Origin of the sequence: Streptomyces luomodiensis, from assembly GCF_031679605.1 — a bacterium.
Taxonomy (GTDB): domain Bacteria; phylum Actinomycetota; class Actinomycetes; order Streptomycetales; family Streptomycetaceae; genus Streptomyces; species Streptomyces luomodiensis.
On record NZ_CP117522.1, the window covers coordinates 2,576,522 to 2,634,192 of the forward strand.

50 protein-coding genes and 1 riboswitch (1 of these 51 cut by a window edge) are annotated in these 57,671 nt (G+C 72.4%); of the genes, 20 read left to right on the forward strand and 30 right to left on the reverse strand.

The window, feature by feature from the left end; genetic code table 11:
* The 4 genes in view from PS467_RS11045 to PS467_RS11060 are tightly spaced (at most 60 nt apart) and all read right to left on the reverse strand, a layout consistent with a single transcriptional unit that may run on beyond the window.
* Positions 1-191, reverse strand: partial view of a DUF6286 domain-containing protein gene (locus PS467_RS11045; RefSeq protein WP_311035121.1) — the beginning only. It extends 541 nt beyond the left edge of the window; 191 of the gene's 732 nt are visible here — the first part of the coding sequence; it begins with the start codon at positions 189-191; its stop codon lies off the left edge, out of view.
* Positions 188-649, reverse strand: a complete 462-nt coding sequence (locus PS467_RS11050; protein WP_311035122.1) for a hypothetical protein — start codon at positions 647-649, stop codon at positions 188-190. Before PS467_RS11050 ends, PS467_RS11045 begins: the two co-directional genes overlap by 4 nt.
* Positions 650-709: 60 nt before the next feature.
* Entirely contained in the window at positions 710-901 is a 192-nt protein-coding gene (locus PS467_RS11055) for a hypothetical protein (protein WP_030841226.1), read from the reverse strand.
* 41 nt (positions 902-942) lie between these two features.
* Positions 943-1,473: an Asp23/Gls24 family envelope stress response protein gene (locus PS467_RS11060; RefSeq protein ID WP_311035123.1), complete on the reverse strand. Its 531-nt coding sequence runs from the start codon at positions 1,471-1,473 to the stop codon at positions 943-945.
* 196 nt (positions 1,474-1,669) lie between these two features.
* Between PS467_RS11060 and PS467_RS11065 the strand changes: the two genes are divergently transcribed.
* A complete protein-coding gene (locus PS467_RS11065; RefSeq protein WP_311035124.1) occupies positions 1,670-2,458 on the forward strand; it encodes an Asp23/Gls24 family envelope stress response protein in 789 nt (262 codons plus the stop codon).
* 12 nt (positions 2,459-2,470) lie between these two features.
* On the opposite strand, the gene PS467_RS11070 is transcribed toward PS467_RS11065, so the two are convergent.
* Both PS467_RS11070 and PS467_RS11075 read right to left on the reverse strand, forming a co-directional pair.
* Entirely contained in the window at positions 2,471-2,917 is a 447-nt protein-coding gene (locus tag PS467_RS11070; protein ID WP_432280732.1) for a response regulator, read from the reverse strand.
* 44 nt (positions 2,918-2,961) lie between these two features.
* Positions 2,962-7,488, reverse strand: coding sequence for a HAMP domain-containing protein (locus PS467_RS11075; RefSeq protein WP_432280567.1), 4,527 nt, complete (start codon positions 7,486-7,488; stop codon positions 2,962-2,964).
* A gap of 93 nt (positions 7,489-7,581) precedes the next feature.
* On the opposite strand from PS467_RS11075, the gene PS467_RS11080 reads away from it, so the two are divergent.
* Entirely contained in the window at positions 7,582-9,495 is a 1,914-nt protein-coding gene (locus PS467_RS11080) for a SpoIIE family protein phosphatase (protein ID WP_311035126.1), read from the forward strand.
* A 183-nt stretch (positions 9,496-9,678) separates the two neighbouring features.
* On the opposite strand, the gene PS467_RS11085 is transcribed toward PS467_RS11080, so the two are convergent.
* The 6 genes from PS467_RS11085 to PS467_RS11110 form a co-directional block, all read right to left on the reverse strand.
* Positions 9,679-10,458 carry an enoyl-CoA hydratase/isomerase family protein gene (locus tag PS467_RS11085; protein ID WP_311035127.1) on the reverse strand — a complete coding sequence of 260 codons (780 nt, stop codon included), beginning with the start codon at positions 10,456-10,458 and terminating at the stop codon, positions 9,679-9,681.
* Between the two features lie 133 nt (positions 10,459-10,591).
* Positions 10,592-10,813 carry a helix-turn-helix domain-containing protein gene (locus PS467_RS11090; protein WP_009718933.1) on the reverse strand — a complete coding sequence of 74 codons (222 nt, stop codon included), beginning with the start codon at positions 10,811-10,813 and terminating at the stop codon, positions 10,592-10,594.
* 395 nt (positions 10,814-11,208) lie between these two features.
* Positions 11,209-12,807, reverse strand: coding sequence for an ABC-F family ATP-binding cassette domain-containing protein (locus PS467_RS11095; RefSeq protein ID WP_268971275.1), 1,599 nt, complete (start codon positions 12,805-12,807; stop codon positions 11,209-11,211).
* Between the two features lie 235 nt (positions 12,808-13,042).
* Positions 13,043-14,494 (reverse strand): hypothetical protein, encoded by a 1,452-nt coding sequence (locus PS467_RS11100; protein WP_432280568.1) that lies wholly within the window; start codon positions 14,492-14,494, stop codon positions 13,043-13,045.
* Between the two features lie 177 nt (positions 14,495-14,671).
* The gene (locus PS467_RS11105) at positions 14,672-15,799 is read right to left on the reverse strand and encodes an alpha/beta hydrolase (RefSeq protein ID WP_311035128.1); all 1,128 of its coding nucleotides are present in this window, start codon (positions 15,797-15,799) and stop codon (positions 14,672-14,674) included.
* Positions 15,800-15,979: 180 nt separating this feature from the next.
* On the reverse strand, positions 15,980-16,666 hold the full coding sequence (locus tag PS467_RS11110; RefSeq protein ID WP_311035129.1) for a class II aldolase/adducin family protein: 687 nt from the start codon (positions 16,664-16,666) through the stop codon (positions 15,980-15,982).
* A 349-nt stretch (positions 16,667-17,015) separates the two neighbouring features.
* On the opposite strand from PS467_RS11110, the gene PS467_RS11115 reads away from it, so the two are divergent.
* From PS467_RS11115 to cobC, 10 genes are all read left to right on the forward strand, one after another.
* Positions 17,016-18,350: an inorganic phosphate transporter gene (locus PS467_RS11115; RefSeq protein ID WP_311035130.1), complete on the forward strand. Its 1,335-nt coding sequence runs from the start codon at positions 17,016-17,018 to the stop codon at positions 18,348-18,350.
* A gap of 13 nt (positions 18,351-18,363) precedes the next feature.
* Positions 18,364-18,612, forward strand: coding sequence for a hypothetical protein (locus tag PS467_RS11120; protein ID WP_268971279.1), 249 nt, complete (start codon positions 18,364-18,366; stop codon positions 18,610-18,612).
* A gap of 190 nt (positions 18,613-18,802) precedes the next feature.
* Positions 18,803-18,954, forward strand: a riboswitch (cobalamin riboswitch).
* Between the two features lie 201 nt (positions 18,955-19,155).
* Positions 19,156-20,139, forward strand: a complete 984-nt coding sequence (locus tag PS467_RS11125; protein WP_311035131.1) for a cobalamin biosynthesis protein — start codon at positions 19,156-19,158, stop codon at positions 20,137-20,139.
* A complete protein-coding gene (locus PS467_RS11130) occupies positions 20,136-21,743 on the forward strand; it encodes a cobyric acid synthase (RefSeq protein ID WP_311035132.1) in 1,608 nt (535 codons plus the stop codon). The genes PS467_RS11125 and PS467_RS11130 overlap by 4 nt, the downstream gene beginning before the upstream one ends.
* A gap of 88 nt (positions 21,744-21,831) precedes the next feature.
* Positions 21,832-23,943: a putative cobaltochelatase gene (locus PS467_RS11135; RefSeq protein ID WP_432280733.1), complete on the forward strand. Its 2,112-nt coding sequence runs from the start codon at positions 21,832-21,834 to the stop codon at positions 23,941-23,943.
* Positions 23,943-24,539 (forward strand): cob(I)yrinic acid a,c-diamide adenosyltransferase, encoded by a 597-nt coding sequence (cobO, locus tag PS467_RS11140; RefSeq protein WP_311035134.1) that lies wholly within the window; start codon positions 23,943-23,945, stop codon positions 24,537-24,539. The genes PS467_RS11135 and cobO overlap by 1 nt, the downstream gene beginning before the upstream one ends.
* Positions 24,533-25,975 (forward strand): cobyrinic acid a,c-diamide synthase CobB, encoded by a 1,443-nt coding sequence (locus PS467_RS11145; RefSeq protein ID WP_311035135.1) that lies wholly within the window; start codon positions 24,533-24,535, stop codon positions 25,973-25,975. The genes cobO and PS467_RS11145 overlap by 7 nt, the downstream gene beginning before the upstream one ends.
* A gap of 54 nt (positions 25,976-26,029) precedes the next feature.
* The gene (locus PS467_RS11150; protein WP_311035136.1) at positions 26,030-26,530 is read left to right on the forward strand and encodes a cobalamin biosynthesis protein; all 501 of its coding nucleotides are present in this window, start codon (positions 26,030-26,032) and stop codon (positions 26,528-26,530) included.
* Positions 26,531-26,625: 95 nt separating this feature from the next.
* Positions 26,626-27,549, forward strand: a complete 924-nt coding sequence (locus tag PS467_RS11155) for a sirohydrochlorin chelatase (protein WP_311035137.1) — start codon at positions 26,626-26,628, stop codon at positions 27,547-27,549.
* On the forward strand, positions 27,539-28,654 hold the full coding sequence (gene cobC / locus PS467_RS11160; RefSeq protein ID WP_311035138.1) for an Rv2231c family histidinol phosphate aminotransferase CobC: 1,116 nt from the start codon (positions 27,539-27,541) through the stop codon (positions 28,652-28,654). The genes PS467_RS11155 and cobC overlap by 11 nt, the downstream gene beginning before the upstream one ends.
* A gap of 219 nt (positions 28,655-28,873) precedes the next feature.
* Here cobC and PS467_RS11165 read toward each other — a convergent pair whose 3' ends face one another.
* Both PS467_RS11165 and PS467_RS11170 read right to left on the reverse strand, forming a co-directional pair.
* Positions 28,874-29,776, reverse strand: coding sequence for an SCO1860 family LAETG-anchored protein (locus PS467_RS11165; RefSeq protein WP_311035139.1), 903 nt, complete (start codon positions 29,774-29,776; stop codon positions 28,874-28,876).
* 243 nt (positions 29,777-30,019) lie between these two features.
* A complete protein-coding gene (locus PS467_RS11170) occupies positions 30,020-31,129 on the reverse strand; it encodes an amidohydrolase family protein (protein ID WP_311035140.1) in 1,110 nt (369 codons plus the stop codon).
* 136 nt (positions 31,130-31,265) lie between these two features.
* Between PS467_RS11170 and PS467_RS11175 the strand changes: the two genes are divergently transcribed.
* The 6 genes from PS467_RS11175 to thpD all read left to right on the forward strand — a co-directional run bounded on the left by PS467_RS11175 (position 31,266) and on the right by thpD (position 36,568).
* Entirely contained in the window at positions 31,266-32,111 is an 846-nt protein-coding gene (locus tag PS467_RS11175) for a SigE family RNA polymerase sigma factor (RefSeq protein WP_432280569.1), read from the forward strand.
* On the forward strand, positions 32,111-33,001 hold the full coding sequence (locus PS467_RS11180) for a hypothetical protein (protein ID WP_311035141.1): 891 nt from the start codon (positions 32,111-32,113) through the stop codon (positions 32,999-33,001). Before PS467_RS11175 ends, PS467_RS11180 begins: the two co-directional genes overlap by 1 nt.
* A gap of 354 nt (positions 33,002-33,355) precedes the next feature.
* Entirely contained in the window at positions 33,356-33,907 is a 552-nt protein-coding gene (gene ectA, locus PS467_RS11185) for a diaminobutyrate acetyltransferase (RefSeq protein ID WP_311035142.1), read from the forward strand.
* Between the two features lie 61 nt (positions 33,908-33,968).
* Complete coding sequence (ectB, locus tag PS467_RS11190) at positions 33,969-35,231, forward strand: diaminobutyrate--2-oxoglutarate transaminase (protein WP_311035143.1); 1,263 nt, start codon at positions 33,969-33,971, stop codon at positions 35,229-35,231.
* A 40-nt stretch (positions 35,232-35,271) separates the two neighbouring features.
* A complete protein-coding gene (locus PS467_RS11195) occupies positions 35,272-35,676 on the forward strand; it encodes an ectoine synthase (RefSeq protein ID WP_268971292.1) in 405 nt (134 codons plus the stop codon).
* Positions 35,677-35,680: 4 nt separating this feature from the next.
* Entirely contained in the window at positions 35,681-36,568 is an 888-nt protein-coding gene (gene thpD / locus PS467_RS11200) for an ectoine hydroxylase (RefSeq protein WP_311035144.1), read from the forward strand.
* A 128-nt stretch (positions 36,569-36,696) separates the two neighbouring features.
* Here the strand turns inward: thpD and PS467_RS11205 are convergent, their stop codons facing one another.
* A complete protein-coding gene (locus tag PS467_RS11205) occupies positions 36,697-37,743 on the reverse strand; it encodes an aminotransferase class V-fold PLP-dependent enzyme (protein WP_311035145.1) in 1,047 nt (348 codons plus the stop codon).
* A 206-nt stretch (positions 37,744-37,949) separates the two neighbouring features.
* Complete coding sequence (locus PS467_RS11210) at positions 37,950-39,485, reverse strand: aldehyde dehydrogenase (NADP(+)) (protein ID WP_311035146.1); 1,536 nt, start codon at positions 39,483-39,485, stop codon at positions 37,950-37,952.
* A 133-nt stretch (positions 39,486-39,618) separates the two neighbouring features.
* Here PS467_RS11210 and PS467_RS11215 point away from each other — a divergent pair, with 133 nt between their 5' ends.
* A complete protein-coding gene (locus PS467_RS11215; protein WP_268971296.1) occupies positions 39,619-40,389 on the forward strand; it encodes an IclR family transcriptional regulator in 771 nt (256 codons plus the stop codon).
* Between the two features lie 52 nt (positions 40,390-40,441).
* Positions 40,442-41,422, forward strand: a complete 981-nt coding sequence (locus PS467_RS11220) for an aldo/keto reductase (RefSeq protein ID WP_311035147.1) — start codon at positions 40,442-40,444, stop codon at positions 41,420-41,422.
* A 78-nt stretch (positions 41,423-41,500) separates the two neighbouring features.
* Here PS467_RS11220 and PS467_RS11225 read toward each other — a convergent pair whose 3' ends face one another.
* The 14 genes from PS467_RS11225 to PS467_RS11290 all read right to left on the reverse strand — a co-directional run bounded on the left by PS467_RS11225 (position 41,501) and on the right by PS467_RS11290 (position 57,639).
* Positions 41,501-42,721 carry a right-handed parallel beta-helix repeat-containing protein gene (locus tag PS467_RS11225; RefSeq protein ID WP_311035148.1) on the reverse strand — a complete coding sequence of 407 codons (1,221 nt, stop codon included), beginning with the start codon at positions 42,719-42,721 and terminating at the stop codon, positions 41,501-41,503.
* A 213-nt stretch (positions 42,722-42,934) separates the two neighbouring features.
* Positions 42,935-43,720 (reverse strand): polysaccharide deacetylase family protein, encoded by a 786-nt coding sequence (locus tag PS467_RS11230; protein WP_311035149.1) that lies wholly within the window; start codon positions 43,718-43,720, stop codon positions 42,935-42,937.
* 211 nt (positions 43,721-43,931) lie between these two features.
* Entirely contained in the window at positions 43,932-45,236 is a 1,305-nt protein-coding gene (locus PS467_RS11235; RefSeq protein ID WP_311035150.1) for a pectate lyase family protein, read from the reverse strand.
* Between the two features lie 37 nt (positions 45,237-45,273).
* Positions 45,274-46,083, reverse strand: coding sequence for a rhamnogalacturonan acetylesterase (locus tag PS467_RS11240; protein WP_311035151.1), 810 nt, complete (start codon positions 46,081-46,083; stop codon positions 45,274-45,276).
* Positions 46,084-46,234: 151 nt separating this feature from the next.
* Positions 46,235-47,575, reverse strand: coding sequence for an ABC transporter substrate-binding protein (locus PS467_RS11245; protein ID WP_311035152.1), 1,341 nt, complete (start codon positions 47,573-47,575; stop codon positions 46,235-46,237).
* A gap of 89 nt (positions 47,576-47,664) precedes the next feature.
* The gene (locus tag PS467_RS11250) at positions 47,665-48,588 is read right to left on the reverse strand and encodes a DUF6807 domain-containing protein (protein WP_311035153.1); all 924 of its coding nucleotides are present in this window, start codon (positions 48,586-48,588) and stop codon (positions 47,665-47,667) included.
* On the reverse strand, positions 48,585-49,799 hold the full coding sequence (locus PS467_RS11255; protein ID WP_311035154.1) for a Gfo/Idh/MocA family protein: 1,215 nt from the start codon (positions 49,797-49,799) through the stop codon (positions 48,585-48,587). Before PS467_RS11255 ends, PS467_RS11250 begins: the two co-directional genes overlap by 4 nt.
* 96 nt (positions 49,800-49,895) lie before the next feature.
* Positions 49,896-50,795, reverse strand: a complete 900-nt coding sequence (locus PS467_RS11260) for a carbohydrate ABC transporter permease (RefSeq protein ID WP_311035155.1) — start codon at positions 50,793-50,795, stop codon at positions 49,896-49,898.
* Positions 50,792-51,718 (reverse strand): carbohydrate ABC transporter permease, encoded by a 927-nt coding sequence (locus PS467_RS11265; protein WP_311035156.1) that lies wholly within the window; start codon positions 51,716-51,718, stop codon positions 50,792-50,794. Before PS467_RS11265 ends, PS467_RS11260 begins: the two co-directional genes overlap by 4 nt.
* Positions 51,719-51,869: 151 nt before the next feature.
* Complete coding sequence (araD, locus tag PS467_RS11270; protein ID WP_311035157.1) at positions 51,870-53,657, reverse strand: L-arabinonate dehydratase; 1,788 nt, start codon at positions 53,655-53,657, stop codon at positions 51,870-51,872.
* Positions 53,654-54,556, reverse strand: coding sequence for a dihydrodipicolinate synthase family protein (locus tag PS467_RS11275; RefSeq protein WP_268971308.1), 903 nt, complete (start codon positions 54,554-54,556; stop codon positions 53,654-53,656). The genes araD and PS467_RS11275 overlap by 4 nt, the downstream gene beginning before the upstream one ends.
* Before the next feature lie 78 nt (positions 54,557-54,634).
* Positions 54,635-55,273 carry a GntR family transcriptional regulator gene (locus PS467_RS11280; RefSeq protein ID WP_311035158.1) on the reverse strand — a complete coding sequence of 213 codons (639 nt, stop codon included), beginning with the start codon at positions 55,271-55,273 and terminating at the stop codon, positions 54,635-54,637.
* A gap of 228 nt (positions 55,274-55,501) precedes the next feature.
* On the reverse strand, positions 55,502-56,701 hold the full coding sequence (locus PS467_RS11285; RefSeq protein WP_311035159.1) for a hypothetical protein: 1,200 nt from the start codon (positions 56,699-56,701) through the stop codon (positions 55,502-55,504).
* Complete coding sequence (locus PS467_RS11290) at positions 56,698-57,639, reverse strand: 5-dehydro-4-deoxyglucarate dehydratase (RefSeq protein WP_311035160.1); 942 nt, start codon at positions 57,637-57,639, stop codon at positions 56,698-56,700. The genes PS467_RS11285 and PS467_RS11290 overlap by 4 nt, the downstream gene beginning before the upstream one ends.
* Positions 57,640-57,671: the final 32 nt, after the last annotated feature.

The window sequence follows — 57,671 nt, forward strand, 5'->3', positions numbered from 1 at the left end:
TACAGCAACAGCCCGGCGACGGCGGCTGTGACCAGGGCGACGATCCCTGCCGGTACCCGCCGCACGGACCAGAAGCGCCTTACCCGAACGGGCGGATCCCCTTGCCCCGCGCCGGAGCCCGCCCCCGTCCGCTCCCCCGCGCCGTACGCCGACGCCGACGTGGACTGACGCATCTTCTGGTCCGCGTTCATCGCACCCTGTCCCTCCCCCGCCGCACCTTCTGCTCCGGGCGCTCCCACCGCGGCACATGCAGCCGTTCGACCGTCACGACGACCTCGGGCACCTCCATGCCCGTCAACTCGCCTACCCGTTCGATCACCCGGCGACGCACCGCACCGCAGTGCGCCCCGATGTCCGAGGGATAGCCGAGCTCGACAGCGACCCGGATCCGCGCGACACCCCCGCGCACCACCGCGACCGCGTTCGGCCGAGCGACGGCGGCGTCGGTAAGACCGTCAGCGAGACCGTCAGCAAGACCGACATCCGCAGCGCCGGCGGCACCGGCGCCACCCACGGCACCCACGGCACCCACGGCACCCACGGCACCCACGGCACCCACACGCAACGCCTCCCGCGCCGCCCGCGCAGCGATCTTCGCAACGACCCGATCCGCGATCCGCGTCGCACCCCGCTCACCCGGCTCGACCACAACGCGTCCTTACGGTCGTCACGGCCACCACTGCCGTCATGATCCCTGTCGTCATGGTGTTCACCGCCGCCGTTCGTCACGGCCACGGGAACGGAAGAAGTCGCCCGGTTCCAGATCACCGTCCAGGAACCGGCCGACGATGAACCCGACGGCGCCCAGCGCCGCCACCAGCAGAAAGGCCCCGAAACCACCGAAGTAACCGGCGAAAGCCAGCGCCATCCCCGCGATCATCCCGACCACGGCCATGCTCATCGTGTGCTCCCCTGCTGGAGCCAACCGGAACCGCCTCCGGACTACTGGAGCCGCGGCTCCGGCGCTTCCTCTTCTTCGTCCGGCAACTTCACATCGCTGACCGCGATATTGACCTCGACCACCTCGAGGCCGGTCATCCGCTCGACCGCCGCGATCACGTTCTCCCGCACAGCCCGTGCGACATCGATAATGGAGACCCCGTAGTCCACCACGATCTCCAGGTCGAGGGCCGTCTGTACCTCCCCCACCTCCGCCTTCACCCCTCGGGTGACCGACCGGCCGCCGGGCACCCGGTCCCGTACGACCCCGAAGGTGCGCGCGAGGCCGCCGCCCATCGCATGGACGCCGACCACATCCCGGGCCGCCATACCAGCGATCTTCTCGACGACGCCATCGGCGATGGTGGTACGCCCCCGCGAGGCGGGGTCACCACCGCTCCGCCGGGTCCGGTCGGGGGTCCCGGGGGCGGTGCCGCCTCCGGCGCCACTCCCGGCGCCCAGCGTCTTGGGTGTACCGGCGGCGGGCTCCGTGGCGGGGTTCTCGGGTCGGTTCCGTGGTGCGGTCTCGGACATCACCGATCGTTCCTTCCGAGGCGAAGAGCGGCCGAAGCGGTCAAAGTAACCAAAGCGACCGAAGTGCGGTGTTTTCCGCTCGCTCTACTTGCCAGCCTAAAGGCGCTTTCCCCGAACCGCTCCGGAGATGCGGCACTCGCGCGATCGATACGGCAGGCTGAGAGCAGGAGCACGTACGGCGCCAAGAGGTGACACGGTGGTCACGGACCGGCTCGCGCAGACCGTAAGGGAGCAGTTGCGGCTCGGCCGGCTGCTGCCCCTGGGTGGGCCGGAGGACGGCTCCTGGATCACCGAGCACGCGGCGAGCGAGGTGCTCGGGCGGGCCGCGCACGAGGTTACGGACGCACGTCTGGAAGCGCTCCGGATCGGCCCCGCCGACCCCGACACCGCCTCCACACCGGCCGTTCCGCCCCCGCCGAGCGCGCTGCCGCCGGGCCCCCTGCGTATCGCCACGGAGTGCGGGGCGACGCTGGAGGAAGCGCTTCCGGTGACGGCGGACCGGCTGCGCGAGGTGCTGCTCGACGAGGCGGCGGACCGGCTGGGCCTCCTGGTGGAGGCAGTGGACGTACGGGTGACGAAGGTGCTGGAGGAACCCCAGCCCCCACGACACCACCCGAAGGCACCGGAGGAACCCCAGCCCCCACGACACCACCCGAAGGCGCCGGAGGAACCCCAGCCCCCACCGCACCACCCACCACAACCGCAACCCACACCACGGCCGACCACCGAGCATCCCGAGCCCCCCGACCCCGCCACCCGCGCCGCCGCCTCCGTGCCCGGCGTCGCCCGCCTCACGCCCGTGCTGGGCTCGTCCCGCGCCGTACGGATCGAGGGCGCGCACATCCGGGTCGAGCTGGCCGTGGCGGCGGGCCACCGCGCCCTGGACGTGGCGAGGGCGGTGCGGACGGCGGTGGCCGAGGCGGTCCCGCCCCCGGAAGACCAGCCGACCACGGTGGCCGTCCTGGTCACCGCCGTGGACCCCTGACCACCCGCACGATCAACGCTCGGCGCGGTGCTTCCGCAGCTCCTCGACGGTGCGTTCCAACTCCGCCACCCGATCGGCCAGCTGCTCGCTCCGCGCCTCGAGCCGACGGTGCTTACGGTGCATCTCCAGGAAGACGTTGACCTTCGTCCGCAGCAGCCAGGGATCGAAGGGTTTGGTGAGGAAGTCGGCGGCGCCGATCGCATAGCCCCGGTAGGCGTAGTCGGAGTCGGCGTCGGTCCCGGTCAGCAGGATGATCGGCACGTCCTTGGTCTGGTCGAGCCGCTTGATGTTGGCGGCGGTCTCGAAGCCGTCCATGCCCGGCATCAGCACATCGAGCAGAACGACGGCGAAGTCCTGCCGCAGCATCGCCTTCAGTGCCTCCTCGCCGGAGCGGGCGCGGACGAGCTGCTGATCGAGCGGACCGAGGACGGCCTCCAGCGCGATCAGGTTCTCCTCCATGTCGTCGACGATGAGGATTCCGGCCTTTTCCGACACGGTCGCAGTCACCTCTCCCCCTGCCTCGGCCTCGGCGGAGCGGCCTCGGCGGACACGCTCCCGCCCTGGCCCACACCCTCGTCCTCGCCTCCGCCCTCACCCGCACGCCCAGCGTCGTCACCACCGTCGCCCCCGACACCATCCCCGCCGTCATCCCCGGACGTGGCACCCTCACTCCCCGCCCCGCCCGTCGAATCGAGCAGTTCGACGATCGCCGACATCAGCCGGTCGACATCCACGGGTTTGGGGACATAGCCGTTGGCGCCGCTGTCGATGGCCTTCTCGCGGTCGCCGGGCATGACCTTCGCGGTCAGGGCGATGATCGGCACATCGGCGAGACGGGGTGTGTTCCGGATGACCCGGATCGTCTCGTACCCGTCCATCTCGGGCATCATCACGTCCATCAGAACCAGCGAGACGTCGGGGTTGCGGTGCAGCACCTCCAGCCCCTCGCGCCCGTTCTCCGCGTACTTCACCGTCATACCGACCCGGCCCAGCACATGGGTGAGCGCGAAAACGTTCCGGATGTCGTCGTCGACGATCAGGATGCGGCGGCCGTTAAGCACCCGGCCGGAATGCCCGTGCTGCCACTCCTTGAGCTGCGTGGTCTCCGGCCCGCCGTCGCCGCGCCCCTCGGACTCACCCCCGAACCCGCCCTGGGTCCCGGACCCGCCCTCCGTCTCGCCGCCCGGGGCCGGGCCGCCGACCCGGGTGTCCGTCTCCCCGAAGATCCCGCTCGGGGCGTGGTCGGCGGTGTCCGCCAGCGGCTCGTCCGGTTGCGGGCGGACCACCGCCGGGACGGTGGAACCGGTGGCCTTGGGGTCCGAGGGGTCGGGCACCGGGGCGACACCCCGGTAGTGGGCCGGAACGTAGAGGGTGAAGCGGGAGCCGACGCCCAGCTCGCTCGCGGCCACGATCCGGCCGCCGAGCATCCCGGCGATCTCCCGGCTGATGGACAGGCCGAGGCCGGTGCCGCCGTACTTGCGGCTGGTGGTGCCGTCGGACTGCTGGAACGCCTCGAAGATCACCGGCAGCTTCTCCGGAGGGATGCCGATACCGGTATCGGTGACGGAGAAGGCGATGACGGCGTCCGCGCCGCGCAGCGTCTCCTCCTCGAACCGCGCCGCCGGGACGCGCTCGACACGCAGCGTCACCCCGCCCGAGGAGGTGAACTTCAGGGCGTTGGAGAGCAGGTTGCGCAGGATCTGCTGGAGCCGCTGCTCGTCGGAGAACATGTCACGCGGTACGTCCTCGCCGACGGCGATCTCGAACGACAGGCCCCGGTCGGCGGCGAGCGGCCGGAAGGTGGCGTTCACATAGTCCAGGATCTTGACCAGCGGCAGCTTCTTCGGGCGGACGTCCATCCGGCCCGCCTCGATCTTCGACAGATCCAGGATGTCGTTGATCAGCTGGAGCAGATCGGAACCGGAGCGGTGGATGGTCGCGGCGAACTGCACCTCCTGGCCGGACAGCCGCCCCTCGGGGTTGTCCGCGAGCAGCCGGGCCAGGATGAGCAGCGAGTTCAGCGGGGTGCGCAGCTCATGCGACATATTGGCCAGGAACTCGGACTTGTACTGGGAGGCGGTGGCCAGCAGCGCGGCCTTCTCCTCCAGCTCCGCGTTGGAGCGCTGTAGCTCGTCCGAGCGCTGGCGCAGCTCGGTGGTGAGCCGCTGGGATTCGGAGAGCAGCGACTCGGTGCGGGCGTTGGCGATGATGGTGTTGATCGAGACGCCGATGGTGTTGACGAACTGGTCGATGAAGGCCAGGTGGACCTCGCTGAACCGGCTGAACGAGGCCAGTTCGATCACTCCGAGCACCTGGTCCTCGTAGAGGATCGGCAGGATGACCACGCTGGCCGGGAGCGCGGAGCCCAGTCCGGAGCTGATGGTGATGTAGTCGGGCGGAACGTCGTTGATGAGGATCCGCTTCTTCTCCAGCGCCGCTTGGGCGACCAGCCCGCGTCCGGGGGGACCGGTCCCCGGCGCCGGGCCACCGCCCCGGGTCGCGGACTGATCGGCCCCGGCCGCGGAATGATCGGTCCCGTATCCGGCGATGAGCTCCAGCCCCTGTCCACCACCGGCCACGCCACCGTCCCCAGTACCGGCATCGGCACCGACCCCGGCACCGGCATCCGCACCGACATCCATACCCACCTCCGCACAGACGTCCGCACCGGCCTCCGTATCGCCAGCCCTGAGGAAGAACGCCCCGAACTGCGCGTTGACCAGCGGGGTCAGCTCACTCAGGATCAGATCGGCGACCTCGACCAGATCGCGGTGGCCCTGCATCAGCGAGGCGATACGGGCCAGGTTGGACTCCAGCCAGTCCTTCGCGCGGGTGGTTTCGCGGAGGTTGGCGACCATCAGGTTGACGTTGTTCTTCAGCTCGGCCACCTCGCCCTGCGCCTCGACCGAGATGGACCCGGACATATCGCCCTGGGCGACGGCGGACGCGACCTCGGCGATCGCGCGCACCTGGGTGGTCAGGTTGAGGGCGAGCTCGTTGACGCCGGTGGTCAGCCGCTTCCAGGTGCCGTAGACGCCCTCGACCCGGGCCTGGCCGCCGAGGCGGCCTTCGCTGCCGACCTCGCGGGCCACCCGGGTCACCTCGGAGGAGAACGAGGAGAGCGTGTCGACCATGGTGTTGATGGTGGTCTTCAGCTCCAGGATCTCGCCGCGCGCGTCCACGTCGATCTTCTTGCTCAGATCGCCCTCCGCCACGGCGGTGGCGACCTGGGCGATGTTGCGGACCTGCGAGGTCAGATTGAAGGCCATGAAGTTGACGTTGTCCGTGAGGTCCTTCCAGACGCCCGAGGCGCCCGGCACCCCGGCCCGGCCGCCCAGCTGGCCCTCGGTGCCCACCTCACGGGCCACCCGCGTCACCTCGTCGGCGAACGCCCGCAGCTGCTGGACCATGGAGTTCACGGTCTCCTTGAGCTCCAGGATCTCGCCCCGGGCATTGACCGTGATCTTCTTCGACAGATCGCCGTCGGCGACCGCCGTGGTCACCTGGGCGATGTTGCGGACCTGCGAGGTCAGATTCAGGGCCATGGAGTTGACGTTCTCCGTCAGGTCCTTCCAGACCCCGGAGACGCCACGGACCTGGGCCTGACCGCCGAGGTTGCCCTCGGTGCCCACCTCACGGGCCACCCGCGTCACCTCGTCGGCGAAGGACGACAGCCGGTCCACCATGGTGTTGATCGTCGACTTCAGCTCCAGGATCTCGCCCTTCGCCTCCACCGTGATCGTCTTGCTCAGATCGCCCTCCGCCACGGCGGTGGCGACCTGGGCGATGTTGCGGACCTGCGAGGTCAGGTTGTCCGCCATGAAGTTGACGTTCTCCGTAAGGTCCCGCCAGACCCCGGAGACGCCACGGACCTGGGCCCGGCCGCCGAGCCGGCCCTCGGTGCCCACCTCACGCGCCACCCGCGTCACCTCGTCGGCGAAGGCGGAGAGCTGGTCGACCATGGTGTTGATCCTCGACTTGAGCTGCAGGATCTCGCCCTTCGCGTCCACGGTGATCTTCTGCGAGAGATCCCCGTCGGCGACCGCCGTGGTCACCTGGGCGATGTTGCGGACCTGCGAGGTCAGGTTGGACGCCATGAAGTTGACGCTGTCCGTAAGGTCCTTCCAGACCCCGGAGACGCCACGGACCTGGGCCCGGCCGCCCAGTTCGCCCTCGGTGCCCACCTCACGCGCCACCCGCGTCACCTCGTCGGCGAACGCCCGCAACTGGTCGACCATGGTGTTCACGGTCAGCTTCAGCTCCAGCAGCTCACCGGTGGCCTCGACGGTCACCTGGCGGGTGAGGTCACCGCGGGCGACCGCCGTGGTCACCTCGGCGATGTCGCGGACCTGTGCGGTCAGCCGGGAGGCCATGGTGTTGACGGCCTCCGTCACCATGCGCCAGTCGCCGGAGAGCCCCCGCACCTTGGCCCGGCCGCCCAGCCGCCCCTCGATGCCGACCTCGCGGGCGATACGGGTCAGCTCCCCGGTGAACAGCGACAGCTGGTCCACCGTGCGGTTCACCCCGCGCCCCAGCCGCCGCAGATCGCCACGGAGCTGACGGTTGCCGTCGTGCAGGTCCACCCGCTGGGTCAGATCCCCCGACGCGATGGCGTCCAGCACCCGGGTGGCGTTGCACACCGGCCCGACCAGGGCGTCCACCAGCTGATTGGCCGCGTCCACACTGGTCGTCCAGGCCCCCTGGCCGGGGCTCGCGGTGATCCGCTCGTCCAGCCTGCCCTGGCGCACCACCTCACGGCGCACCCGCTGAAGCTCCCCGGCCAGATGCGCGTTGCGCCCCACGAGCTGGTTGAAGACCCCGGCCATCTCGCCGACGAGGCCCTCGGCCGAGCTGTCCGCACGGACGGTGAAGTCGCCGTCGCACAAGGCGTTCATCGCCGCGAGCAGGGGACGCAACTCGGCCGCCGACGCGGACTCCTCACCGCGCGCCAGGCCGGACGGCCGGACGGATTCCCGATGTTCCACGGTCCGCGCTGAAGACGTGTCGGTGGGGATCGGGTCGAGTGCCATGGCGTCGCCCCTAAAAGATCATTAACATCCCCCTGTTTGTCATAATATGGCACCTAGATGGCCTAAACCGCTCGTATTGTCCTGGAGCCGCACGTGGGGGCCTTGTTTCCTCTCTCGCGTGAGTCCGTCTCGCGGACGACGCTGCCCGGAAGTGTGGGCGCTCCCGGCGCGGCACGTGCCTTCGTCCGTACGGCGCTTACGGAGCAGAGCACGACGGAGACGTACACACCGATCGCCGTCGACGAACGGTCGGTCGATGACGCGGTGCTTCTGGTGAGCGAGCTGGTCACCAATGCCGTACTGCACGCCGGCACCCGGGTCGAGGTCATCTGCCGGGTCCAGCCCGGCGGCGCCGACGACGAGGCCGGCGCCGCGGGGCCCGGCGAGACGCCCGGCCCGGACGACGTGCCGAAGCGGCCGGGCATCGTCGTGGAGGTGGTGGACCTCCACCCCGCCAGCACCGTGTACGGGGGACCGGAGACCCAGCGCCGGGGCCGCGGCCGGGGGCTCCAACTGATCGGGGCGCTCGCCGAGTCCTGGGGCGTGACCTACCACCGCACCCGTAAGGCGGTCTGGTTCCGGCTGGACGCCGAGCGGGCCGGGCCCGCGTACGACACCGTCCCCACCAGCGCGCTCGGCCGTGAGCTGCGGTTCGCCGAGACCCTCGCCCCCATCCCGCCGCGTGAGCAGCGCGATCCCACCACCGAGTGGGTGGACCGCGGCGGGCCGTCCTTCCTCGCCGAGGCCAGTGAACTGCTCACCGGCCAGCTCGACGAGAACATGGTCGCCGCGCTCGCCGGACAGCTCCTGGTCCCCCGGCTGGCCGACTGGTGCGCGGTCTGGCTGGTCACCGAGGGCGGCCGGCTCCAGCTCGCCCGCGTCTGGCACGGCGATGAGCGCCGGATCGACGCGCTCCGCGTCGCGCTGGAGCGGTATCCGCCGCCGACCGGGCTCGGCTCGGCGGGCGGTACGCCCTGGCCCTGGCCCGGGGTCGCGGACAGCCACGGGACGGGCGGATCGGCGGTGTGCTTCCCCCTGATCGCGCACGGCCGCAGCCATGGCGCACTCCTGCTCGGCCGGGCCGGCGTGCCGCGGCTGAGCGAGGGCGTGGTGCGGCTCTCGGAGGACGTGGCGCGGCGGGTGGCCCAGGCGGTCGCCACCGCCCGGCAGTACACCCGGCAGGCGACGATCAGTCGGGCGCTGCAACGCCGGCAGCTGCCCATGTCGCTCGCCCATATCCCGGGCGTGGACACGGCGATCGTCTACGAGCCGCACGGCGAGGGCCAGACCGTCGGCGGCGACTTCTACGATCTGTTCCCGATGAGCAGCCGCCGCTGGTGCTTCCTGCTGGGCGACGTCCAGGGCAGCGACCCGGAGGCGATGTCGGTCACGGGGCTGGCCCGCCACCTGGTCCGGCTGCTGGCCCGCGAGGGCCACGGCGTCGAGTCGGTGCTCAGCCGGCTGAACCAGGCGCTGGTGGAGGAGGAGACGGAGGCGGCGGAGATCGGCGGCGAACAGGCCCGCCCGCGCTTTTTGAGCCTGCTCTACGGGGAGCTGGAGCCCGATCCGGAAGGCGGCGGCGCCCGCTGCACGCTGGCGAGCGCCGGTCATCCGCTGCCGCTGCGGCTGACCACCGACGGTGCGGTGGCGCCTGCCGCCACCCCCCAGATGCTGCTCGGCATCGACGAGGATCCCGGCTTCCACGCCGACACCGTGAACCTGGCGCCCGGCGAGACGCTGCTGTGCGTCACCGACGGGGTGACCGAGCGGCGCAACGGCACCCGTCAGCTGGATGACGACGACGGCCTTTCCGAGATCCTGCGGGGCTGTGTCGGGCTGGGCGCCAAGGCCGTCGCGGAGCGGGTGCGGCGCGCCACGCATGACTTCGCCGCCGAGCCGGTCGACGACGATCTCGCGGTGCTGGTGCTGGAGGCGGTGCCGCCGGTGAGCCACCGCGGCTGCCGTGACGGGGCGGGGCTGGGCCGGGACCGGGACGGGACCGTGTGACAGGGCCGCCCGTGGTGTCCGCCGATGACTTCACCGGACTCCTCCGGACTTCGCCGGTGACGGAGGCCGTTGAGCGGCACGTCATCGTTGAGTGGCACGTCCTTCGTCACCGCCACGCACCGGCACTCACCGTCCGGGGCACTCACCGTCCGGCCGGCGCCGTCGGTCCGCCGACCCGTGCCGTCAGTCCGCCAATCCGACCAGGTCGCGCAGTCGGCGGGCCTGGGCGGCGCGCTCGGCGGCGCGCTGCTCCTCGTAGGTGCGGTCCACGGCACCCCGCAGCAGCGCCTTGGTCTCGATCACGGCGTCGCGCGGCGCGGCGAGGAGGGCCGCCGCCAGGTCCTGGACCGCGCCGTCGAGTTCGGCGGCGGGCACCACGAGGTTGGCGAGCCCGGTCCGCTCGGCCTCCTCGGCATGGACGAAGCGCCCGGTGGCGCAGATCTCCAGCGCCCGCGCATACCCCACGAGGCCGACCAGCGGATGGGTGCCGGTGAGGTCCGGCACCAGTCCGAGGCTGGTCTCGCGCATGGCGAACTGTGCGTCGTCCGCACAGATCCGCAGGTCACAGGCGAGTGCGAGCTGGAATCCGGCCCCGATGGCATGGCCCTGGACGGCGGCGACCGACACGATGTCGTTCCGCCGCCACCAGGTGAACGCCTGCTGGTACTCGGCGATCGTGGCGTCCAGTTCGCTGTCGGAGCCGCGCGCCAGGTCGCGGAACGACGGCTCGCCGTCGAATCCCTCGGGCGTGAACGCCTGCCGGTCCAGACCCGCCGAGAAGGACTTGCCCTCGGCGCGCAGCACCACCACGCGCACGGTGCCCGGCACCAGCTTTCCCGCCTCGGCCAGCGCCCGCCACACAGCGGGCGACTGGGCGTTGCGCTTCGCCGGGTTGGTCAGGGTCACCGTGGCGACCGTGTCATCGACGGTGAGCCGAACGCCGTCCTTGTCGAGCAGGGTCACAGGGGCCTCCGGTCGAGTGCGGTCAGTACAAGTGACTGCACAGTAACCACCCGGCCGAACCGACGGTCAGCCGGGTGGCACCCCTGTCCATACCTGCTGGTCGTGCTGGTCCTGGCGGAGCCGGCGGGCGCGATCAGGCCGAGGCGGCCTTCTTGCCCCGTGTGGCACCGCCGCGTCCCCGTAGGGAAACTCCGGATTCGCTGAGCATCCGGTGAACGAATCCATAGGAACGGCCGGTCTCCTCGGCCAGCGCCCGGATGCTCGCACCGGAGTCGTACTTCTTCTTCAGGTCTGCCGCGAGCTTTTCGCGCGCGGCGCCGGTCACCCGGCTGCCCTTCTTCAGAGTCTCGGCCACCCGTGCCTCCTCATGGGAAGTGCGCTCTGGACTCTCATGATCACCCCTATAGGGCTTCCTGGCCACCCATTCGGCAAGGTCTGTGGATGAAGGATTGCTTGAAATCGCGGCACGAGGACCTTCGGAAGCAAGGATTCCGGTGCTGTTCGACCTGACACTCTTTCGTGTTCACCGGCGAAGAGGCAGGTCAGGGCATACGTGAGCAAGGTCGGAGAGATCCAGACCGGCGCACGGCACGCCGCGTGCGCCGGTGGCCCGCGACGCGCCGCGATACCAGCCGTTCTCACTCAGATGATGGATCACGCCTAGGCCGAATGATCTATCGGAAGGGTACGGGGCCGGAGGAACCGGGCTCTTGCCACGGCGTCCGGCGAAACCGGGCCCTTGGGACGGCCTCAGGCGAGCGCCACGAGGTCCGCGTACTCCTCGCCCCACAGGTCCTCGACCCCGTCCGGAAGCAGGATGATCCGCTCCGGCTGTAGCGCGTCGACGGCGCCCTCGTCGTGGGTCACCAGGACCACCGCACCGGCGAAGGTGCGCAGCGCGCCGAGGATCTCCTCACGGCTGGCCGGGTCGAGGTTGTTGGTGGGCTCGTCCAGGAGCAGCACATTGGCCGAGGAGACCACGAGGGTGGCCAGCGCGAGCCGGGTCTTCTCACCACCGGAGAGCACCCCGGCCGGCTTGTCCACGTCGTCGCCGGAGAACAGGAACGACCCGAGCGTCTTACGGATGTCGACGAGGTCCAGGTCCGGGGCGGCGGAGCGCATGTTCTCCAGGACGGTGCGGTCCGGGTCCAGCGTCTCGTGCTCCTGCGCGTAATAGCCCAGCTTCAGCCCGTGGCCAGGGGTCACCGCACCGGTGTCCGGCTTCTCGACCCCGGCCAGCAGCCGCAGCAGGGTCGTCTTACCGGCGCCGTTCAGCCCGAGGATGACGACCCGGGAGCCCTTGTCGACGGCCAGGTTCACATCGGTGAAGATCTCCAGGGAGCCGTACGACTTCGACAGCCCCTCCGCGGTCAGCGGGGTCTTGCCGCACGGGGCCGGGTCGGGGAAGCGGAGCTTGGCGACCTTGTCGGACTGACGGACCTCCTCCAGACCGGCCAGCAGCTTCTCGGCGCGGCGGGCCATGTTCTGGGCGGCCACGGTCTTGGTCGCCTTGGCGCGCATCTTGTCGGCCTGGGCGTTGAGCGCCGCGGCCTTCTTCTCGGCGTTGGCGCGCTCGCGTTTGCGCCGCTTCTCGTCGGCCTCGCGCTGGGCCTGGTAGAGCTTCCAGCCCATGTTGTAGATGTCGATCACCGAGCGGTTGGCGTCGAGGTAGAAGACCTTGTTGACGACCGTCTCGACGAGGTCGACGTCGTGGGAGATGACGATGAAACCGCCGCTGTAGGTCTTGAGGTAGTCCCGCAGCCAGCTGATCGAGTCGGCGTCGAGGTGGTTGGTGGGCTCGTCCAGCAGCAGGATGTCGGAGTCCGAGAAGAGGATCCGGGCCAGCTCGACCCGGCGCCGCTGACCGCCGGAGAGCGTATGGAGCGGCTGGCCGAGCACCCGGTCCGGCAGCCCGAGACTGGCCGCGATGGTCGCGGCCTCCGCCTCGGCGGCGTATCCGCCCTTGGTGAGGAACTCGGTCTCCAGGCGCTCGTACTTCTTCATCGCGCGCTCGCGGGTGGCGCCCTTGCCGTTGGCCATCCGGTCCTCGTTCTCGCGCATCTTACGGAGCACGGAGTCGAGGTCGCGGGCCGAGAGGATGCGGTCGCGGGCGAGGACGTCGAGGTCGCCGGTGCGCGGGTCCTGCGGGAGGTAGCCGACCTGACCGGAGCGGGTGATCGTGCCGGAGGCCGGGATGCCCTCACCGGCCAGACACTTGGTGAGCGTGGTCTTGCCCGCGCCGTTGCGGCCGACGAGGCCGACGCGGTCGCCCTTGGCGATGCGGAAGGAGGCGGACTCGATGAGGACGCGGGCGCCGGCACGCAGCTCGACGCCGGAGGCGGTGATCACGGAAATTACTCCTGGGCAGAACGGACGGCGGACGGGACGCGTCAAAAGGGGGCCGCGCGCAGCGCGCCGTACAGGGGTGGAGGCGAGCGACGGGCGGGCGGGCCGACGCCGTCTAATGCACGAGGAGAATTGCCATGCGGACAGTTTAGCGGGGCGGGCAAGTCGATTTTTCCGCGGTTCCCCCCGCTGCCCGCTCCCCGCGGGCCACTCCCCTCTCCCCCGGCGGCCGCTCCCCTCAGGCGCCGCCCGTGTGCACCTGGAAAGCCGCCCGGCGCACCGCCTTGGCCAGGGCCGGATCGGGGTGGGCGGCGGCCAGCGCCACCAGGACCTGCACGGTGCGGGGGTGGCCCACGGCACGTACCTCCTCCAGCAGCGCGGGCACGGTGCCCTGGACGGCGGACTCCAGGTGGCGGACGAGCAGCGGGCTCTCCCCGTGGTCGGAGATGGCCGCGGCGGTGTCCACCCACAGCCAGGTGGCCTCCTCGCGGGTGAGCGCGTCCAGCGCATCGTCCGGGTCGGCCCCCTCGTGCTCGGCGAGCCACAGAAGCGCGTACGGCCGCAGGCACGATTCGTCGACGACGGCCCGTACGGCGGGCTCGGCGGGCGCCCCGACGACGCGCAGCGCCTCGAAGGCGAGCCCGCGCAGCAGTGCGTCGTCGCCGCGCGCCGCGTCGATGAGCTCGGTGACGGCGCTGCCGACCGGGCGGGCGGCCAGCCAGGCCCGGTACTCGGCGCGGGCGGGGCCCGGGGTCAGGCCCGCGCAGCCGCGCAGCATGTCGGCGGCGGGCTGCTCGATGTTCCCGGCCGGGCTCTGGGCGGCGACGCAGATCTGCTCGAGCTTGACCCACACCGCCCAGTTGCCGAGCGCGGTGAGCACGGCCTCGCGGCGGTCGCCCTCGGCGCCGTCCGCCGCGCTCCCCGCGCCCTCAGGGCCGTCTTCGGGTCCCTCCCGCACGGTGAGCGCCCCGACGGACGAGAGGGCGTCCAGGGCCCAGTCGAGCAGCCCCTCCAGGGTGGCGGCGTCCTCGGCGTCATGGGCGCCCTCGGCGCCGTTGGCGGGCTCCCGGGCCTCGGCGGCCTCCTGGGGAACCTCGCACCGCTCGGTGCGCAGCTCGGCGACCCGCTGCCGGAGCATGTCCAGCAGGGTGGCGATCGGCACGGGGCCCGCCGAGAGCTGGAGCAGGGACAGCAGCTGCGGTACGGCCTCGACGACCTCCGCGACCGCCGTCGGCTCGGCCGTGGCCGGGGCGGGGCAGGCCAGGGACCACGCGTCGAGGAGCGCGACCCAGCCGCGCAGCACCGCGCTGTCGTCGCGGTCCCACGCCTGGAGCCGCCAGCCGGGGCGGGTGGTGCCCGCGTGGTGCTCGATGAGGCCGATGAGGCGGGCGCGGTCCCAGTCGCTCCGCACCTCCTGCGGGCTCAGTCCGAGCGCCGCCGCGGCGCGGGCGGCGGCCTCGTCGGACAGCGCGCCGGGCGCGCCGTGCTCGGCCGCGGCCCAATGGGCGATCGCCACGGCCCCGGTGAGCCCCGCCCTGGCTCTCCGGGCCAGCTCCGCCGGGGGCGGAGTGCCCTCGGGCGGGCGGGGCGCCGGTCTTGAGCCGCGGTTCACCGCGGGCCGGCGGGCGGTGGCCATCGGCCGGTTGCGGACGAGTCGGAGCCGGGAGTCGCGCGGAGTACGGGACGTCACGGGAGCAGTCTCGCCGTTGACGGCCCGAAAGCCCAATCGGCACCCGTCCGGCGGTCGCCGCGAACGGCGCGCGTCACCTTACGGACGCTTCCGTCTCCGCCGCGCGAACGCCTCCCGCGCCGCCTCGCACGCCCTTCCGCGGTCGCCTTACGGATCGCACGGATCGCTTCCCAGGCGCTAGAGGAACGGCGTCAAAAAGCGCCGCAGGACCTCTTCGTACCCCTGGGGGTCAGCGTTCCACATGGCCGCGTGCGGGGCCTGCCGCACCGTGTGAAGGGTGACCAGATCGCGTCGGCGGTCGGCGAGTTCACGCGAGACGTGCCAGGGCGCGAGGGTGTCGTCGGGGCCGTGGGCGATCAGCGTGGGCACGGACAGCCGCTCGGGGTCGGCCACCTCCGGAAGCCTGCTGTCGTGGAGTCCGGTGCGCCCCTCGGCGGCCCGCAGGGCGAGCGGAAGCAGGGGGGCGGGGATGCGGCGGGCCGTGGCGAGGGCGCGCAGGGTGGCCTGCCAGTCGAGCACCGGGGAGTCCAGGACGATGCCGCGGACGTGGTGCCGCAGCACGGAGTTCGCGGCCGTGTGGAGCGCCATGGATGCGCCGATGGACCAGCCGTGCAGCACGATCCCGGTCGCCCCGTAGCCCACCGCGTAGCGGATGGCCGCCTCCAGGTCGCGCCACTCGGTGTCGCCGAGGTGGGATATGCCGCCCTCGGGGCGGGGGGCGCCGGGGTCCCCGCGGTAGGCGAGGTCGAGCACCGGCACCCGCAGCTGCCGCAGGAAGGGCATGACGACCATAGGGTGCTCACGGGTGGTGCCGAGGCCATGGGTGGTGATCACCCACGTGGAGCGTTCGCCGGGGACGAACCAGGCGGGCAGCGGACCGAGTTCGCCGGACACCTCGACGTCGGCGTGGTCGATGCCGAGCGCGTCCCGCGGATTGCCGATGTGCACCTGGGGGGTCAGCCGCACCCGGGTGCCGGGGGTCAGATCGCCGTGGGCGACCCGCTCCAGGCGGCGTACGACGCAGTCGGCGCCGCGCGGGGCGTCCTCGATGACGGGGCCGACGACGGCGTGGCAGGAGCGGCCGGTGAGGCCGTAGGTGCCGGGGCGCAGCGTGGCGAGGGAGCGGGTCAGGGTGATCTGGCCGGCCGCGGTCGCGTGCACGGTCAGCGGCGGCTCGTTGGGCAGCGGGCGGCCGGGGCCCGGTTTCAGCGCAGCGTCGGTGGCGTACCGTCCGGCCGCCACCGCGGCCGCGCCGACACTCAGCAGGGTGGTGGCGGCCGCAACCGCCGTTGTGCGCAGACGCATCCCTCCCAGTGTGGGCGGGGAGGCGGCCTCTGGCCAGCGGGCGTGCCTCGCCGGGTGACCGGCGGGCCGGGACCGGACGTGCCCGGCCGGGTGACCGTACGGGGTCGGGTGACCGATACGGGCAGGACCGGGCGGGACCGGCCGGATGTCCGTACGACCCGGGCCGGGCGCGCCGCGGGCTCAGCGCGGCTGGCCGTAGCCGCTCAGCTTCTCCGCGGCCCGCCGCATCTCGTCCGGCGGGATCAGGGAGGGGGTGCGGCCGGGGACGGAGGCCGCGGCCAGCCAGACCTGGCACATCCATTCGAGCTGGGCGGTGCGGTCGTACGCCTGGTCCAGGGTGGCGCCGTGGACGACGGTGCCGTGGTTGCGCAGCAGACAGCCGCTGCGGTCGCGCAGCGCCTCGATCATGGCGGCGGCCAGTTCGTCCGTTCCGTAGAGCGCGTAGGCGGCGACCCGGACCGGGCCGCCGAGGGCGGCGGTCATGTAGTGGATCGCGGGGAGCTCGTCGACGAGCGTGGAGACGGCCGTGGCGTGGACGGCGTGGGTGTGGACCACGGCCTGGGCGTCGGTCTCGCGGTAGACGGCGAGGTGCATGGGCAGCTCGCTGGTGGGCCGGAGCGTCCCGAGGACCTGCTGTCCGTCGAGATCGACGGCGACGGCGTCCCGGGGGCCGAGCCGGTCGTACGGGACGCCGCTGGGGGTCACCAGGACGGTGTCGCCGACCCGGGCCGAGACATTGCCCGAGGTACCGACGACCAGGCCGTCCGCGGTGGTCCTGCGGGCCGTGCGCACCACCTGCGCCCATGCCTGCCGCAGGGGGTGGGTCAACCGCGGCTGCGGCCGCCGTGGGGATTGCGACTGTGTCACCTGTCCTCACCTCCGTTGGCCCGATCCTCCCAGGCGCCCGGAGGCCGGGCGGCGGCGGGGCCGGAACGGGCTCGCCGGGCGCCTACGGTCGCGCCTCGTGGACAGCCGGCCCGGGTGGGCGGCGGAGGGTGAACGGCGGGTGGCCGCGCGGTCGGGCCACGGGCCGCCTCAGGAGTGCTCGATCGTCACCCAACTCCCTTGCGACACAGGAGAGTAGGCTCGAATTCACTGCGTATTAGCACGCCCGCAACCACGTCATCCCCACGCCTGACTCAGTTCATCTTCCGTTCACCATGCTTCCCTACGTTCACCGAGGCACTACCGACCTTCGAACTGATTGACCGGGTGTATGGAACACATCACGCTTCTCATCGGGATCGTGATCGTCACGGCCTTGGTGTTCGACTTCACGAACGGCTTCCACGACACGGCCAACGCCATGGCCACCACCATCTCCACGGGAGCACTCGGTCCCAGGGTGGCAGTGGCGATGTCGGCCGTCCTCAACCTCGTCGGCGCGTTCCTGTCCGTGGAGGTGGCCAAGACCATCTCCGGCGGGATCATCGATGAGGATTCCGGTATCCGACCCGAAGTGATCTTCGCTGGACTGGTCGGCGCGATCCTGTGGAATCTGGTGACCTGGCTCGCCGGACTCCCCTCCAGCTCCTCGCACGCCCTGTTCGGCGGCCTCATCGGCGCCACCGTGGTCTCCGCCGGCCTGGACGGGGTCAACGGCGACGCGATCGTCATGAAGGTCCTGATCCCCGCCGTCGCCGCGCCGGTCGTGGCCGGCATCGCCACGGTGGCCGCCACCCGGCTCACCTACCGGCTCGGCCGCGACCGCGCCCCGGAGGACACCGCGAAGGGCTACCGCGCCGGGCAGATCGCCTCGGCCGCCCTGGTCTCCCTGGCCCACGGCACCAACGACGCCCAGAAGACGATGGGCGTGATCACCCTGGCGCTGGTCACCGGAGGCGTGGTGGCGCCCGACTCCGACCCGCCGCTGTGGGTCATCGTCTCGGCGGGCCTGGCCATCGCGCTCGGCACCTACCTGGGCGGCTGGCGCATCATCCGCACCATGGGTAAGGGCATCACCGACATCCAGCCGCCGCAGGGCTTCGCCGCCCAGACCGGCGCCGCGACCGTCATCCTCGCCTCCTCCCACCTCGGCTTCGCGCTGTCCACCACCCAGGTCTGCTCCGGCGCCGTCATGGGCGCGGGTGTCGGCCGTAAGGGCGCCGTGGTGCGCTGGTCGACCGCGGGCCGCATGGTGATCGCCTGGGTGCTGACCCTGCCGGCCGCCGGTCTGGTGGCGGGTGGCGCCGCGCTGCTGGCCGACCAGGGGAACGCGGGGATCACGGCGGTCGCCGTGCTCGCCGTCCTGGCCTGCGGGGCGATCTGGGCGCTCTCGCGCCGCAAGCCCGTGGACCACACCAACGTCAACGAGGTCGGCAGCCAGGAGCCGGTCGGCGCCGTCACGGCCGCCCTGCGGTCCGTGGCCCCGCCGCCCGCGGGTCCGGTGGCGCCTGCCGGCCCGGCGGATTCCGCTTCCGTTTCGGCAAGCTCCGAGGTCCCCGAGGTCTCCGGGAAGACCGGGGGAACCGCCTCCGGGACCGGCGCCCCGGAGACCACGTCCGAGAACATCCCCACGCCCGCCGCCGCGGCGAGCAGCACCACCCCGTAAGGAGCCGGCAAACATGGACATCGACTGGGCGGCACTCGGCCAGGTCTTCGGCGTCAGCCTCGTGGTGACGGTCGGCATGGTGGGCGTCTTCACCCTGGGTATCGTCGGGACGTCCCGCAAGACGCGGCCGGAGCAGGGCGACACGGCCGCCGTGCCGGGTGGTGCGGCCGACGCCTCCGCGCTCGCGCGCACCGGCGCGTACGCCTGTTTCGCGGTGTGCGCCGCGGTCGTGGCGTACGGCATCTATCTGATCGTCGGCTGAGGACCCCACCCGCGTCCTCATCGACCCACCGGCCGCCGGACGGTGGCGCTGACCAGCGCCGTCCCTCCGGCGGCCGTTCCGTGTGCGGCGGTCGCTGTGGGCCTCGGCACACTCGGGCGTCCTGGGTCATATGCGAGTTGACGGCCATTCGCGGCCCATGGTGGACTTCCCGAGCCAAACGGCGGCAGGAGAGGAAGCCGGTGAGAATCCGGCGCGGTCCCGCCACTGTCACCGGGGAGCGCCCTCCCATCGCCTGCATGGGGTCACGGCTCATCCGTACGGTTCGTTCCGTGCACGGGCTGGAAGACCGGGAGGGCCGCGGATCCGGGAGCCAGGAGACTCTCACCGCCGGTCACGTCGAACCAGGGCGAGGACCCTGAGTGAGGACAAACCGCCATGCCCGGCACCGCCACGCCGCCAGCCCCCTCGGTCCACTCCGGCTGCCCTGTCTTGCCCACCCGTCTTGTCCTTACCAGCCGCACCGGCTGCTCGGTCGGCTCGGTCGGCGTGTCCCCGCGCCGGGGCATGACGGCGGCCTGACGGATGGCTGCCGACCACGCCTCCTTCGCGTGCGGCGCGGCCCTCGGCTTCCTCGCTGATCTTGCCGTGGGCGATCCGCGCCGCGGCCACCCGGTGGCCGCTTTCGGGCGCGCCGCCGCGGCCGCCGAGCGCCGGCTGTGGCGTGACCACCGCGGTTACGGGGCCCTGCACACCGCGTTGTGCGCGGGCGGCGCGGCCGCCGGTGCCGCGCTGCTGACCCGCGCCGTACGGGCCCTGGGCGGCCGCCGCGGCGCGCAGGCGGCGCTGACCGCTGCCGCCACCTGGGCCGTGCTGGGCGGTACGACGCTGGGCCGTGAGGCACGGGCCGTCGGCGGGGCGCTGGCCGCGGGCGACCTCGAGGGCGCCCGGGAGCGGCTGCCGCATCTGTGCGGCCGCGATCCGCAGGCGCTGGACGGGCCGCAGATCGCCCGCGCGGTCGTCGAATCGGTCGCCGAGAACACGTCCGACGCCGTCGTGGGCGCGCTGGTGTGGGGGGCCGTGGGCGGGGTGCCGGGGCTCATCGGCTTCCGCGCCGTCAACACCCTGGACGCCATGGTGGGTCACAAGTCGCCGCGCTACCGGCGGTTCGGCTGGGCGGCGGCCCGTGTGGACGATGTGGCCGGCTGGCCCGGTGCGCGGCTTACGGCGGCCATGACGACCCTCGCGGGCCCCGATCCGCGCGGCGCGTGGCGCGCCTGGCGGCGCGACGGCCGGCGCCATCCGAGCCCCAACGCGGGACCGGTGGAGGCATCCTTCGCGGGGGCGCTCGGCGTACGGCTGGGCGGCACCCTCGCCTACGGCGGCCGGGTCGAGCACCGGCCGGTGCTCAACTCCGGCGGGCGGCCGGTGGCGGCGGCCGACATCGAGCGGGCGATACGGCTGTCGCGGCGCGTCGGCCTCCTGGCGCTCGGTGTGTCCGTGGCGGCCCGGCCGGCCGTCCGGGCGTTGACGGGGCGGCCGCGGGCCGCTGGAAGGGGCGGTGGATGAGCGGGATACGCGGTAAGGGCGGCACGGGCGCTCCCGGGGCACGGGGCGGGGGGCTGCTGGTCGCGGGTACGACCTCCGACGCGGGCAAGAGTGTCGTGACGGCCGGGATCTGCCGGTGGCTCGCCCGTAAGGGCGTCAGCGTGGCGCCCTTCAAGGCGCAGAACATGTCGCTGAACTCCTTCGTGACCCGGGAGGGGGCGGAGATCGGGCGGGCGCAGGCCATGCAGGCGGCCGCCGCGCGCGTCGAGCCGAGCGCGCTGATGAACCCGGTCCTGCTGAAGCCGGGCGGCGACCGCAGCAGCCAAGTGGTGCTGCTGGGCAAGCCGGTGGGCGAGATGAGCGCCCGCGGGTACTTCGGGAAGTCCGGGGCGCCGTCGTCCGGGGAGAGTCCGTACGCGGGGGGCAGGGAGGCGCTGCTGGGGACCGTCACCGAGTGCCTGGAGGAGCTGCGGCGCACCCATGACGCGGTGATCTGCGAGGGCGCGGGCAGTCCGGCCGAGATCAATCTGCGCCGCACCGACATCGTCAACCTGGGGCTGGCGCGGGCCGCGGGGCTTCCGGTCGTGGTGGTCGGGGACATCGACCGCGGTGGCGTCTTCGCGTCCTTCTTCGGCACGACCGCGCTGCTGTCGGCGGCGGACCAGCGGCATGTGGCCGCCTATCTGGTGAACAAGTTCCGCGGCGATGTGAGCCTCCTGGAGCCCGGTCTGGAGATGCTGCGCGACCTCACCGGCCGCCCGACCGTCGGGGTGCTCCCGTTCGCCCACGGGCTGGGGATCGACGAGGAGGACGGGCTGCGGGTGTCGCTGCGCGGCGCGGTGCGGGAGAGCGTCGTGGCGCCCCCTTACGGTGCGGACGTGCTGCGCGTCGCGGTGGCCGCCGTGCCGCTGATGTCCAACTTCACGGACGTGGACGCGCTGGCCGCCGAACCGGGTGTGATCGTGCGGTTCGTGGACCGGCCCGAGGAGCTGGCCGACGCCGATCTGGTGGTGCTGCCGGGCACCCGGGGCACGGTGCGGGCGCTGGAGTGGCTGCGGGAGCGCGGGCTCGCCGAGGCGATCGCCCGGCGGGCCGCAGAGGGCCGTCCGGTACTGGGCATCTGCGGCGGTTTCCAGGCGCTCGGGGAACGCATCGAGGACGAGGTCGAGTCGAAGGCCGGGACGGTCGCCGGGCTCGGGCTGCTGCCGGTAAGGGTGCGGTTCGCGGCCGAGAAGACCCTGGCCCGGCCGGTGGGCGAGGCGCTCGGTGAGCGGGTGGCGGGCTACGAGATCCACCACGGGGTCGCCGAGCTGCTCGACGGGGCCGACGAGCCCTTCCTGGACGGCTGCCGGGTGGGCTCGGTGTGGGGCACGCACTGGCACGGCTCGCTGGAGAGCGACGGCTTCCGGCGGGCGTTCCTGCGGCGGGTGGCCGACGCGGCGGGCCGGGCGTTCGTCCCGGCGCCGGACACCCGCTTCGGCGAGCTGCGGGAGGAGCAGCTCGACCGTCTCGGGGACCTGATCGAGGAGCACGCCGACACCGACGCGCTGCTGCGGCTCATCGAGGAGGGTGTGCCGGACGGGCTGCCCTTCGTCCCTCCGGGAGCGCCGGGGGGAACGGCGTGACGACCCGACACACCGACACCGACCGCCCATCCACCCCAGGAGGTATCGCCGCGTGACCACCACCTACCCCTTCAGCGCGATCGTCGGCATGGACGGTCTGCGGCTCGCCCTGCTCCTCAACGCCGTCTCGCCCGCCGTGGGCGGCGTCCTGGTGCGCGGGGAGAAGGGCACGGCCAAGAGCACCGCCGTAAGGGCGATCGCCGCGCTGCTGCCCGAGGTGGACGTGGTGGCCGGGTGCCGGTTCTCCTGCGACCCGGCCGCGCCCGACCCGTCCTGCCCGGACGGGCCCCATGAGCCGGCCACGGGCGAGGCGCGCCCCGCGCGGATGGTCGAGCTGCCCGTGGGCGCTTCCGAGGACCGGCTGGTCGGCGCGCTGGACATCGAGCGCGCGCTGTCGGAGGGGGTCAAGGCGTTCGAACCCGGGCTGCTCGCTGACGCCCACCGCGGAGTGCTCTACGTCGACGAGGTCAATCTGCTGCACGACCATCTGATCGACCTGCTGCTCGACGCGGCCGCCATGGGCGCCTCCTATGTGGAGCGCGAGGGGGTGTCCGTACGGCATGCGGCGCGCTTCCTCCTGGTGGGCACCATGAACCCCGAGGAGGGCGAGCTGCGGCCGCAGTTGCTGGACCGCTTCGGCCTCACGGTGGAGGTCGCGGCGTCCCGGGACACCGAGGAGCGGGTCGAGGTGGTGCGGCGACGGCTGGCGTACGACGAGGACCCCGAGGGATTCGCGGCGCGCTGGGCGGCGGACGAGGACGCCCTGCGGGAGCGCATAGCCGCGGCGCGCGCCCTGCTGCCGCGGGTGCGTCCGGGCGACCGCGCGCTGCGGCAGATCGCGGCGGTGTGCGCCGGGTTCGAGGTGGACGGAATGCGCGCGGACATCGTGACGGCCCGTACGGCGACCGCGCTGGCCGCCTGGGCGGGGCGCACCGATGTGCGGACCGAGGACGTACGGGGGGCGGCGCTGCTGTCGCTCCCCCACCGCCGGCGGCGGGCTCCGTTCGACGCGCCGGGGCTCGACGAGAACAAACTCGACGAGATCCTGCGCCGGTTCGAGGAGGACGACCCGGACCCGGATCCGGACCCCGGCCCGGAGGGACCCGAAAGCCCCGACGACGGGCCGGGCGGCCGCGGACCGGACGGGCCGGGCGGCCCCGACGACCCCGGAGGCCGCCCCCAGGAGGGCGCGGCGGAGGGAGCGCGGGAACAGGCGCCGCCCGCCGCTCCCGAACCCGAGCCGTCCGTCCCCGGCCAGCGCACGGGTGAGCACGAGGCGGCCGACCGCGCGGCCGAAGCGGACGACGGTGCGGGCGGCGGCACGGGCGGTGCCGGCGGCGAGCGGGCGGCCGTGGGCGCCGCCGAGCCGTTCCGGACCCGGCGTCTCGACGTCCCCGGGCTGGGCGAGGGCGCGGCCGGGCGGCGCTCGCGCGCCCGCAGCGCGCACGGCCGCACCACCGGGGCGCGCCGCCCGCGGGGGGCGCTGTCCGCGCTGCATCTGACGGCGACCGTCCGGGCGGCCGCCCCGCATCAGCGGGCGCGCGGGCGGCGCGGCCCCGGGCTGCTGGTGCGCCGTGACGATCTGCGCGAGGCGGTGCGCGAGGGCCGGGAGGGCAATCTCGTGCTGTTCGTGGTGGACGCGTCGGGGTCGATGGCCGCGCGGAAGCGGATGAGCACGATCAAGGGGGCGGTGCTGTCGCTGCTGCTGGACGCCTACCAGCGGCGGGACAAGGTCGGGCTGATCACCTTCCGGGGCGCGGACGCCGAACTGGCGCTGCCGCCCACCTCGTCGGTGGACGCGGCCGCGGCGCGGCTGGAGCGGCTGCCGACGGGCGGCCGCACGCCGCTGGCGGCCGGGCTGTTGAAGGCGCGGGAGGTGCTGCGGGTGGAGCGGCTGCGCGATCCCTCGCGCCGCCCGCTGCTGGTCGTGGTGACCGACGGGCGGGCCACGGAGGCGAGGCGGGCCGGCGGGTCCACGCCGGTCGAGCGGGCCGGGCGCGCGGCGCGGATGCTCGCGGGCGACGGGGTCGCCTCGGTGGTCGTGGACTGCGAGTCGGGGCCGGTGCGGCTGGGGCTGGCGGGGGCGCTCGCCCGCGAGCTGCGGGGCACGCGGGTGACACTCGACGAGCTGCGCGCGGACAGCGTGACCGAGCTGGTGCGCGACGTACGGACCGTATCGAACACACGGAGGGCCGCCTGATGCCGCAAGGACAACCGACCGTCGTCCCGGACGACGGGCTCACCACCCGCCAGCGCCGCAACCGCCCGCTGGTGCTCGTCCACACGGGTCAGGGCAAGGGCAAGTCGACTGCGGCGTTCGGGCTGGCGCTGCGGGCGTGGAACCAAAACTGGCCGGTCGGTGTATTCCAGTTTGTAAAGTCCGCGAAATGGCGGGTCGGTGAGGAGCGTGCGCTGCGCGTCCTCGGCGACTCGGGCGAAGGGGGGACCGTCGCATGGCACAAGATGGGCGAGGGCTGGTCGTGGGTCCAGCGCGACATGGCTTCCAGCGAGGAGGCCGCACGCGAGGGCTGGGAGCAGGTCAAGCGCGATCTCGCGGCGGAGACATACCGGCTGTATGTGCTGGACGAGTTCGCGTATCCGATGCACTGGGGCTGGGTGGATCCCGACGAGGTGGTGTCGGTGCTCCGGGACCGGCCCGGGACGCAGCACGTCGTCATCACGGGGCGTAACGCACCGGCTCAGCTGCTGGACTTCGCCGATCTGGTCACCGACATGTCCAAGATCAAGCATCCGATGGACGCCGGCCAGAAGGGTCAGCGAGGCATCGAGTGGTGAGTGTCCCGCGCCTGGTGATCGCCGCGCCCGCCTCCGGCAGCGGGAAGACGACGGTCACCGCGGGGCTGATGGCCGCCTTCGCGGAGCGCGGTCTGGACGTGTCTCCGCACAAGGTCGGCCCGGACTACATCGACCCTGGCTATCACGCGCTCGCCATCTCCTCGGCGGCCTCCTCGGCCGCCTCCTCGGCCGGCCGGTCCCGGGCCCGGGGAGCGCGGCCGGGCCGGAATCTGGATGCCTATCTGTGCGGTCCGCAGCGGATCGCCCCGCTGTTCCTGCATGGGTCGGCGGGCTGCGATCTGGCCCTGGTGGAAGGGGTGATGGGCCTGTTCGACGGGGCGGCCGGGCAGGGCGAGCTGGCCTCGACGGCGCATGTGGCCAAGCTGCTGCGGGCGCCGGTGGTCCTGGTCGTGGACGCGTCGTCGCAGTCCCGGTCGGTGGCCGCGCTGGTGCACGGCTTCGCGTCCTGGGACCCCGAGGTCCGGGTCGCGGGGGTGATCCTCAACAAGGTCGGTTCGGACCGCCACGAGACGATGCTGCGCGAGGCGCTGGAGGGCTGCGGGGTGCCGGTGTTCGGCGCGCTGCGCCGGACGCGGGCGGTGCGGGCGCCGAGCCGTCATCTGGGTCTGGTGCCGGTGGCCGAGCGCCATGCGGAGGCGGTCGATTCGGTGGCCGTGCTGGCCGCCCGGGTGCGGGAGGGCTGCGATCTCGACGGGCTGCTGGCCCTGGCGCGCAGCGCGCCGCCCCTGTCCGGGCCGGTCTGGGATCCGGAGGAGGAGATCCGCCGGGCGACGGGGCCCGCCCCCGGCGCCGGGGGCCCGGCCGGACGAGAGGCGCGGCCGGTGGTCGCCGTGGCGGGCGGGGCCGCGTTCACCTTCTCGTACGCGGAGCACACCGAGCTGCTGACGGCGGCCGGGGCGCGGGTCGTCCCCTTCGATCCGCTGCGGGACGAGCGCCTCCCGGAGGGCACCGGCGGTCTGGTGATCGGCGGCGGGTTCCCGGAGGTCTACGCTCCCGAGTTGTCCGCGAACGAGCCGCTGCGCGCCGCCGTCGCCCAACTCGCCGCGTCCGGCGCGCCCATCGCCGCCGAATGCGCCGGGCTGCTGTATCTGGCGCGTTCGCTGGACGGGGAGCCGATGTGCGGGGTGCTGGCCGCCGAAGCGCGGATGTCGGAACGTCTGACGCTGGGCTACCGTGAGGCGGTGGCCGTCTCCGACACCTCCCTCGCCGCCGCGGGGACGCGGGTGCGCGGCCACGAGTTCCACCGCACCGCCATCGAACCCGGAGCGGGGCCGGAGCCCGCCTGGGGGCTCGTCCACCCGGAGCGTCGCACCGAGGGCTTCGCGCAGGGAGAGGTGCACGCCTCCTATCTGCATGTGCACTGGGCCTCGATCCCGGGGGCGGCGGCCCGGTTCGTCGACAGATGTGTGCCCTAGATGTGTGCCCTACGGCGAGTGAACGGAGGCGGTGAACGGAGACGGTGAGCTGAGGTGGAGGTCATCGGCCGGGTCACGGCCCGCCCGCTGCCGGGGTCACCGCTCGTAGTCGGGGTCGGGGCGAGCCGGGGGGTGTCCGCCGGCGAGGTGATCGGGCTGGTCGAGGCGACTTTGGCGGAGGCGGGCCTGGCACCGCGCGACGTGGCCGAGTTGGCCACGGTGGCGGCCAAGGCCGAGGAGGCCGGGCTGCTGACGGCGGCCGGACGGCTCGGGGTGCCGTTGCGCGGTTACCCGGCGGAGGCGCTGGCCGCGGTCGAGGTGCCGCATCCGTCCGCGGCGGCGCTCACCGCCGTGGGCACGGCCGGGGTCGCCGAGGCGGCCGCGCTGCTGGCCGCCGGTCCGGGAGGCGAACTGCTCGTGCCCAAACGGAAGTCCGCGCCGCACGGCCGCCCCGCGATGGCCACGTGCGCCGTCGCCCGCCGTCCGGTGGGCGTCCCATCCGCGCGGAGCGGGCAGCGAGGACCTGCCGTCGACCGCCCCGGCTCAGGTCAGTAACGTCTCGGGGCGGAACGGCCCGCTGTCCCCGCTGACCGTGACACCGGCATCACCCGCACCGGCACCACTTGCACCACCTGCGCCAAGGAGACCTCGTGACGACCCCGCCCGCGCTGCTCATCGCAGGCATCGGTACTCGAGACGACAGGCATGCCGCCGCCTTCCACGACTTCGTCGGGGAGCTGGCCGCACGCCACCCGGAGCTGCCCGTGGCGGGTGGCCTCACCGGACCGGGCGGCCGCCCGCTGTCCGACGCGGTCGCCCGGCTCGTCGGGGAGGGGGTGACCCGCTTCGCCGTCGTACCGATGACGCTGGTGGCGACGGCGCTCGACCCGGCGACGCCACCGACGGACTGCATCGCGGCCGCGCTGGCCCAGGAGGCGGAGCGGCATGCCGAGGCCGCGTTCACCTCCGCACGGCCGCTCGGCCCGCACCCCACGCTGCTGAATGTGCTGGAGCGGCGACTTGACGAGGCGCTGGGCAAAGGGCCCCGGCTGCCCTCGGACCGCGCGGAGACGACCGTGCTGCTGGTGGGCGACGGATCGCCGCTCCCCGAGGCCAATGCCGAAGTGCACCGCGCGGCCCGGCTGTTGTGGGAGGGCCATGGCTTCGCGGGCGTCGAGGTGGCCTTCGCCTCGCTCGCCGCACCGGATGTGATCTCGGGCCTGGACCGCTGCGCCAGGCTCGGGGCGCGGCGGATCGTGGTGCTGCCGTACTTCCTGTTCGCCGGCGACGCCCTGGAGCGGGTGCGGCAGCAGGCGGAGGGCTGGGGGCTCGCCCACCCCGAGGTCGAGGTGGTCGCCGCCGATGTCATCGGACCGGTGCGGGAGTTGGCCGAGCTCGTCATGGAGCGCTATGCGGAGGCGGCCCGGACCACCGGGCGGACCGACTTCCCCGATGAGCCGCACACCTTCGCCCACCCCGACGCCCACCCCGACGCCCGCCCCGACGCCGCCCATGCCGATGTCCGCGCCGATGTCCGCGCCGATGTCCATGCCGATGTCTCCGATGTCCGCTGACGCGTCGGCGGGCCGGCCCGCACACGGGCCGGCCGCCCCGTCCGCCGAGGACGAGCCCGCCGGGTTCGATCTGCGGCACCACGGGGACGCGGAGGTGCGGGGTGCCGACGCCGCCCTGACCGACCTCGCGGTCAATGTGCGGACCGGTACGCCTCCGGACTGGCTCAAGGCCCGTATCGCCGCGTCCCTCGACGGGCTGGCCGCCTATCCGGACGGGCGGGCGGCGCGGGACGCGGTCGCCGTACGGCATGGGCTTCCGGCCCGCCGAGTGCTGCTGACGGCGGGCGCCGCGGAGGCGTTCGTCCTGCTCGCCCGCGCCATCCCGGCCCGGTGTCCGGTGGTGGTGCACCCGCAGTTCACCGAGCCGGAGGCGGCGCTGCGGGACGCGGGGCACACGGTGCGGCGCGTGGTCCTCGAGGAGCGGGACGGCTTCCGGCTCGCCCCGGACGCGGTGCCGGACGAGGCCGATCTGGTGGTGATCGGCAACCCCACCAATCCCACATCCGTACTGCACCCGGCCGACACCCTGGCCGGTCTGGCCCGGCCGGGGCGGACGCTGGTGGTGGACGAGGCGTTCATGGACGCCGTCCCGGGCGAGCGCGAGTCGTTGGCGGACCGCGCCGATGTGCCGGGGCTCGTGGTGCTGCGCAGCCTCACCAAGACCTGGGGCCTGGCGGGGCTGCGGATCGGCTATGTGCTGGCGGAGCCGGACACCATCACGGCGCTGGAGCGGGTCCAGCCGCTGTGGCCGGTGTCCAGCCCGGCCCTGGCCGCGGCCGAGGCGTGCTGCACCCCGTCCGCGCTCGCCGAGGCCGCACGGGCCGCCGAGCGTACGGCCGCCGATCGGGCCCATCTGGCCGAGCGGCTGGCCGAGCTGACGGAGGTGCGGGTGTGCGGTCCGGCGGCCGGGCCCTTTGTGCTGATCCGTCTTCCGGGCGCGGCGGCGATCCGCACCCGGCTGCGGGATCTGGGCTTCGCCGTCCGCCGCGGTGACACCTTCCCGGGCCTGGGACCGGACTGGCTCCGGCTCGCCGTCCGCGACCGCGCCACGACGGACCGGTTCGTCATCGCTCTGGCGAAGGCCCTCGCGGAGGTGACCGCCTGACCCAGTGCGGCGGCCACCGCCTGACCGTGTGCCACGCGGGCGACGCGCGGCACACGGTCGGATTCGGATTCGGATTCGGATACGGCCGGCCCGTGCCACCCGGCCTCCGGGCCCAACGGACCAGGAGGCGTCAGGAGGCGTCAGGCGGCGGCACGACGCGTCAGGCGCCAAGGCACCTCAGGGACAAGACACCTCAGGCGGCACGACGCGTCGGCGGCGTCAGGAGGCGTCGCCGTCGGCGCCCGCGCGCCGGCGACGGGCCAGCAGGACGGCGCCGCCGCCCGCGGCGAGCAGCAGCGCGCCGCCGCCCACCAGATACGGCGTGGCCGAGCTGCCACCGGTCTCGGCCAGGTGCTCCGGCTCGGGCTTGGGCTCCGGCTTGGTCGGGGAGCTCTCGCTCGGGCTGGGCTCGACCGCCGCGGCGGTGGGCGCCTCACAGGTCGCTCGGGCGAGGGTGACCTGCCCCTCGACCTCGGAGACGTTCAGCTTGAGCGGGTTCACGGAGACCTTCAGGTTGAGGGCCGTGGCCGCCGCCGTGCGCGAGGTGGTGGCCGTCCGCGACAGATCGAGCCGGACCTGGCCGAGCGAGGGGACATCGACCGTGGTGGTGCCGCTCGTGCTCAAGGTGGCCTTCCGGCCGAGCACGCTGACGCTGCCGAGCAGGTTGGAGTCGGCGGTCGGCCGCTTTCCGGCGGCGCACACCGCCTTCGAGGTCACCTGCTCGACCGTGATCAGCGGCACCGCGGCCAGACCCGGCACATGGACGTGGGCGTTGACGATGTTGGAGTACCCCTCGGCCCGCTGCTTGTCCGCCGCGGCCCGCGCGGTGGCCACATCGGCCCGCAGCACGCTGAACGGGTGGCCCCCGTCCACGCCGTCCAGGGTGGCGGTGAGCGCGGTCTTGCTCGCGGTCGCGGGCGCCTGCACATCGTTCAGCGCGAGCGCGAGCGGTGCCGTGACGGTCTTGTTGAGCAGGGAGACATCGAGGTCGGTGCGGAGCACGACCGCACCCGCCTTACCGGTTTTCGCACCGGTTTCGGCCTGCGCGGTCGCCGCGGGCAGCAGGCCCAGGACGGAGACCGCGGCTGCGGCAGTGGCGGCCGCCAGGCGGCGGGTGGGCATGCCGAAGGAGGTGTTACTGGAACAGGACACGTGAGTTGACCCCCACAGGAGACATGGAGCCGCCGGCGCCTGCCGCGGGGGACTCCACGGGCGCCGACGGCCTCGACCACGCCATATTTGCGCACCGTGGGTAAACGGGCAGACACATGCGGTCCGTTCATCCCAACGGGTGTGGTTCGTCGCTCAGTTCGACCCCCGGGCCCTCTCCAGCACCCCCCGCCCCACCCGTCCCCCGGCGCCGTGTCAGCCGACCACCCGGCCCCGCAGCACGATCCGCCGCGGCGCCGTCAGCACCCGCACATCGGCGCGCGGATCCGTCTCGTAGACGACGAGATCGGCGGGGGCTCCCTCGGCGAGCCCCGGCCGCCCGAGCCAGGCCCGCGCCCCCCAAGTCGCCGCCGAGATCGCGTCCCGCGCCGGGATGCCCGCCTTCACCAGCTCGGCGACTTCCTGCCCGATCAGCCCATGGGCCAGGCCGCCGCCCGCGTCGGTGCCGGTGTAGATCGGGACGCCCGCGTCGTAGGCCGCCCGCACCGTCTCGTACCGGCGCGCGTACAGCCGCCGCATATGGTCGGCCCAGCGCGGGTACCGCATGTCGCCGGCCAGCGCCAGCCGGGGGAAGGTGGCGATGTTGACCAGGGTCGGGACGATCGCCACGCCTCGCTCCGCGAACAGCGGGATGGTCTCCTCGGTCAGCCCGGTGGCGTGCTCGACGCAGTCGATCCCCGCCTCGACCAGCGGGGCGAGGCTCTCCTCGGCGAAGCAGTGCGCGGTGACCCGGGCGCCCAGCCGGTGCGCTTCCGCGATGGCCGCCTCGACCGCGCCGCGCGGCCAGCAGGCCGCCAGGTCGCCGGCCTCCCGGTCGATCCAGTCGCCGACGATCTTGACCCAGCCGTCGCCGCGCCGCGCCTCCGCGGCCACGTAGGCGACCAGGTCCTCCGGCTCGATCTCATGCGCGTAGTTGCGGATATAGCGCTTGGTGCGGGCGATGTGGCGGCCGGCCCGGATGATGCGGGGGAGGTCCTCGCGGTCGTCGATCCAGCGGGTGTCGGCCGGTGATCCGGCGTCCCGCAGCAGCAGTGCCCCGGCGTCGCGGTTGGTCAGCGCCTGTTTCTCGCTCTTCGCCTCGCCCACCGCACCATGGGAGTCGAGTCCGACGTGGCAGTGGGCGTCGACGAGTCCGGGCAGGACCCAGCCCTCGACCAGCCGGACGTCCCTGGCCCCGGCCGGCCGCTGGAACGTGATCCTGCCGTCCACCACCCACAGCTCGTCCCGGATGTCCCCGGCAGCGTCGCCGGTGTCCGGCCCGACCAGCACCCGGCCCTTGATGTGGAGTACCGCGCTATCCCTCATGCCACGCACTGTACGAGACCGGGGCAGGGCGCTGACCGGCCAATTCCCGCGAGTGGTTACGGCGCCACTCGAACAACATGCGCAGCGCTGCTACGCTCACGCAACCCACCGGACGCGCGGCAGTGAGGAGGTCCTCGTGAGCGCTCCCGCCGATGACGCGGCCACCGCGGGCACCGCGCGCGCCGCGCGGATGGACGCGGCGCGCGGCCCGGACACCCCACGGGAGGTGCCGTCGGACGCGTCCGACGCACCGGACGGCCCCGACGGCTTACCGGCCGGCGCACCGGCCCGCTCGCACACCGGCTCCCCGGCCCGTTCGCACACCGGCCCGCAGGCCGACCCGCAGGCCGACCCAGACACCGACCCGCAGGCCGAGTTCCGGGACTTCTTCGAGCGGCACCATGCCGAACTGGCCCGCCTCGCCCATCTGCTGCTCGGCAGCTCCGACGGGGCGGACGACCTGGCGGCCGACGCGCTGGTGGCGGTCTGGCACCAGTGGGACCGGGTGCGGGCCGCCGACCATCCGGCCGCGTACGCCCGGGGGGTGGTCGCCAATCTGGCCCGGTCCCGGATCCGCAGCCTGGTGCGGGAGCGGCGGCGGGTGGCGCTGTTCTCCTCGCAGCGCGCCGACCACGTGGACGACCCGGATGTATCCGCCGTGGTGGATGTGCAGGCCGCGCTGGTCCGGCTGCCGTTCCGCAAGCGCGCGTGTGTGGTGCTGCGCCACGCCTTCGATCTCTCCGAGCGGGAGACGGCCCGTACGCTGGGCATCTCCGTGGGCACGGTCAAGAGCCAGACCTCCCGTGGAATCGCCGAGTTGGAGCGGCTGCTCGGCCCTCCGGACGGCGAGGGGGAGCTGCCCACGGCGACGGAGGCCGAGCGGACGGTGCGGACGCTCCGCTCCGGGGGCGCGGGCCGCACCGGGCCGGCCCGCCACTCGGGGCATATGGGCCACGCCGGGCACGCGGGAGGGGGCGGTTGATGATCGAGCATCGCGAGCGCCACGAGGGCCGCGATGTCGTCGCCGAGCTGCGGGCGGCCGCCGGCTCCCACGAGCCGGACCGGAGCCGGATGCTGGCCCGGGTCACGGCGGGCATGGCGGCCGCGGACCGGGGCCGCGACCCGCGGACGAGTCCGCGCCGGACACGCCGACCGCGCTGGACCCACTGGACGCGCCGGACACCCCGGACACGCCAGACACACCGGACGCAATGGACCCGGGTGCTGGGCCCGGTGGCCGGGCTGGCCGCGGCGGTCGCCGCGGCGGGCATCGCGGTGGTGGCCACGGACAGTGCCGAGCCGCCGCAGACGGTGCGCACCTCGGGCGAGCCCTCCGCGCCCGCGGCGGGCGCGGCCGGGCACCCCGGGGACGAGCCCGACGGGGGGTCGCCGGGCGCTGGGGGTTCGCAGGGCGATGCTGAGCGGCACACGCCGAGCGCCTATCCCACCGCGGCCGGTCCAAACCACCTCGCCGAGCCGACCGTGCGGTCGAAGGGCGCCGTCAACGCCCATGCGAATCCGTACTGGGCGCAGAGCGACATCACGCTCTCCATCGGTAAGCCGCTGACCTCGCTGACGGTGGAGCTGCGGGTCGCGGACACCGGGCAGGTGCGGACCACCGGGTCCTGGAGCACGCTGCCGGCCGGTGATGTGACCACGTCCGCCCACGTCGAGGACGGGGTGCTGGTCTACCGCTGGACGCTCCGGAAGGGGGCGACCGTGCCCGCGGGCCGGCAGGTCTTCGCCGGGCAGTACAACCACGCCCAGGGCGACCGGGACACCGGCCGGGACGCGTACTCCGCCTCGGGCAACGGCGCCTCCGGGCCCTTCGCGGTGCGCGGCGACTTCCCTCGGTCCCCTGTGGCCGATTGAATTCGATGCGATCCGCGACAGTGGCATGCGACAACCCGCGACGATCCGGGAGAGGAATTCCACGCGTTTTTCCGCTACTGCTTCCGCATTCGTCTGCCCGCTTTTTTGATTCCTAAACAAAAAAGTTTTCCACGGGGTTTCCGTCTCATAATTCAAACCGGTCACCGGCCGGTTACGCATATGTGACACACCCCACACCGGGTCCGTTTTAACCCAGTATCTCCCCGACAAATCGCCCTCTTTCGGCGAGCGGCCGCGCGCACGCACGCTCCCGCGTGATAACACACCCACCCCCCTCTCCGTAACCCCTCACCGCGATGCATTTTCAGATTCTGCTGGGTAAATTGAATTTGCATGACCGCCGTACAAGCAGACCTTGTCCGTAGCGATTTGGATTTGCCGGAGGGCCTCACCCTCGACACCCCACGCGTCGAGGACGGAGCCGCGATCTGGCGAATCGCCCGCGACTCCAAAACCCTGGACCTCAACTCCTCCTACAGCTACCTCCTGTGGTGCCGCGACTTCGCCGCCACCTCCGTCGTGGCGCGCGACGCCGACGGCGGACCGGTCGGCTTCGTCACCGGTTACATCCGCCCCGAGCTCCCCGAGACCCTCGTCGTCTGGCAGGTCGCCGTCGACCATGCCTGGCGTGGCCGCCGACTGGCCGCCACCCTGCTGGACGGGCTGGTGGGCCGGGTCGCCGAGCTGGGCGTCCGTGGCATCGAGACGACGATCACCCCTGACAACACCGCCTCGAACCGGCTGTTCACCTCGTTCGCCGAACGGCACGACGCGCCACTCGAGCGTGAGGTGCTCTTCCACGGCGGTCTGTTCCCCGACGGTGCGCATGAGCCCGAGGTGCTCTACCGCATCGGTCCGCTCGGCCCGCGCGCGGACCGGACCTGACTTCCCACCCCCTGAACCCCCACCCTCCTCACCCCTCACACCCCTCTCCCAGGAGAACGCTGTGACCATCACCCCGCCCGCCCTGAGCGTCTTCGAGGCCCTGGAGTCGGAGGTGCGCAGCTACTGCCGTGGCTGGCCCGCCGTCTTCGACCGCGCGCAGGGCAGCCACATGTACGACGAGGACGGCCACACCTATCTCGACTTCTTCGCCGGGGCCGGGTCGCTCAACTACGGCCACAACAACCCGGTACTGAAACGGGCGCTGATCGACTACATCGAGCGTGACGGCGTCACGCACGGCCTGGACATGTCCACCACGGCCAAACGCGCGTTCCTGGAGTCGTTCCAGAACAACATCCTGCGCCCGCGCGACCTGCCCTACAAGGTCATGTTCCCGGGCCCGACCGGCACCAACGCCGTCGAGGCCGCCCTGAAACTGGCCCGTAAGGTCAAGGGCCGCGAGGCCATCGTCTCCTTCACCAACGCCTTCCACGGCATGTCGCTGGGCTCGCTGGCCGTGACCGGCAACGCCTTCAAGCGCGCCGGTGCGGGCATTCCGCTGGTCCACGGCACCCCGATGCCGTTCGACAACTACTTCGACGGCACCGTCCCGGACTTCCTGTGGTTCGAGCGGCTGCTGGAGGACCAGGGCTCCGGCCTCAACCAGCCCGCCGCCGTGATCGTCGAGACCGTGCAGGGCGAGGGCGGGATCAACGTGGCCCGGCCCGAGTGGCTGCGCGCCCTGGCCGAGCTGTGCGAACGCCAGGACATGCTGCTGATCGTCGACGACATCCAGATGGGCTGCGGCCGCACCGGTGCCTTCTTCTCCTTCGAGGAGGCGGGCATCACCCCGGACATCGTGACGGTCTCCAAGTCCATCAGCGGCTACGGCCTGCCGATGTCGCTCACCCTCTTCAAGCCCGAGCTGGACGTCTGGGAGCCCGGCGAGCACAACGGCACCTTCCGCGGCAACAACCCCGCCTTCGTCACCGCCGCCGCGACCCTGGACACCTACTGGGCCGACGGCCAGATGGAGAAGCAGACGCTGGCCCGCGGCGAGCAGGTCGAGCGGGCGCTGCGCGCCATCTGCGAGGAGCAGCCGGGCACCCAGTTCCGCGGCCGCGGCCTGGTGTGGGGCCTGGAGTTCGACGACAAGCCGCGCGCCTCGGCGGTCTGCCGGCGCGCCTTCGAGCTGGGGCTGCTGCTGGAGACCTCCGGCCCCGAGAGCGAGGTCGTCAAGCTGCTGCCCGCGCTGACCATCTCCCCCGATGACCTGGACGAGGGGCTGCGGACCCTCGCCCGCGCGGTCCGCGAGACCGCATAACACCCCCGCCCCGCAGAGAAGAGAAAGGCTAGAACTCACCGTGATCGTCCGATCCTTCAAGGACATCGAGGGCACCGACAGGCACATCAAGTCCGCGTCCGGCACCTGGGAGAGCAAGCGCATCGTGCTCGCCCGGGAAGGCGTCGGCTTCTCGCTGCACGAGACCATCCTCTACGCGGGCACCGAGACGTCGATGTGGTACGCCAACCACATCGAGGCGGTGCTGTGCGTCGAGGGTGAGGCCGAGCTCACCAACGACGAAACCGGTGAGAAGCACTGGATCGCGCCCGGCACCATGTACTTGCTCAACGAGCACGACAAGCACACGCTGCGTCCCAAGACGGACTTCCGGTGCGTCTGCGTCTTCAACCCGCCGATCACCGGACGGGAGGACCATGATGAGAACGGCGTATACCCGCTGATCACCGAGACCGAGGAGGCTTGATCCGATGACCGCGGTCACTGACCTGTACCCGACCCGTGGGTCCGTGGAGGTGGCGACGCCGCGCGTGGACCCGGTGGTGTGGTCCGAGCCCGGGGCCCCGGGGCCGCTGCAACCGTCCGAGCTGAGCGATTTCGATCGCGACGGCTTCCTGGCGATCGACCAGCTGATCACTCCGGACGAGGTGGCGGTCTACCGCGCCGAGCTGGACCGGATGATCGCCGACCCGGACGTGCGGGCCGACGAGCGCTCGATCGTCGAGCCGAAGTCGCAGGACGTACGGTCGGTGTTCGAGGTGCACCGGATCAGTGAGGTCTTCGCCCAGCTGGTACGCGACGAGCGGGTGGTGGGCCGGGCCCGGCAGATCCTCGGCTCGGACGTGTACGTCCACCAGAGCCGGATCAACGTCAAGCCGGGCTTCGGCGCCTCGGGCTTCTACTGGCACTCGGACTTCGAGACCTGGCACGCCGAGGACGGGCTGCCGAACATGCGCACCGTATCGGTCTCGATCGCGCTCACCGAGAACTTCGAGTACAACGGCAGCCTGATGATCATGCCGGGCTCGCACCGCACCTTCCTCGGCTGTGCGGGCGCGACGCCGAAGGACAACTACAAGAAGTCGCTCCAGATGCAGGACGCGGGCACCCCGTCCGACGAGGCGCTCAGCGGCTTCGCCGACAAGCACGGCATCAAGCAGTTCACCGGCCCGCCCGGTTCGGCGGTCTGGTTCGACTGCAACTGCATGCACGGGTCCGGCGACAACATCACGCCGTACTCCCGCAGCAATGTGTTCATCGTGTTCAACAGCGTGGAGAACACGGCGGTCGAGCCGTTCGCCGCGCCGGTCCGCCGGCCGGAGTTCATCGGGGCCCGGGACTTCACGCCCGTACGGTGACGGCCGTTGGCAACCGTGACGTGACGTGACGTCCGTGATCTGAGGGAAGCCGGGGCACCCGGCTTCCCTCAGGTTTTCCGTGCCACGGGCCCCGGCTTCCCCCAGGGCTTTCCGCGTCACGCGGTGTCTCAGCCGGAGAGCGCCGCCAGCAGCCGGTCCACATCGGCCGGGGTGTTGTAGAGGTGGAAGGCGGCACGGAGGTTCCCGGCCCGCGCCGATACGGCGACGTTCGCCTCCGCCAGCCGTGCCGCGGCATCGCCCAGGCCCGGTACGGAGACGATGGCCGAGCCGGGGGCGTCGACGGGCCGGTGGCCGAGCTCGGCGAGCCCGGTGCGGAAGCGGTCGGCGAGCGCGCGGTCGTGGGCCGCGATGGCCTCGATGCCCACCTCCTCGAGCAGGGCGAGGGAGTGCCGGGCCGCGACATAGGAGTACATACTCGGGCTCTCGTCGAAGCGGCGGGCGGAGTGGGCGAGTTCGGCCACCGGCCCGTAGCAGCTGTCCCAGGGCTTCTCGCCCGCGACCCAGCCCGCGAAGACGGGGGTGAGTTCGCCGAGGTCCTCGGGGACGGTCAGGAAGGCGACCCCGCGCGGGCACAGCTGCCACTTGTAGGACACGCAGACGGTGTAGTCGGCCTCGGCCGCGCGCACCGGGAACCAGCCGACCGCCTGACTGGTGTCCACCAGGGTGCGCGCCCCGTGGGTCCGGGCCGCCTCCCGGATGGCGGCGAGATCGGCGATCCGGCCGTCCGCCGACTGGACCGCGCTCACGGCCACCAGCGCCGTACCGGGCCGTACCGCCTCCGCGATCTCCTCCAGCGGCACGATGCGCAGCTTGAGGTCACCGCGCACGGCGAAGGGGTTGACCAGGGAGCTGAAGTCGCCGTCGGCCACCAGGACTTCGGCCCCGGGCGGCAGCGAGGTCGCGATCATTCCGGCGTACACGGCGACCGAGCTGCCCGCGGCGACCTGCCGCGCCGGTACGCCGACGAGCCGGGCGTAGCTGGCCCGGCTCTGCTCGACCGCCTCGAAGGCCGCGTCGGCGACGGGCCCTCCGGCGGCCGCGTCGTCCAGGGCCGCCTTCATGGCGGCCACCGCACGTGCGGGCATCAGACCGCTGGACGCGGTGTTCAGATATGTCGTCTGTGGCGCGAACTCGGCGCCGGCCAGGCTCTCCATGCCCATCAACTATGGGCCGGTCGCACTTCGGCGTCCATCGCGTTTTCCTGTCGAATGCCCTCAAGCGATCCTTATGCATCCCCGCTGACCTGCGGTGATGCCAACGCCTGGCAGGTGGGCCGCCGGACGCCGGTGGGCCGCCGGACACGGGTGGGCCGCCGGACGCGGGTGGGATTCCGCGCGTCCGGCGGCCGTGCCGTGGGGTGTCAGTCGCGCTGCTCCCGGACGCCGTTGATGCGCCGGGGCAGCCCGAGCGGGTTCTCCTCGCGCAGCTCCGGCGGCAGCAGGGCGGCCGGGGTGTCCTGGTAGCTGACCGGCCGCAGCCAGCGCTCGATGGCGGTGCCGCCGACCGAGGTGGAGGTCGAGGTGGTGGCCGGGTACGGGCCGCCGTGGTGCTGGGCGGGGGCGACCGCGACACCGGTCGGCCAGCCGTTGACCAGGACCCGGCCGGCCAGCGGGGTGAGCTCGGCGATCAGTTCACCGGCCCGGCCCTCGGTGCCCTCGGCCTCGGCGGCGGAGATCTGGACGGTGGCGGTGAGGTTGCCCTGGAGCCGGCCGAGCACCGCGCTGATCTCGTCGTCGTTCTCGTAGCGCGCCACGACGGTCACCGGGCCGAAGCACTCCTCCAGCAGCACATCGTGCGGGCCGTCCTCGGTGAGCCGCCGCGCCGGGACGGTCAGGAAGCCCGCGCTGACCGTGTGCTCGCCGCCGGCGCCGGGGGTGACCGGGGCCTCCACCTCTGCCAGCTCGGCGCGCTCCTTGACCCCGGCGACGAAGTTGTCCCGCATCCGGTGGTCGAGCAGGACGCCGGCGTCGGTGTTGCTGACCGCGTCGGTGAGGGACTTCACCAGGCCGTCGCCCGCCGGGCCGGCCGGGGCCAGCACGAATCCGGGCTTGGTGCAGAACTGGCCCACGCCCAGGGTCATGGAGCCCGCGAGCCCCGCGCCGATCTCGTCGCCGCGCTCGGCGGCCGCGGCCTCGGTGACCACGACCGGGTTGAGGCTGCCCAGCTCGCCGTGGAACGGGATCGGCGTGGGCCGGGCGGCCGCGGCGTCGTGCAGGGCGCGCCCGCCGCGGACCGAGCCGGTGAAGCCGGCGGCGGCGATCAGCGGGTGCTTGACCAGCTCGATGCCCGCGTCGAAACCGTGCACCACCGAGATCACATCGGCGGGTACCCCGACCTGCTCGGCGGCGCGGCGCAGCGCGGCGGCGGCCACCTCGGAGGTGGCGGGGTGGTCGGGGTGGGCCTTGACGACGACCGGGCAGCCGGCCGCGAGGGCGCTGGCGGTGTCGCCGCCGGGCACGGAGAAGGCCAGCGGGAAGTTGCTGGCGGCGTAGACGGCGACGACGCCGAGCGGCAGCTTGTAGCGGCGCAGATCGGGCCAGGGCGGGGTCTGGGTGGCGTCCGCGTGGTCGATGCGGACGTCGAGGAAGGCGCCCTCGTCCACCACGGTCGCGAAGGCCCGCAGCTGGTAGGTGGTGCGGGCCAGTTCTCCGGTGAGCCGGGCGGGGCCGAGCGCGGTCTCCGCGTCGGCGGCCTCGACCAGCTGGTCACGGGCCTCGTCGAGCAGATCGGCGGCGGTGCGCAGCAGGGCGGCGCGCACCGTACGGTCGGCCAGGGAGCCGCGCGCGGCGTGGGCCGCGCGCACCACGCGGTCGACCTCCTCCGCCGTGGCTTCGACCGCTACCTGCTCGCGCTGCTTTCCGGTTCGGGGGTCGACGCTCCACACTGGTGCTGACACCGCGGATTCCTCCTGCTGTGGTGTTACCGCTGCTTGCGTCTCACACATCGACGGTGTTCGATATGCTGAACGCTGTCCCGGGTGATGAATTTCCCTGGGACTCTATGGCTGGTCGAACAGAGGGGTCAAGGCGATGTCAGCTGCCGAGACAGGCGGGGCCCAGGTCAAATCGGCGGTCCGCACGGTCGAACTGCTGGAGTTCTTCGCCGGACGGCCCGGAATGCACAGCCTGGCCGCGGTCCAGGAGGCCGTGGGCTACCCCAAGTCGAGTCTCTACATGCTGCTGCGCACCCTGGTGGAGCTCGGCTGGGTGGAGACGGACGCCACCGGCACCCGCTACGGCATAGGCGTGCGCGCCCTCCTCGTCGGCACCTCCTACATCGACGGCGACGAGGTCGTGGCCGCCGCCCGCCCCACCCTGGACCGGCTCTCGGACGACACCACCGAGACCATCCACCTCGCCCGCCTCGACGGCACCAATGTGGTCTACCTCGCCACCCGCCAGTCGCAGCACTATCTGCGCCCCTTCACCCGCGTCGGCCGCCGGCTGCCCGCCCACTCCACCTCGCTGGGCAAGGCGCTGCTGGCCACCCACTCCGATGAGCAGGTGCGCAAGCTGCTGCCGGAGACGCTGAGCCGGCTCACCGAGCACACGATCACCGACCGCGAGAAGCTGATCGAGGAGCTGCACCTCATCCGGGAGCAGGGGTACGCGGTGGACCGCGAGGAGAACACCCTGGGCCTGCGCTGCTTCGGCATCGCCATCCCGTACCGCACCCCCTCGCGCGACGCCATCAGCTGCTCGGTGCCGGTGGCCCGGCTCACCTCCGCCCATGAGCAGATGATCAAGGACGCCCTGTTCGACGCCCGGGACCGGCTCACCCTCGCGACGCGACGTCTCTGACCCGCGGTGTGACGATTCCGGCGAGCGCACGGAAGGCAGGAGGAACAGGCACATGGAGTACGCACGGCTGGGCACGTCGGGCATCAAGGTGTCGCGGATCTGCCTGGGCATGATGAGCTACGGCAGTCCTGAGTACCGCCCCTGGCAGCTGGACATCGACGACGCGCGGCCGATCGTGCGGCGCGCGGTCGAGAGCGGGGTGACCTTCTTCGACACCGCCGACATGTACGCGATGGGCCGGAGCGAGGAGATCACCGGGGAGCTGCTGCGGGAGCTCTTCCCCCGCCGCGACGACTACGTCCTCGCCACGAAGGTCTACTCCCCGATGGGAGAGGGCCCCAACGACCGGGGGCTGTCCCGCAAGCACATCCTGGCGGGCATCGACGCCTCGCTGCGGCGGCTGGGCACCGACCATGTGGACCTGTACCAGATCCACCGGTTCGACCCCGAGACGCCGATCGAGGAGACGATGGAGGCGCTCCACGATGTGGTGCGGGCCGGGAAGGCCCGGTACATCGGCGCGTCCTCCATGTTCGCCTGGCAGTTCGCCAAGGCCCAGCACACGGCCGGGACCCACGGCTGGACCCGCTTCGTCTCGATGCAGAACCACTACAACCTGCTGTACCGGGAGGAGGAGCGGGAGATGAACCCGCTCTGCCTGGACCAGGGCGTCGGCGTGATCCCCTGGAGCCCGCTGGCGCGCGGGCTGCTGGCCGGGACGCGCGACCGGGACCGCACCGGGCCGACGGTCCGGGCGGGCAACGATCCGCTGGTGGAGAAGTGGTACGCGGACGCGGAGTTCTCCATCGTGGACGCCACCCGCGCGATCGCCGCGGAGCGCGGGGTGTCCCCCGCGCGGATCGCGCTGGCGTGGCTGCTCGGCAGGCCCGCGGTCACCGCGCCGATCGTCGGGGCCACCAGGACCGCCCATCTGGAGGACGCGGTCGCGGCGGTCGGGCTGACGCTCGACGACGAGGAGGTGGCCCGTCTGGAGGTCCCCTACCGCCCGCGCCCCATCATGGGCCACGGCTGACGGGCGGGGCGCGCGGGACGGGGTGCGCGGGGCGGGGGTTCACGGCGCACGAGAGCCTCTCCCCCGCTCGCGTCGTCATCAGTTCATCGTCGAACCGATCTCGGTGCGGTCCATGACCACCAGGAAGCTGGTGACCGGCAGCGAACCGTCCTGCCGCCGCGAGCCGAGGGCCGTGGTGGGATCGGTGGTGACCAGCGGCGGGGTGACCGGGCCGCCCGGCGACCAGCTGTTGTCCCGGGAGACGGCGAGGTGTCCGGTGTCGGCGCTGCCGCGTCCGTTGGAGACCGCGAGGTTGCGGGTCAGGACGGCGCGGGAGCCGGCGAAGGAGTAGCCCTTGCCCCAGTTGGCGAAGGCGGTGGTGCGCTGGAGCCGGAGGGCTCCGGTGTTGCCGCCCGCGTCGAAGCCGCTCTTGGAGTTGTCCCAGGCGGCGGAGGACCGTACGACATGGGCGGGCGAGGGGGCGCCGACGCGGTCGGCGCCGAGTTGGAAGCCGCTGCCGTCGCCCTTGAAGTAGGGGATGTGCCAGCGGTTGCGGCCGTTTCCGAAGGCCCAGGAGTGCTCGATGGTGACCGGGCTCGCCCACATCCACAGGTCGAGGCCGTCGTCGCTGTTGTGGTACAGCCGGGAGCCGGTGACCACGTTTCCGGTGCCGGAGCCGTGGGTGATGGCTATGCCGTCGGCTCGCCGCCCGCCGGTGGCGTCGTCGTGGTTGCCGTAGGAGTCCAGGTTGCGGATGACGTTGTCGTGGGTGTTGTCGCCGCGGAGGGTGAGTCCGGTGTCGCCGTTGCCGTGCGTGCTGAGGTTCTGGAAGACGTTTCCCGCACAGGAGGTGCAGACCAGGCCGCCGCCCGGGGCGTTGCGCAGTTCGATCCCGGAGACCGTCCAGTAGTCGGCGCTGAGGGAGAGCAGGGCGGAGCCCTCACCCAGCCTGGAGCCGTCGATCCTGACCTTCTCCCCGCCGTACGGCCGCAGTCGGACGCGTTCGCGGGGAGTGCCGCTGACGGAGCTGCGCAGCGTGCTGGAGGGGTAGTAGGTACCGCCGCGCACCTCGATGGTGGTGCCTGCCTTGGCGGAGGAGAGCGCCTTTTCCAGGCTGCGGTACGGGGACCCCAGCGTGCCGGTGTTGCCGTCGCTGCCATGGGTGGCCACATACACGGTGGTGGGCACGGCGCTGGCACCCTCCGGCGAAGCCGTCAGATACACCCCGGCCACGGCCGACGCCACGATCACGGCGCTGCCCAGCGGCAGCGTGCGGTCCTTACGGCGCCGGTGGCGGCCCCGTTTGCGCCTCAGCCTCATGGCAACTCCTGTTCCGCGTCGAGAGAACGAGCCGGAGAATCCGGGCCGGCCCGCTCCATGTCGTCGTTGCCGCCAGTCCAGATTAGGTTGCCGGGCTCCCGAGGATTCTTAGATTACGAAATTCCGATCGCCTCGCGATAGCTTGAGACAACTCTTGATCGTTTTGTGGCCGAGGACGTGCGAGAACAGCGAGGTTCGCGTCGGTCTGTTGCCTCATGGACGATAGACCTTGCCCGGCTCCGGGGTGGCCGGGGCCAGCAGCTGGGAGACCGTCACCACGGTGTAGCCGTCCTTCTTCAGCTTCGCCAGGATGCCCGGCACCGCCGGTACCGTGCCCCGGTAGATGTCGTGCAGCAGGATGATCCCGTCACGCTTCGTCTGGTCCAGCACCCGCTTCTCGATCAGCTTCGAGTCGGTCGTCTGGTAGTCCTTCGCCGTCACGCTCCACAACACCTGTGCCACGCCCAGCTCGCGGCAGATCTTGATGATCCGCTCATCCGTACGCCCCTGCGGCGGCCGCATCAACAGGGGCTTGGTACCGGTGAGCTCGACGACGGCGTCCTGGACACGGGTGATCTGCGAACGCACCTCGTCGGAGTCGGTCTTGGTCAGGATCTTGTGCGACCAGGTGTGGTTGGCCAGCTCATGGCCCTCGGCCGCGATGCGGCGCACCAGGTCGGGGTGTTTGTCGATGTGGTTCTTGCCGAGCATGAAGAAGGTCGCGTGGGCGTGCTCGCGCTTGAGGATGTCCAGCAGCCGGGGGGTGTTCTCGCTGGGCCCCGCGTCGAAGGTGAGGGCCACGCACTTGGCGACGGCGCAGTCGACCGACGCATCCAGCGCCGCGTGCTCGGCGCCCGACGCCGCGTGCTCCCGGGCGCTGCGCGGCGAGGTGGTGTCGTAGGAGACGCCGCAGCCGCTGAGGCCCAGCGTCAGACACACAGCGCCCGCGAGGAGCCCGTACGTGCGGGATATTCGGGATATGCCGCCTTTTTGCTTCATCGAATCCCCGTCATCAGATAGTGCCCGTAATCGCCGTTGTGGTCAGCAACGGCCAAATGACGCCAACGGATACACAAACGCGTACAGTTGACGGCGCGCAGCGAGCACTATACATGGCAGGTATACATAAAGTTCATAGATGGATGACAGAAAGGGAGGCCGGGCGGGGCCAGTTACGCCCGGCCTCCCCGCTCTCAGGAGCGGCGGACCGTCACGGGCGGCCGGCGCCCGCGCCCCTGGCGACGACACCGGGCACCGCGCGGGGGTCGTCGACCCGGGTGCGCAGCGTCGGCGCCCAGCCCGCGTCGTCGCCCAACCGCTCCTCGGGAACGCCCGCGTTGTGGAGGGCGAGGAGATCGGCCGGCCGGCCGCCGAGGCGGTTGTTCCGCGCGGTCAGCGCCGTGCCGTTCCACTTCTTGATGATCTTCGCGGGGTCGACGGAGGAGGGCACCGTGAAGGCGTTGGCCTCGGCGACCAGTTGGGACTCGATGCCGATGCCCCAGCTGTAGACATAGCCGTCGCGGGGGGCCACGAAGTGGTTGTTGTAGACGTCCACCTTCCCGAACCGCACCCGCGGCGCCCGCTCCACGATGTTCCGGAACAGGTTGTGGTGGAGCGTGACCCGGAGCCTGCCGCGGTCCGTCGCGCCCGCGCTGTCGCTGTTGCCGATCATCAGCGTCTTGTCGTGGTCGGCGAAGACGTTCCAGGACGCGGTGACGAGATCGGCGCCGCGCACCACGTCCAGCTCACCGTCGTGCTGCTGGTAGAGCCGTCCGTAGTAGCTCGGCTGGGCGCTGTCGGGGCGGCGGCCGTCGGTGAAGGTGTTGTGGTCGACCCAGACATGGGTGGAGCCGTACACCACCAGGTTGTCGTACTCGGAGTTCCAGTTGCCCTCGTCGCCGTCGGTCGGGTCCCAGGCGGGGAAGCAGTCGAAGGCGTCCTCGAAGATGAGATTCCGGACGATGACGTTGTCCGCGCCCCTGATCTGGAGGCTCGCGCCCAGCAGCCGCGCGGTGCGGCCGAGGCCCACGATGGTGGTGTTGGAGCCCACCGTGAGCTGCACGCGTTCGGCCTGCCGGGCGGCGGAGGCGGCGCGGGCCTCCTCCTGCGGGCCGGACGGCTCGGCCTCGCCCCAGGTGGCCGGGTCGTAGGCGGTGAGGTAGGCGTCCAGGGAGTAGCCGTCGGTCGCGTAGTCCGCGCAGGACAGCGGCTTTCCGGCGGCGTCGGTGTTGGCGTCGATGGTGCCCTTGACGTAGATGAGCTTCGGGGTCGGATCGGCGTCGTTCAGCGCCTCGGCCAGCTCCGCCCGGTTGGTGACCGTGAACGTATGCGCCCGGTCGGCCTTACCGCCGCCGGTCGTACCGCCGTCGGCGGAGGCCCAGCCGTCATCGGCGGGGAGGGCGGCTCGGGCGACGGCGGACGGCGTGTGCGCCGAGGCGGGGACGGTGGCGAGAGCGCCGAGGGCGAGTGAGGCGCAGCCGAGTACGGCGGCGACGCGGGCATGGCGTCCGGGCATGACGGCTCCTGGGGAACGGGGTGGGCGGCGGGAGGGGTTACCAGGTGATCCAGCTGTCCGGGATCGCGTCGTCCAGACGCCGGACCTCGTTCGGGGCCAGCACCCGCGCGTCCTTCAGCCCGCGCGCGACGAGCCGGGCGACCTCGATCGCGCCGTGTGGCTGGAAGTGGGTGTTGTCCTGGAGCCCATCGGGGTAGTTGGGCCACTCCCCCGGGTCGAGCCAGTCGAAGCAGTCCTTGGTGGCCTCGGGCCCGAGCCGCTGCCACAGGGCGAGGCTGGTGGCCTGGACGTCGATCAGGGGCACCTGCTCGGCGCGGGCGAGAAGGCGCACCGCGTCGGGGTACGCGCCGTGCGTGGGCAGGGCGTTGCCCGCCGCGTCGAAGCGGCGGCGCTCGACGGAGGTCAGCAGCACGGGCCGGGCGCCGCGGTCGCGCGCGCCCTGGACATAGCGCCGCAGATACTCCGGATAGGTGGTCTGCGGATCGGTGCCGCGCGCCGGGTCATCGGTCTTCTCGTCGTTGTGGCCGAACTGCACGAGGAGCAGGTCACCGGGGCGGATGGCGGCCAGGACGGGGGTGAGCAGACCCTCGTCGTAGAAGCTCTTGGAACTGCGGCCGTTGACGGCGTGGTTGGCCACCGCGAACCGGTCGTCGCCGAGGAAGAACGGCAGGGCCATCCCCCAGCCGGTCTCGGGGGCGGCCGAGGGGGCCTTGGTCGCGGCGGTGGAGTCGCCCGCGATGTAGACGGTGCAGAGGCGGCGGGGACGGGCCTCGGCGGTGCCGGTGGCGGCGAGGACGAAGGGCAGCGCGGCGAGCGAGGCGGCCGCGTGTCTGCGGGACAGGGACATGGCGAAGCGGATGCCTTTCGTACGAAGCGTGCGGGTGCCCGGTGCGAACGGGCCCCGGGACGAGGGGCGCGGGGACGGAGGCGAAGGGGCGGCGGGGCGGGCGGGGCGGCCGTTCGGTGGGGCGCGGCCGCCCCGTACGCGCGGACGGCGGCTAGCCCTGGTGCTCCTTCCAGTCCGCCTGCGCCGCGTTGAGCTCCTTCGCGACCTTGTCGCAGAAGGCCTTGGCGGTCATCTGGCCGAGCAGCACCTTCTGGAAGCTGGGCTCGTTGTCGGCCTTGCTGATGTTGTTCCAGTCCGGGAGGTAGTACGGCAGCTGGACGACCTTGGTCCGCGGATCGTTGAGCGACTCCAGCGCGGCCTTGGTCGGCGGGGCCTCGGCGATCCAGTCGTCGTCCGCCGCGCCGACGTTGGCGGGGATCGCGCCGACGTCCTCGTTCCACAGGCTGTTCATCTCCGGGGAGGCCGCGAACTCGATGAACTTCCAGGCCGCCGCCTTGTTCTTGCTCGCCTTGAAGAGCCCGAGCCCGTCCACCGGGTTGGAGACGATGGTGCGCGCCGCTCCGGCCCGCGACGGCGGCAGCGGAATGCCCGCGATCTTGTCCTTGCCGAGCAGCCGTACGTGGTCGACATAGCTGCCGAGGTTGTGCTGGAGCATCCCGATGTCGCCCTGGTCGAACTGGGCGACCATCTTGGCGAAGTCGTTGTTGAGGTCCGCGGCGGGCGTGACCTTCTTGAAGAGCGCGACGTACTTCTCGAGCGCCGCGACGTTCTTCGGGTCGTTGAGCGTGGTTTTGTCGCCGTCCCAGAAGGACGAGATGCCGGACTGGGCGTACATCATGTCCAGCGCCTGGGCGATCGAGCCCGCACCGCCGCGCAGGGTGAAGCCGAACTTGTTGTCGCCCTTGTCGGTCAGCTCGTCGGCGGCCTGGTAGAAGTGCTCCCAGGTGTCGGGGGCCGGCAGCTTCGCCGCCTGGAACAGGTCGGTGCGGTACCAGAGGGTGCCCTGGTTGGCGGAGGTCGGGACGGAGTACAGCTCCTGGTCCGCACCGCCGGCCGCGCGGACGCTCTCGACCATGTTCTTGATCAGCTTGCCCTTGAGGGCGCTGTCGTCGATGCGGTCGGTGACGGGGTCGAGCGCGCCCTGGGCGACCAGGTTGGCCAGATAGGCGGTGCCCACGCCGCCGACGTCGGGCAGGCTGTCGCCGCCGCTCTGGATGGCGGTGTCGTACTTCGACTGCACATTGGTGATCGGGATCGGCACGTACGTGACCGTGATGTCGGGGTACTTGTCCTCGAACTTGGCGATGATCTGCTTCCAGATCTTGGTGCGGGGGCCGCCGTTGTTGTCCCAGAAGGTGATGGTGCCCTTGCCGGAGCCCTCCTCGCCGGTGGTCGAGCCGTCGTCCCCGCAGGCGGTGGCGGTCAGGGCGAGGGTGAGGGCGGCGGTCAGGGCGGCTGCGGTGCGGGTGGCGCCGCGGGTGCGTGGGTTCATGGATATGCGTCCGTCTCGTCGTGGGTTTCGCTTGCGGTCACCGGTCGGCACCGGCGGCTCCGGGGCGCGTCCGCTCCTACGGCGGTGGCTCATACGGCGGCCCCCTTGTCGGAGAGCTGCCCCGCGATCCGGGCGGCGGCGGGGCGGTCCAGACGGCCGTCGGCGACGGCGGTGACGATGCGCCGGGTGACGGTGTCGGCGGGGGCGATCGGCAGCGGCCGCTCCCAGGCGAGGGCCGAGCCCACCGCCGGGTGCTCCCCGGTGCGCACGCACCAGGGGTCGGCCCGGGTGTCGCCGGTCGCTCCGGCGAAGACCAGCGTCCAGTCGTCGGTGGCCAGCGCCAGCCAGTCCGCGGGCCGTCCGTGCACCGCCGCCTCGCCCTCGCCGTCGGCACTGAAGACGTGCGCGGGCTCGGGACGCCGCGGGAGGGGCCAGCAGAAGCCGCCCGCGTGGTCGGTGGCGCCGATGCCGATCTCCCGGCCGGTCACATTGGTGAGGGCGGAGGTGAAGTCCAGTGCCCAGCACCCCGTGCCGAGGGCCCGTACGGCCACCGTGCGGCGCTCCAGCAGCAGTTGCCGCCCGCCGGCCGTCCACGACAGCTCCTCCACGAACCCGTCGGGGTCGCGCAGCAGCCAGCTGAGATGGCGCTGGCTCCCCTGGTGGTCCAGCCGGCCCGGACCGCCCCGGAAGTCCCGTCCCGCCACCTCCGGGACGGCCATGGACACGCCCAGGTGCGCCGGATGTCCAGCGGGCCGCAGCCCGGTGACGGTGGCGCCGCCCAGGGTGCGCACGGGGTGCAGATACGGGCGTGGCGCGAGCGTGCCGGGCAGCTGGGGGCGGTGCACGTACGACCCGACGATCCGGCCCTCATGGCGCAGCACGGTGCACGGGGGACGGCGGGTGAGGGACGGGGTCAGCGGGTTGGAGGGGGTCAGCCGACTGGAGGGGGTCAGCCGGTTGGACGGGGGCAGCGGGTTGGGGGTCAGCGGGTTCGAGGGGGTCAGAGGTGTCATGGGTGCGGGACCTCCGCGGGGGGTGCGGCCCAGGGGGCGCGCAGTTCCGAGTACAGGGCGAGGCGCTCGGCGCCGGCGGTGACCAGTCGGTCGATGCCGGTCACCACGCGCCGCTTGGCGGCCCGCGCGGTGACGCCCGCACCGGGCTCGGTGCGCCAGGCGTCCGCGGGCAGCGGGACCGGTGCGGGGGCGGTCCGGACCGCCTCGACGACACGCATGAACGCGCCGGTGCGGTCCGGTGGGACGAGCAGTTCGGTGCCGTCGCGCAGATGCGCGACCAGGTTGTCCAGCAGGTCGGTGCGCGCGTGGTCGGTGGTCTCGGGCGGCGCTCCGTCGCGTTCGACGCGGACCCGGTCCAGCTTGTACCAGAGGGTGATCCGGCCCCGGTCGCCGTGGACGGTCACATACGGTTCACCGGGCTCCTCCGCGCACAGGGTGACGGCGGCGGCGATCGTGGTGCCGCCGGTGGTGCGGACGCGTACGCAGGAGGTGTCGTCGGCCTCGATGGCGTTGGCCCGGTACAGCTCCAGCTCGATACCGGCCACGTCCTCGGCCCGGTCGGCGCCGCCGAGGCTCAGGGCGGTGGCGACGGCGTGGGCGAGGGGGTTGGTGAGGACCCCGTCGACGACGTCACGGCCGTCGAGGGTGCGGTGTCCGGCCCAGGGGGCGCGGGTGTAGTAGTCCTCGTCGCGGGCCCACGCCCCGGCCGCGCCGATGCCGCGGATCGCCCCTATGCGGCCGTCGGACACGAGTTTCCGGATGGCGGGCAGGGCCTGGGAGCCGAGCGACTGGAAGCCGATCTGGCAGGCGGTGCCGTACCGGCGCAGCCCTTCGCTCAACCGGGTGAATTCGGCGTACGAGGGTGTGGGCGGCTTCTCCAGCAGAAGGTGCGCACCGCGCTCGGCGGCGGCGAGGGCGAGGTCGGCGTGGGTGTGGATCGGTGTGCAGATGACGGCGATCCGGGCGCCGGTCCGGGCCAGAAGTGCGGGCAGGTCGGCGGATTGTTCGGGCTCGCCGAGCCCGTCGCCCAGCTCCGTCGCCGTGAGGGGACGGAGTTCGCACACTCCGGCGAGCCGGACCTTCCGCTCGGCGGCCAGCCGGCGGATGTTGTCCAGGTGCCAGCGCCCGTGGCCGCGGGCGCCCGCGAGGACGACGGGTATCGGTTCGTCGGCCGGTGCCTCCCCGCGGCTTCCGGGGTGCGCCATGTCCATGCTCGGACCTCCTTGCTCGTTCACGAACGGTTGTGCCGCTGACCGGGTGCGTCGGCTCCGGTCGGCTGTTGACCGGCCGGCTCCCGGCCGGGCCGGTCAGCCCTTGACCGCTCCCGCGCTGAAGCCGGTGATCAGCCACTTCTGGATGAAGGCGAAGACGATGACGACCGGCACCGCGGCGATCACCCCGCCCGCCGCGAGCGCGCCCAGATCGACGCTGTCGGCGCCGATGAGGGTGTTGAGGCCGACCGGGATGGTCTGCTTGTCCTGGGAGCTGAGGAACATCAGCGCGAACAGGAAGTGGTTCCAGCTGTGCACGAAGGCGAAGGAGCCGACCGCGATCAGCCCGGGGCGCAGCAGCGGCAGCACCACCGCGCAGAAGGCCCGGAAGCGGCCGCAGCCGTCCACCCACGCCTGCTCCTCCAGCGACACCGGCACGTTCTTGATGAAGCCGCTGATGAGGATGATCGACAGGGGCAGCTGGAAGACCGTCTCCGCGATGACCACGCTCCCCAGCGAGTTGATCATCTGGAGGTTCTTGAAGATCTCGAAGAGCGGCACCAGCATCAGCGCGCCCGGGATGAACTGCGAGGCCAGCAGCGCCAGCATGAAGCCCTTCTTGGCCCGGAAGTCGAAGCGGGCCAGGGCATAGCCGCCGGCCAGCGCGACCGCCGTCGTCATCACCAGCGAGGCGACGCCGACGATCATGCTGTTCTGGAAGAAGATCCCGAAGCTGCGCTCGTTCCACACCTTCTGGAAGTGCTCACCCGTGACCGGCCAGGGCACCAGCGCGTTCGAGCCCGCGGGGCGCAGCGCGAACAGCAGCATCCAGTAGAAGGGGACGAGGGTGAACAGCAGGTACAGGCACAGCGGCAGATAGATCTGCCAGCGCGGTACGCCCTGGTCGAGCCCGCGCCGGCGCTTCGCGCGGGCGGCGGGCGGCGGGGCGGCCGCGGGGGCGGGCGGGGTGCCCTGCTCGGCGAGTGCGGTGGTCACGTGGTGTCGCCTCCGAACTTGCTCAGGCGCAGATAGAGGATCGAGCAGAAGAGGAGGATCACGAAGGCGACGGTGGTCAGCGCGGAGGCGTAGCCGAAGTCATGGCCGTTGATCCCGGTGTTGGCGACGTACAGCGGAAGGGTGGTGGTCTGCCCGGCCGGTCCGCCGCCGGTGAGGGTGTAGAGCAGATCGACGTTGTTGAACTCCCACACCCCGCGCAGCAGCGTGGACAGGATGATCGCGTCCTTGAGGTGCGGCAGGGTGATGTGGAAGAACCGCCGCGCCCGGCCCGCGCCGTCGACCGAGGCCGCCTCGTACAGGTCCCCCGGGATGGACTGGAGGTCGGCGAGGATGAGGATCGCGAAGAACGGGACGCCGCGCCAGAGTTCGGCGACCACGGCGGCCCAGAAGACGGTCCCGGTGTCGGAGAGCACCGAGGTGCCGTAGGTGCCGATCCCGGCGTCCGCGAGATAGCGGCTGATGCCGGTCGAGGGGTTGTAGAGCAGCATCCAGATGGTGGTGGTCAGCACCCCGGACACGGCCCAGGGCGAGAAGACCAGGGCGCGGGCGAGGCCGCGGCCCAGGAAGGTCTGGTTGACCAGCAGGGCGAGCGCGAGGCCGAGCAGGAGTTGCAGCAGCACCTCGGTGACGACCCATTTGCCGCTGAAGACGAGGGTGTCCCAGAACTGCGGATCGTCGGTGAAGACGCGGGTGAAGTTCGCGAAGCCGGCCCAGCCGTTCCGCCAGGGCTTGGTGACGTTGTAGTGCTGGAGGCTGTAGTAGAGGACGCTGAGCATCGGATAGGCGATGAAGCCCAGCATCAGCAGCCCGGCGGGGGCGATCAGCAGATACGGGAGGCGGCGGGGCGGTCCTCCGGTACGGCGCCGGGTGACCCGGGGTGGTTTCGCCACGGCGTCGGCCATGACTGCTTCTCCGTTCTCAGAGGTGCACGGGCGGGTCTTACAGGTACGAGCAGGGCGGGTGAAGCGCTTGCTGTGAAGCGCTTACCGAATGGCGTTCGATATGACGAACAAATCGTGCGCTGATGGATACGGGCTGCTCAGAGGGTGTGCGTCAGCCCGCGTAGGGTTCGGGAACCGCCCCTGGGCGGGCCAGGAAGCGGAAGTCGCATCCGGTGTCGGCCTGGGTCATCTGCTCCTGGTAGAGCGCGCCGTAGCCGCGTTCGTAGCGGGGCGGCGGGGCCGTCCACCGCGCCCGGCGCCGCTCCAGTTCGGCGTCGTCCACCTCCAGCCGCAGCGTCCGCGCCGCGACATCGAGGGTGATCGGATCGCCGTCGCGGACCAGGGCGAGCGGGCCGCCCACGTACGACTCGGGCGCGATGTGCAGCACACAGGCCCCGTAGCTGGTGCCGCTCATCCGGGCGTCGGAGATCCGCACCATGTCCCGCACCCCCCGCTTCAGCAGATGGTCGGGGATCGGCAGCATCCCGTACTCGGGCATCCCGGGGCCGCCGAGCGGACCGGCGTTGCGCAGCACCAGCACACTGTCCTCGGTGATGCCGAGGCCGGGGTCGTCGATGGTGGCCTGCATCGCCCGGTAGTCGTCGAAGACCACGGCCGGCCCGGTGTGCTTCAGCAGCCGGGGCTCGGCCGCGATGTGCTTGATGACCGCGCCGTCGGGGCACAGGTTGCCGCGCAGCACCGCCACCCCGCCCTCCTCCGCCAGCGGGTTGTCACGCTCCCGGATCACCTCGGAGTTGTGCACCAGGGCGCCGTCCAGCTGTTCGCGCAGCGTGGTGTGGGCGATGGTGGGGCGGTCCAGGTGCAGGATGTCGGTCAGCCGGGAGAGGAAGCCGGGCAGTCCCCCCGCGAAGTGGAAGTCCTCCATCAGGTACCGGCCGCCGGGCCGCAGATCGGCCAGCACGGGGACAGTACGGGCGATCCGGTCGAAGTCGTCGAGGGTGAGCCGCACCCGGGACCGGCCCGCCATGGCGATCAGATGGATCACCGCGTTGGTGGAGCCGCCGAGGGCGAGCACGGTCGCGACCGCGTCCTCGTACGCCTCCCGGGTGAGGATCTCCGAGAGCCTGAGGTCCTGCCAGACCAGCTCGACGGCGCGCAGTCCGGCGGCGGCGGCCATCCGGTCGTGCCCGGAGTCCACGGCCGGGATGGACGAGGCGCCGGGCACGGTCACGCCCAGCACCTCGGCGGCGGCCGTCAGCGTGGAGGCGGTGCCCATCGTCATGCAGTGACCGGGGGAGCGGGCCAGTCCGCGCTCCAGCTCGGCCATCTCGCAGTCGCCGATCAGCCCGGCCCGCTTGTCGTCCCAGTACTTCCACATGTCGGTGCCCGAGCCCAGCACCTCGTTGCGCCAGTGCCCCGGCAGCATCGGCCCGGCCGGGACGAAGACCGCCGGCAGGTCGGCGCTGGCCGCGCCCATCAGCAGCGCCGGGGTGGACTTGTCGCAGCCGCCCAGCAGCACGACGCCGTCGACCGGATAGGAGCGGCACAGCTCCTCGGTCTCCATGGCGAGGAGGTTGCGGTAGAGCATGGGGGTGGGCTTCTGGAAGGTCTCGGAGAGCGTGGAGACCGGGAACTCCAGGGGGAAACCGCCCGCCTGCCAGACGCCGCGCTTGACCGCCTGGGCGCGGTCGCGCAGATGCACATGGCAGGGGTTGATGTCGCTCCAGGTGTTGAGGATCGCGATGACCGGCTTGCCCAGGTGCTCCTCGGGGAGGTAGCCGAGCTGGCGGGTGCGGGCGCGGTGGCTGAAGGAGCGCAGGCCCTCGGTGCCGTACCACTGGTGGCTGCGCAACTCCTCGGGCCGTCTGCGTCTCCTGACCGGGGCGCTCGTACCGGTCCCGACCGGGGAACCCGTACCCGTCCCGACCGGGGTGCTCATACCGACCACCCCTCGACGATCGCGGCGACCTCCGCGCGTCTGGCTTCGGGCAGCGGCTTGCTCGGGGGGCGGACGTCGCGCCGGCACAGGCCCATGGCAGCAAGCGCTTCCTTGACGACCGTGACGTTGTTGGCGGACTGCCGCTCGGCCCTGAGGTCCTCGAACCGCCGGACCTGTTCCCACACCTTCATCGCGCCCGGATAGTCCCCCGCGCGCAGTGCCCCCAGCATGTCGAGCGAGAGGGTGGGGGCCACGTTGACCAGGCCCGAGGTGAAGCCGGTGGCGCCGACCGCCCAGTACGAGGGCGCGTACAGCTCGGCGAGCCCGGCCACCCAGACGAACCGGTCCAGCCCGGCCTCGCGCGCCACGGCGGCGAAGCGGGTGGCGTCGTGGACCGCGTACTTGAGCCCGATGACATTGGGGCACTCCTCGCCGAGCCGGGCGATCGCCGCGCCCTCGATCAGCGGATTGCGCAGGTACGGCACCACGCCCAGCTCGGGGACGGCCTCGGCGATGGTGCGGTGGTAGTCGATCCAGCCGTCCTGGGCGACGTAGGGGTGCACCGGCTGATGGACCATCACCATGTCGGCCCCGGCCGCGCGGGCGTGGCGGGCGGCCTCGACCGCGGTGGCCGCGTCATGGCCGACGCCGACCAGGACGGCGGCCCGGCCGGCGGCCTCCTCGACGGCCAGCTCCGTGACCAGCCGGCGCTCGTCGAGGGTGAGGGCGTAGAACTCCCCGGTGTTGCCGTTCGGGGTGACGGCCTTGACCCCGCCGTCGAGGAGCCGGCGGAGCAGGGCGCGGTAGGCGGTGCGGTCCACCGCGCCCTCGGCGTCGTACGGAGTCACCGGGATCGCCACGACGTCCGCGAGCGCCGTCCTCAGCGGTGAGTAGTCCATACGAACCCTTTCTCTCGATGTCGGCATCGGGCGGGTTGTTCGGATGGTGCTGGGGCCGGCGGCCTGGGCCGCCGGGTGCTACTCCCCCTTCGGGAAGGCGCGCTGGACGAAGGAGGCGATGTGGTCGTGGAGCGCGCGGGCCGCGCCGTCGGCGTCGCCGTCGCACGCGCGGGCCAGGATCTCCCGGTGCTCATGGGCCTCCTGTTCCCAGGAGGGCACCGCCTGCCAGGCGACGGCGGAGACCAGCGCCGCCTGGTCGCGCAGCTCGTCGAGCATCCGGGTCAGCAGGGGGTTGCCGCAGGACCGGTAGAGGGCCCGGTGGAAATCGCGGTTGGCGAGCGACCGGCCGGCCGGATCGGCGGCGGCGTCCGACCGCTCCAGCGCGGCCCCGGCGTCCTCCAGCCCGGCCCCGGCGGCGACGGTCCGGCGCAGCGCCTCGGGCTCCAGGAGCAGCCGCACATCGTAGACGGCGTGTGCCATCGCGGTGTCGACGGTCCTGACGGTGGCCCCCTTGTACTCGCTCATGACCACGAGCCCACGCCCCGCGAGCGTCTTGAGCGCCTCCCGTACGGGCGTCTTGGACACCCCGAACTGCGCGGCCAGTTCAGCCTCCACCAGCGGCTGCCCGGGGCGCAGCTGCCCGGTGAGAATCGCGCGCTTGACCGCCTCCTGCACGTACTGGGTACGGGAGGGGATCGGGCTCGGTGCGATGTCCATGGACGGCTCTCAAGTGGCTCGGATGGCTCGCAGAATTCGCATATCGCGTCTCATATATGACGTACGAAGTACGACGCGATGAAGTTAGGGCGGCCCCGGGGCTTCGTCAACGGTTCTGACGGAATATCGTGCAGGCCGCCACATGCCGGGCACTCCGGTGATCTGCCGAGCCGTCCCGGGAACCCGCCACCGTGGAAGGGCGGCAGGTTCCGGGCCGGACCTCAGCGCTCAGCTCAGCTCGGCCAGGGCGGTGCGGACCGCCGCGAGGTCCTGGTCCGAGGCCAGGCCCGCGTGGTACAGCCGGATCTCGTCCGCGCCGAGCTCCACCGCGTGGGCCGCGTCCTGGGCCAGCGTCGCCGGGCTGCCGCCCATCCCCGTGACCACCGTGAAGTTGGCGGCGAGCACGGTCCGTTCGGTCCGGTGCGGGACGAAGGGAGGCAGGATCGCCGAGCGTGCTGCCTCGCCCCCCGTACACGGCAGCACGACGCCGTCCGCCTGGGACAGCACCTCGGCCGGGTCCACGCCGACGTTGGCGCCGAGCCGGTGCGGGGCCGGGTCGGCGTGCAGCAGCACCCGGAAATCCTTCTCCGCCGCGGCCCTTACGGCGGCCACGGCCTCGGCCCGCAGACCCCCGGCGATCCGGTCCCGCCAGGCCGCGAAGAGCGCGGCGTGGTCGGCGCCGAGCAGCTTGACGACCTCGGCCCACTCCCCCGCGCGGTCACCGCCGTCCGCGGTGGTCTCGCCCGCCCACACCGGGCGCAGGGCGCGCAGGACCGCCTGGCGCAACTCCTCGGCGTCGGCCCCGAGTTCCGCATAGCCCGCACCGCAGCTCTCGCAGAAGCACAGCGACATCAGGTACTGGCCGGCGCCGCCCAGCGGCACCCCGCCGATCTTGTCGTGGGCGTGCAGATGGGCGAGTCCGTACCAGCCGCAGGACTCCAGCTCCACCCCCCGGGTGCCGGGCCGCACGGCGGCCTCGGCGGCCAGGTCCACCAGATAGCCGCGCACCTCGGGGCGGGCGATGCACAGTGCCCACGGGTAGCGGTCGCCATAGGCGTTGCGCACGGCGATCCCGGGGTGCTCCTCGCCCAGCCGGGAGTTGTGCGCGAGCACCACCCAGGAGTGGACCTCGAGCCCGGCGTCGGCCAGCGCGGCGGCCGCCTCGCCGTACGGGTCGTCGCCCGGCACCCACGACTGCTCGTACGGGCGCAGCTCGCGGCCCCGCCAGCGCTCGGCGTCCGGCGGGTAGAGCACGGCGGCGTGCCGGGCGGTGACGACGCGGTGGTCCGGGTGGCGCGGGGTCAGGGCCCGGGTGGAGTGGTAGGCGGAGGCCAGGGTCACCTGCTGGACGCCGAGGTCGGCGATGCGGCGCGCGGCGTCCGGGTCTCCGACGACGTCCCAGGGGTAGACGAACGCGGAGGCTCTCACCGCGCCTCACCGTCTCCGATCAGCGCCATACCGCGCTCGATCAGCTCGGCCAGCTCCTTGACGTGGGCGGGGCTGGGCTCGCTCAGCGGCGGCCGCACCTCGCCCACGTCCAGCCCGCGCAGCCGGACCCCCGCCTTGACCAGCGACACGGCGTAGCCGCGGCCCTGGTTGCGGAGTTCGACCAGCGGCCGGTAGAAGCCGTCGAGCAGCTTGTTGACGGTCGCGTCGTCGCCCGACAGAAGCGCCTTACGGAACGCGAGGGCGATCTCGGGGACGAAGCAGAAGACGGCGGAGGAGTAGAGCGTCACGCCGATCCCGCGGTAGGCGAGGCCGGTCAGTTCGGCGGTCGGCAGCCCGTTGAAGTAGCGGAAGTCCGCGCCCTCGTCCTCCGCCCGCACCGCGCTCACGATGCGCTGCATCAGGTCGAGGTCGCCGATGCCGTCCTTGAGGCCGATGACGCCGGGCACCTTGGCGAGCCGGGCCACGGACTGCGGGGTGAGGACGGCGTTGTCCCGCTGGTAGACGATGATGTCGAGGTCGGTGGCGCCCGCGAGGGCGCTGTAGTGGCGGATCAGCCCTTCCTGGTCGGCCACCACCAGATACGGCGGCATGGCGAGCAGCCCGTCCGCCCCGGCGCGCTCGGCGAGCTTGGCGTAACGGATCGCCAGCGCGGTCCCGTACCCGGCGCCCGCGACCACCGGCACCCGCCCGGCGGCCTCCTCCACGGCGACCGCGACGCAGTCGTGGAACTCCTCCGGGGTCAGGGCGTGGAACTCGCCGGTGCCGCAGCACGCGAAGACGGCCCCCGCCCCCGCCTCGATCCCGGCGCGCACGTGCGCGCGGTAGACCTCCAGGTCCAGGGCGCCATCGGGACCGTAGGCGGTCACGGGGAAGAACAGCAGACCCTCAAGGCGCTCGCCGAGTGAAGTCGAGGTCACGGGCTTCTCCCTGTCGCGTACACGGACCCGCC

What these genes read in the sequence shown, in the direction of transcription:
- PS467_RS11115 (WP_311035130.1), top strand. Translation starts at nt 17,016, where the DNA reads ATGGAACACATCACGCTTCTCATCGGGATCGTGATCGTCACGGCCTTG.
- PS467_RS11265 (WP_311035156.1), bottom strand. Translation starts at nt 51,718, where the DNA reads ATGGCCGACGCCGTGGCGAAACCACCCCGGGTCACCCGGCGCCGTACC.
- PS467_RS11105 (WP_311035128.1), bottom strand. Translation starts at nt 15,799, where the DNA reads ATGCGTCTGCGCACAACGGCGGTTGCGGCCGCCACCACCCTGCTGAGT.
- PS467_RS11250 (WP_311035153.1), bottom strand. Translation starts at nt 48,588, where the DNA reads ATGACACCTCTGACCCCCTCGAACCCGCTGACCCCCAACCCGCTGCCC.
- PS467_RS11280 (WP_311035158.1), bottom strand. Translation starts at nt 55,273, where the DNA reads ATGGACATCGCACCGAGCCCGATCCCCTCCCGTACCCAGTACGTGCAG.
- PS467_RS11135 (WP_432280733.1), top strand. Translation starts at nt 21,832, where the DNA reads ATGGACGGTCTGCGGCTCGCCCTGCTCCTCAACGCCGTCTCGCCCGCC.
- PS467_RS11255 (WP_311035154.1), bottom strand. Translation starts at nt 49,799, where the DNA reads ATGGACATGGCGCACCCCGGAAGCCGCGGGGAGGCACCGGCCGACGAA.
- araD (WP_311035157.1), bottom strand. Translation starts at nt 53,657, where the DNA reads ATGAGCACCCCGGTCGGGACGGGTACGGGTTCCCCGGTCGGGACCGGT.
- PS467_RS11055 (WP_030841226.1), bottom strand. Translation starts at nt 901, where the DNA reads ATGAGCATGGCCGTGGTCGGGATGATCGCGGGGATGGCGCTGGCTTTC.
- PS467_RS11230 (WP_311035149.1), bottom strand. Translation starts at nt 43,720, where the DNA reads ATGAAGCAAAAAGGCGGCATATCCCGAATATCCCGCACGTACGGGCTC.
- cobC (WP_311035138.1), top strand. Translation starts at nt 27,539, where the DNA reads ATGTCCGCTGACGCGTCGGCGGGCCGGCCCGCACACGGGCCGGCCGCC.
- PS467_RS11165 (WP_311035139.1), bottom strand. Translation starts at nt 29,776, where the DNA reads ATGCCCACCCGCCGCCTGGCGGCCGCCACTGCCGCAGCCGCGGTCTCC.
- PS467_RS11235 (WP_311035150.1), bottom strand. Translation starts at nt 45,236, where the DNA reads ATGCCCGGACGCCATGCCCGCGTCGCCGCCGTACTCGGCTGCGCCTCA.
- PS467_RS11220 (WP_311035147.1), top strand. Translation starts at nt 40,442, where the DNA reads ATGGAGTACGCACGGCTGGGCACGTCGGGCATCAAGGTGTCGCGGATC.
- PS467_RS11070 (WP_432280732.1), bottom strand. Translation starts at nt 2,917, where the DNA reads ATGGAGGAGAACCTGATCGCGCTGGAGGCCGTCCTCGGTCCGCTCGAT.
- PS467_RS11275 (WP_268971308.1), bottom strand. Translation starts at nt 54,556, where the DNA reads ATGGACTACTCACCGCTGAGGACGGCGCTCGCGGACGTCGTGGCGATC.
- PS467_RS11125 (WP_311035131.1), top strand. Translation starts at nt 19,156, where the DNA reads ATGGCTGCCGACCACGCCTCCTTCGCGTGCGGCGCGGCCCTCGGCTTC.
- PS467_RS11180 (WP_311035141.1), top strand. Translation starts at nt 32,111, where the DNA reads ATGATCGAGCATCGCGAGCGCCACGAGGGCCGCGATGTCGTCGCCGAG.
- PS467_RS11225 (WP_311035148.1), bottom strand. Translation starts at nt 42,721, where the DNA reads ATGAGGCTGAGGCGCAAACGGGGCCGCCACCGGCGCCGTAAGGACCGC.
- PS467_RS11075 (WP_432280567.1), bottom strand. Translation starts at nt 7,488, where the DNA reads ATGGCACTCGACCCGATCCCCACCGACACGTCTTCAGCGCGGACCGTG.
- cobO (WP_311035134.1), top strand. Translation starts at nt 23,943, where the DNA reads ATGCCGCAAGGACAACCGACCGTCGTCCCGGACGACGGGCTCACCACC.
- ectA (WP_311035142.1), top strand. Translation starts at nt 33,356, where the DNA reads ATGACCGCCGTACAAGCAGACCTTGTCCGTAGCGATTTGGATTTGCCG.
- PS467_RS11240 (WP_311035151.1), bottom strand. Translation starts at nt 46,083, where the DNA reads ATGTCCCTGTCCCGCAGACACGCGGCCGCCTCGCTCGCCGCGCTGCCC.
- PS467_RS11245 (WP_311035152.1), bottom strand. Translation starts at nt 47,575, where the DNA reads ATGAACCCACGCACCCGCGGCGCCACCCGCACCGCAGCCGCCCTGACC.
- thpD (WP_311035144.1), top strand. Translation starts at nt 35,681, where the DNA reads ATGACCGCGGTCACTGACCTGTACCCGACCCGTGGGTCCGTGGAGGTG.
- PS467_RS11130 (WP_311035132.1), top strand. Translation starts at nt 20,136, where the DNA reads ATGAGCGGGATACGCGGTAAGGGCGGCACGGGCGCTCCCGGGGCACGG.
- PS467_RS11060 (WP_311035123.1), bottom strand. Translation starts at nt 1,473, where the DNA reads ATGTCCGAGACCGCACCACGGAACCGACCCGAGAACCCCGCCACGGAG.
- PS467_RS11170 (WP_311035140.1), bottom strand. Translation starts at nt 31,129, where the DNA reads ATGAGGGATAGCGCGGTACTCCACATCAAGGGCCGGGTGCTGGTCGGG.
- PS467_RS11205 (WP_311035145.1), bottom strand. Translation starts at nt 37,743, where the DNA reads ATGGAGAGCCTGGCCGGCGCCGAGTTCGCGCCACAGACGACATATCTG.
- PS467_RS11215 (WP_268971296.1), top strand. Translation starts at nt 39,619, where the DNA reads ATGTCAGCTGCCGAGACAGGCGGGGCCCAGGTCAAATCGGCGGTCCGC.
- PS467_RS11120 (WP_268971279.1), top strand. Translation starts at nt 18,364, where the DNA reads ATGGACATCGACTGGGCGGCACTCGGCCAGGTCTTCGGCGTCAGCCTC.